The organism is Aeromonas sp. CA23, assembly GCF_002587065.1.
Classification (GTDB): domain Bacteria; phylum Pseudomonadota; class Gammaproteobacteria; order Enterobacterales; family Aeromonadaceae; genus Aeromonas; species Aeromonas bestiarum.
The window spans coordinates 3879089-3936759 of sequence record NZ_CP023818.1 but is presented as its reverse complement, the minus strand read 5'-3'; the positions used below and the strand labels follow the sequence as shown (position 1 = coordinate 3936759).

The following is a 57671-nucleotide window of genomic DNA, read 5'->3' as shown; positions in this document are numbered from 1 at the left end:
AGATCCTGGGGCTGGCCACCATGGGGCCGGCGGACAACTTCTTCGAGCTGGGGGGCCAGTCCTTGCAGACCATACAGATAGTGAACCGGCTCGGCGCCGAGTTCGGGGTGCAGGTCAAGGTCTCCGATGTCTTCGACCACCCTCGTCTCGACGACTTCTGCCGTTTCCTCGACGGCAAGCTGACCGAAGACGAAGAAAGCGTGGAGATGGTCTGGTGATGGGCAAGATGACGAAGGAGCAGCAAAAAATGGCGTTTGATTTCAGTGGCAAGCGGGTCTGGGTGACCGGGGCTGGGCGCGGTATCGGCCGCGAGGTGGCCGAGCAGTTCGTGGCCGCCGGCGCCGCCGTGGTAGGGCTGGATCAGGCCTTCCCCCATGCGGATTATCCCTTCACCACCCGGCTGCTCGACATTCGCGACTCAGGGGCGGTCAATGCCTGCTGCGAGGGGCTGCTGGCGGACGGCGGGCTGGATGTGCTGGTGAACGGGGCTGGGGTCTTGCGCCTCGGCCCCACCGAGACCCTGAGCGATGACGACTGGGATGACTGCATGACGGTCAACGCCAGCGGCGTCTTCTACCTGCTGCGGGCCCTGGTGCCCCATTTCAAGGCGCAGCAGCACGGTGCCATCATCACCATAGGCTCCAACGCGGCCCATGTGCCGCGCATGCAGATGGCTGCCTACTGCGCCTCCAAGGCGGCGGTCACTAGCCTGACCCAGACGGTGGGGCTGGAGCTGGCCCCCTTCGGGGTGCGGGTCAACCTGGTGTCGCCGGGCTCGACGGATACCGAGATGCTGCGCGGCATGCTGCCGGACGAGGGGGCCATGGCCCGCACCATTGCCGGGCTGCCGGCCCAGTTCAAACTCGGCATCCCACTGAACAAGATCGCCACCCCCCGTGAGATCGCCAATACCGTCCTCTTCCTGGCCTCGAGCCTGGCCAGCCATATCACGCTGCAGGATCTGGTTGTCGACGGCGGCGCCACCCTGAGCGCCTGATCCAAGAGGCTGAGATAACTTATGAACAACATGATTGCGTTGCTCCAGCAGCTGGAGCGCCAGGGAGTCAAGCTGGCCCTGAACGACAAGGGCCAGCTCATCTCCCAGTCGAGCAAGGAGGCGGTGACCCCCGCCATCGGCGCCCAAATCAAGGCGCACAAGGATGAGCTGGTGCGCTGCCTGGCCGCCCGCGCCGCCTTCGAGGCACCCATCCTTGCCCAGGGTGCCCTGCAGGGGCCGCTCTCCTCCTCCCAGAGCGGGCTCTGGTTTATCGAGCAGTACGAGGAGGCCTCCCACCTCTACAACATGCCGGTCTATTTTCGGGTGAGCGGCGAGCTGGACACCACCGCCCTGGAGTTTGCCTTCGACCACCTGTTTGCGCGCCACCCCAGCATGCGCACCCGTTTCGTCAAGGACGAGGCGGGCAGGGGGGCCCAGGAGATCCTGCCCCACGCGCCCTTCAAGCTGCAGATAGAGGATGTGAGCGCAGAGCCCGAAGCCGAGCGTGAAGCCTATGTGGCCAGGCGGGTGCGCGAAGAGATAGGGCGTCCCTTCTCCCTGACCCAGGGGGATCTGAGCCGGGTGCACCTTATCCGGTTGGGCAGCCATGAGCACGTGCTGCTGATCACCCAGCACCACATCATCTCGGACGGCTGGTCGGTCAAGAACATGTTTGCCGACTTGAAGCGCGCTTTTCTCGCCCATCAGAACCGTGCGCCCTTGAGCGTGGCCGAGTTGCCGCTCACCTATCTCGACTATGCCCACTGGTTCAACTCGCCGCGCTTTCTTGACTATCACGCCGAGTTCAAGCCGTTCTGGGTCGACCGGCTCGGTGGCAGCCCCGAGGTGCACGGCCTGCCGCTCGACAAGCCGCGTCCGGCCCATCAGGCCAGCGGCGGCGAGCTGGTCTTCTCCACCATAGACAACGCCCTGTGGGACAACTTCAAGCGCCTCTGCCAGCGCCACAGCACCTCCAACTTCATCGGCCTGCACGCCCTGTTCGCCCTGCTGATGGTGCGCCAGAGCGGGGAGAAAGAAGTCGTCATCGGCACCCCGCTCGCCTACCGCGAACGCCACGAGATAGAGTCCCTGGTGGGTTTCTTCGTCAATACGCTGGTGCTGCGTACCCAGCTCGAGGGGCGCCCCAGCTTTGTCGACTATCTGCAACAGTGCCGGGAGGAAGATCTCGCTGCCTTTGACCATCAACTCTATCGGTTCGAGGCGTTGGCCGAGGCCATAGGAGCGGATCGCACTACCGCCATCAACCCCATCTTCCAGATCATGCTGGTCTATCAGGCCAAGGTGGATTTCAACGATCTCATCCCCGGCTGCCAGCTGGTGGAGGAGACTTCCCCCGTGCTGCCCGCCAAGACCGACATCTCGGTCAAGGTGACCGAGCTGATGGACTCAGTGCGGGTGGACTGGCTGTTCGCCACCGCCCTGTTCGAGCGGGAAACGATTGAAAGTTATGCGGACAGGCTGCTGCACCTGATGCGCGCCGTGGTGGCGGCCCCCGAGACCGACATCTGGCAACTGCCCTTGGAGGCGGGCACAGACCAGACGGCGCTGGCCGCCGAGCTTGCCAGCCTGCCTCTGGATTACCCCAGCCGCGACACCCTGCTCTGCCATATCGAGCGGCGGGCCGTTCAGTTCCCGGGCGCGCTGGCGGTGAGTGACGATCAGCAACGGCTGAGTTATGGCGAGCTGGAGGCCCGAGCCAACCGGCTGGCCCACTGGCTGCAATCCTGCGGCGTGACCCCGGGCGCCGCCATCGGCATCCAGGCCAGACGGGATGTCGCCTTCGTGGTCGCCCTGCTCGCCTGCTGGAAGGCGGGGTCGGCCTATGTGCCGCTCGACCCGGCCTATCCCGCCGAGCGGCTGGCCCATATCCTGAGTGACGCCAGCATTGCGCTGGTGCTGGGGGGAGAGCCGGATGCCCGGCTCGCCGAGGCCATCAAGGGCACAGATGCCGGTTACCACAACCTGCATCGGCTGGCGCTGGATGGGCTGCCAACCAGCGCTCCCGCCATCCCCCGGGACGCCGCCATGCTGGCCCAGATCATCTACACCTCCGGCAGTACCGGCCTGCCCAAGGGGGTCATGGTGGAGCAGGGCAGCCTGGTCAACCTGATGGCGGATCATGCAGAGCGCATCGCCCTTGATCAGGACGGCACCATGTTCAACTGCATGTCTCTGTCGTTTGATGCAGGCAACATGACCACCTTGCTGCCGCTCTACTGCGGCGCGGCCCTGCACTTTGGCGAGCCGGGGGAGGGGGTGATCGCCGCCGCCATCGCCAAGGGCGCCAGCCATATGATTTTGCCGACCGCCCTGCTCGCGAACCTGCTGCCGCCGATGGATCTCGGCTCCCTCAAGGCCATCGGCTTTGGTGGCGAAGCCTGCCCGAGCAGCCTGGTGGATCGCTGGGGGGCGCGGGTGGCGCTCTACAACATGTACGGCCCGACCGAGTGCACAGTCACTGCGCTCTGCGCGCGGCTCGTGCCGGGTCAGCCCATCACCATAGGCCAGCCCATCAGCAACCTGAAGGCGCTGATCCTGGACGAGGGGGGCAACCTCTGCCCCGTGGGAGTGCCGGGCGAGCTCTGCCTGGCCGGCCTCGGCCTGGCCCGCGGCTACCTCAATCTGCCTGATCGTACTCAAGAGGCCTTTATCGAGCTCGCCTTGGCGGGTCGTACTTGTCGCCTCTACCGCACCGGTGATCGGGCCCTGCTGCGCCGCGACGGCAAGGTCCAATATCTGGGCAGGCTTGACGAGCAGATCAAGCTGCGCGGCTATCGCATCGAGCCCGGCGAGATAGAGACGCAAGTCGCCGCGCTGTGCCCGGCCATCCGCCAGATCAAGGTGGTGGTGCAGGAGGGTCGTCTGCTGGCGTACGCCTGCCTGCAAGCCGGGGCGACCGAGCCGGACGCCGAGGCCCTGCTGCAACGGGCCGGCGAATGTCTGCCCGAATATATGGTGCCGGTGAAGCTCTGTTGGCTCACCGAGATGCCGCTCACCCCCAACGGCAAGCTGGACCTGCGCCGCCTGCCTGCCATTGACTGGCAGGAGAGCAAGGCCGAGCCACAGAGTGAGCTGGAGCAAACCGTGCTCGCCATCTGGCAGGGGGTGCTCAAGCAGCCCCTCGGGGTGGAGGATGACTTCTTCCGCTTGGGGGGTGACTCCATCCTCAGCATCCAGCTCACCACCCGGTTGCGGGATGCGGGGCTGCACTGCAGCGTCAAGGACGTGTTCGAAGCCAAGACGGTGCGCCGCCTCTGCCGCCAGCTCGGCCAGCAGCAGGCGGTCAGCCACCAGACCGAACAGGGCAACCTGGTCGGCGACTTCCCGCTCCATCCCATACAGCACTGGTTCTTCGAGCAGGGCTTCGCCAAGCCCGGCCACTGGAATCAGGGGGTGATATTGCGCCTGCCCGCCGGGGTGGATGATGACACCCTGGCCGGCTGGCTGACCACTCTGCGCCAGCATCATGACGCCCTACGCCTCGCGGTCACCCCGGCCGGTCAGCGCTATCTGGCCGAGCTGGCGCTGCCGCCCTTGCCGACCCTGGATGCAGGAACACTCGGCGGTGCTGAACTGCAGGCCCGCCTGACCGAGCTGCAGGGGGATCTCGATCCCGCCAGCGGCCACACCCTGGCCTGGGCCCGCCTGCGCAACCTGGCCATAGAGGGTGAGGCCGATCCTGTGGAGGGGCTCTTCCTCGCCTGCCACCATCTGGTCATCGATGCCGTCTCCTGGCGCATTCTGGCCGAGGATCTCGCCCGGGTGAGCAGGGGCGAACCCCTGCCCGCCAAGGGCAGCAGCTATCGCCAGTGGGGCGAAGGGCTGGCCGCCTATGCCCTGCGCGAAGAGGATCAGCTGGCGTTCTGGCTGGCCCAGGGGGAGGGCAACCAGCGAGGACTGCTGGAAGCGCAGCGCGCCGAGGATGGCCGCGCCGCCGCCAGCCTGCTGCAATTGGACAAGGAGACCACGGCCCGCTTGATCGATCCGGCCAACCAGGCCTTCTTCACCCGGGTGCCCGACCTGCTGCTGGCCGCCCTGACTCGCACCCTGAGCGAGCTGGGTTATGGCGCACGCCACTGCGTGATGCTGGAAGGGCACGGCCGTGAGGCCATCGATGCTGAGCTCGACGTGAGCCGCACCCTGGGCTGGTTCACCAGCGCCTATCCACTGGCGCTGGCCGATGAGCCGGAGTGGGATGTGCTGGTGTGCACCACCAAGGAGCGGTTGCGGGCCGTGCCGGACAAGGGGGTGGGTTTCAACGCCCTGCGTCTGCACCACCCCCGTGGTTGGGAGCTGCCCGAAGCCCTCATCGTCTTCAACTACCTGGGGGTCAGCCATCAGGGCGTTGCAGGTCAGCCCTGGCAACCCCTGCCCATGGCGCCGGGGGCGCCCTCCTCACCGGACAACTTGCCGCGGGAGCTCATCAGCCTGCACGGGGGCGTCTATGACGGCTGCCTCACCCTGCGCCAGGTCGGTGCCCTCAACCAGCAAGGGAGCGACGCCCTGATGGTGAGATTGGCGGCCAACCTGCGTGCCCTGGTGGATCACTGCTGTGGGGTGAGCGCCCCGCGCCACACCCCGAGCGACTTCCCGGGGCTTGGCCTCTCGCAAGCGGCGCTAGACCAGGTGCTGAGCGGGCGCGAGGTGGAGACACTGCTGCCCATGACCTCGCTGCAGCAGAGCATGCTCTATCACAGGGCGCTGGCGCCTCGTGACACGGCTTACCACCTGCAGACCGAGATGGAGTATCGCCAGCCACTGGACCTGGCCGTCTACCGCCAGGCCTGGCAGGCGCAGATCGCCCGCTGGCCAGCCCTGCGCAGCGAGCTGGTGCTGGCGGATGGGGTGGCGCTGCAGCGCATCCTGCGCCATGCCGAGCTGCCGTTCCACCATCAGGACCTGGTGGGGGATGAGCAGGCCGAGGCGCGCATCGCAACCTATCGCCAGCAGGATCTGGCCCGCCCGATCCCGCTTGATCAGGCTCCCTTGTTGCGGGTCGCCTGCTTCAAACTGGCGCCCGATCACCACAAGGTCATCTTCAGCGCCCACCATGGCGTGCTGGATGGCTGGAGCGGCCCAGTGCTGCTGGGCTCCCTGCATCGCTGCTACCAAGCCCTGATGAACGGCCTGCTGCCGCAAGCCGAAGCGGATGGGGCCTGGCTCGAATTTGGCCGCCATATCGCGAGCCAAACCCGCGCCAGCGAGGCCTACTGGCAGGGACGCGCCGAGTTGCTGGCCCGACCCAACGATCTCTCCCGCCTGTTCGGGGTGGCGCTGGAGCCGCAGCTGACGCAGCACAGGCCTGCGGTGTGCGGCCAGACCCTGGCGCCGCAGGTGTCGGCTCAACTGGAGGCTCGCGCCCGCGAGCTGGGGGTGACCACGGGCTTGCTGGCCCAATACGCCTGGCATCGGTTGCTGGCCCGCCGCTGTGGCGACGACATCACCCTGGTGGGTAACGTGACGCCGGGCCGGGATTTCCCCATCGAGGGGATCACCCAGAGTGTCGGCCTCTATATCAACAGCCTGCCGCTCATCCTGGATTGGCGCACCGAGGCGACCCTGGCCGAGCATATAGGCAGGCTTCAGTCGGACTCGATGGCACTCAATGAGCACGGCACCCAGTCGCTCGCGGCGCTGACGCAGGGCAGGGCGCGCCTGTTCCAGAGCCTGTTCGTGTTCGAGAACTACCCTGTGCCGGCGCTGCCGGAGGAGCCGGAGCCCCATCAGCTGGTGCCGCGCTTTGGCGCCGTGGTGGAGAAGGTGGAACTGCCGCTCTCCCTGGTGGTGAACGCCCGCGGCGGCCGGCTCAATCTGCGCCTCGAGTTCGACGGGGATCTGATCCCCATGGCGAAGGCAGAAGCCGTGCTGGCCGCCTGGCTGGCCGAACTTGGCTGGCTGGCGGGGGCGAGCCTTGCGCTGCCGGCCAGACCCGATGAGATGAGCCTGCCTGCCCCCGTGGCAGCGCGCGTCGCGGCGCCAGTCGCTGAGTCCTGCCCGTCCGCGGCCCGTCCGCTGGTGGCCCTGTGGGAGCGCCAGTGTGGCGTGCCTGGCGTCTGGCAGCAGACCCTGTGTGAACTCGGGGTGGATTCGGTGCAGCAGCTCGCCCTGCTGGCGGCCCTTAATGCCGCCTTCGCCGGCGAGCGTGCGCCGCTCACCCTGCGGGATCTCAAGGCCCATTCATCCCCCAGCCGGCTCTATCAGCACTGGCTGGTGCGACTGCCCGAGGAGGTGCTATGACGGTTCTGACCCAGATTGACCAGGCTCCCGTCAAACCGAGAGCCCATCGGGAGCTGAGCCCTCCGCAAGGCGGGCTGGCAACAGAACAGACCCTGGGCTCGCGCCTGGCCGATTGCCTCGCTGCCACCCCGCTGGCCCCTGCCATCGGCATGGGCGGGGTCGGTATGAGTGAGCAAGGCATGAGTGAGCACGGCACGGACGAGGCCGGCCCCGGCGCCTGGCTCAACTATGGCGAGCTCAGCCTGCGGGTCGGTCAGATCGCCGCCCGCCTGCAGGGGCTGGCGGTGGGAGAGCGGGTCGGCCTCTATCTGGCGCGAGGCCCGGATCTGGTGGCCAGCCTGCTCGCCTGCCTGCGACTCGGGCTCACCTTTGTGCCGCTCGAGCCGGATTTCCCGGTGGAGCGGCTGCAGGACATCGCCCGTCAGGCCCGGCTCTCGGCGGTGATCTGCGATGGAGATCGGGAGGTGCCGACCTTCGGCTGTCCGCTGCGCTCCCTCGCGGGTCTCGGTCATGCGGGGAGTGCGGCCGTGCAGTGGCCCAAGGTGGACGATGCGCTGACGGCCTACATGATGTTCACCTCGGGCTCTACCGGGGAGCCCAAGGGGGTGGTCATCAGCCGGCGGGCCCTGCTCTGCTTCCTCGACGGGATCCGCGAGCGGCTCGGGTTATCACCTAACTGCCATTGGCTCTTTATCACCACCCCGGCCTTCGACATCTCCTTGCTGGAGATGCTGGGGCCGCTCTGGGGCGGGGGCCGCTTGACGGTGGCCGGCGGCGAGCACAACAAGGATCCGCTGGGAATGATGGCGCTGCTCGAGGCGGATCCTTCCATCAACTGGCTGCAGGCCACCCCGGCCTGCTGGCGCATGCTGCTCAAGGCAGGATGGCAGGGGCGCGAGCGCCTCACCGCCCTGTGTGGCGGCGAGGCGCTGGACTCGGGATTGGCCGAGCAGCTCTGTGCCCGCACCCAGCGGCTGTGGAACTGCTACGGGCCGACCGAGGCCACCGTCTGGTCCCTGGTGAGCGAGGTATGCTGGCCGCCGGCGGCGGGGCAGATCACCATAAGCCACAGCCTGCCCGGCTATCGCCACTGGGTGCTGGACGAGACGGGGCAGCAGGTCGCAGAGGGGGAGTGCGGCGAGCTCTGCATCGAGAGCCCGGCCCTGTGTGAAGGCTACTGGCGCAAGCCCGGGCTGACGGCGGCGGCCTTCCTGCGGGTTGATGCCCATCGCCTCTATCGCACCGGCGATCGGGTGCGCCGACTGGGGGCGGATCGCTTCCTCTACCTGGGACGGCGGGACGATCAGGTCAAGCTGCGCGGTTTTCGCATCGAGCTCGGGGAGGTGGAGGCGGGCCTTCGCCGTCAACCCGGGGTGCAGGAGGCGGCGGTGCGCCTCTTTGGCGAGGGGGACGAGGCCATGCTGGTGGGCTATGTGGAGGCCAAGTCCGGGGTGATCATCAATCGCCTCGCCCTGCGCAAGGGGCTGCAGGCCACGCTGCCGCACTACATGGTGCCGGCGCGCATCCTCTTGCTCGATGCCCTGCCCAAGACTGGCAGCGGCAAACTGGACAGAAAGGCGCTGCCACTGCCGGAATAGGTTCTGCCCGAGTGCCTTGATAAACAAAGAAGCCCGCAAATGCGGGCTTCTTTTTGGCTGTCATATGAGCGCAGGCTTATTGGGTGATGGGGGCCGCGTCCGGTTTGGCGAGCAGTTGCTCGACGTCGTCGATCACCTTGAGGGCCGCCTGGGGGCCGCCGGTGGAGGTCCACAGCGAGCCGTCCACGGCGCCAAAGCGCTTGCCCTTGATGGCGTTCAGTTGCTGGAAGGCCGGGGTCTGCTCGGCCTGCTTCATGGCATCCACCGCATCGCCGCTGGCGCTCAGGGTGCCTATCACCAGCCAGTCACCGTCCAGCAGGTTGAGGGACTCCAGGCTCAGGGCCGGGGAGTGGGGGGTCTTGTCGCCGATCTGGTGGGTCGGACGGGCCAGCCCCATCTCTTCCACCACGCTGCTGGCGAAGGTGCCGCCGTGCATGTAGCTCGGGCCCTTCGGGTTCCAGCGCACTATGCTCAGGCGCTCGCCCTGATGCTTGGCAAGCTTGCTGCGGGCCTCCTGCAGGCGGGCGTCATACTGGGCGAGGAAGGCCTTGCCCTCGGCATCCCGGTTCAGCACGTGGGCGCTGCGATTGAAGATCTCCTTCCAGGAATCGCCCCAGTTGCCGGTGACCACTGTGGGGGCTATCTCTTGCAGCAGGGTCAGCAGCTCGGGTTTGGTCTGGCCGGTGAGGATGAGATCCGGCTCCAGATCGATCAGCCGCTCCAGATTGGGGTTGTCCAGATCGCCGACCACGGCGATATCCTTGCCCGCCTTGGTCAGCAGGTAACGGGGCAGTGTGCCCTGGCCGCGACCGTTGACCGTGCCGACTGGCTGCAGTCCCAGGGTCAGGGCCGTATCCAGATCGATTTCGCTCAGCACCACCACCCGCTTGGGCTGGGCGGGCACGAGCTGGGTCTTGCCATCGGCATCGGTCACCTGACGGGTCTCGGTGCCGGCCTGGGCCTGAAAACCGACCAGGCTGGCCAGCATGAGCGCGGCGGCCAGGGGGGAGGAGATCTTCATCGTTACATCCTTCTTGGTGAAATCAGCGGAAAACCGGGCCCCAAACGGGCGGCCTTATGCTATCACAAATTCAAATGATAAAAATTGTCATTTGCGTTTGTGGTGTTTGGACTGGGTGATTTGCTACCATGGCCGCTCTCGAACCAAGGGCTTTTTCGATGCCAATCGCTCCCCTGGCTGCCGGATCCCGAGGCAGCTTTATCCTGCAGGCCGACTGCCTGCCACTGCCCGGTTTCGCGGAAATTGCGCTGCAACGAGTCTGCTTCGATCTCGCTGCCTTCACCCCGGCTTGCTATGAGCAGGCCGAGATCCTGCTGCCTGCCAGCTTGCAGCGCGCGGCCCCCAAGCGGCTGGGGGAGTTTCTGGCCGGCCGGCTGGCGGCGCGCCAGGCCCTGCACCGCTTTGGGCTGGATGATCATGTGGTGGCCATAGGGGCGGCCCGCGAGCCGCGCTGGCCTGCGGGGTTTGAGGGCAGCATCAGCCACAGCCTGTTGCAGGGGCGCGGCATGGCCCTGTGTGCGGCACGTCCGGGTCAGGCTGGTATGGGGCTGGATCTGGAAGCCTGGCTGGAGGATGGGCAGGCGAGCGAGCTCTGGACCGGCATCGTGGATGATGAGGAGTGGGCGCGGCTGCAGCGCTGTCCGCTCGGTCCGGCCCTGGGATTGACCCTGGTGTTCTCCGCCAAGGAGAGCCTGTTCAAGGCGCTCTACCCCAGGGTGGGGCGCTATTTTGACTTTCTCGATGCCCGCTGGCTGGCCATGACGGAGCAGACCCTCACCCTCGAACTAAAAAGTGCGCTGACTCCGGAACTGCCCGTCGGCTGGCACTGTACCTTGCACTGGCAACGCTTGCCGGGGGGCGTGTTGACCACGCTTGTGCTCTGAACGTGCCTTTGCCGCTCGGTGTCATGGGATCAAAAAAACCGCCATCAAGGCGGTTTTTTTGATCCTGCGTTCAGGCCTGCTGCTGCATGGCAAAGGCGTGCGGGCGGCGGCGCGGCACTATGATGGGGGCGCCGTCGCCGGGGGCGTGCAGTATGTCCACGTCCGTCTGGTAGAGGCGGTCGATGAGGGGCTTGGTCACCACCTCGCGAGCTGGGCCCATGGCCTGGATCTTGCCCTCGCCGATGGCGATCAGCTCGTCGCAGTAGCGGGCGGCGGTGGCGAGATCGTGGATGACGATGAGCACAGTCTTGCCCTCGGCGGTGATCTGGTGGATGGCCTCCATCACCTCCGTCTGGTGGCCTATGTCCAGCGCGCTGGTGGGCTCATCCAGCAATATGATGTCCGCGTCCTGGGCCAGCACCATGGCCAGCCACACCCGCTGGGCCTGGCCGCCGGAGAGGGAGCTGGCGCTCTGCGCCAAGATGTCGCCAAGCTGCATCCGCTCGCAGGCCCAGCGCACCATGCGGGCATCCTCTTCGCTCCATTGATTGAACCAGCCCTGATGGGGATGGCGGCCGTACTGCACCAGCTGTTCGACCTGAATGCCGGCGGGCACCAGGGGGCGCTGGGGCAGGTAGGCCAGCTCCCGGGCCAGCGCCTTCATGCCGTAACTCTCCAGCGGTTTGCCCTTGAGCAATATCTCACCGGATTGGGGCTGCTCCTGGCCAGCCAGCAGCTTGAGCAGGGTGGATTTGCCACCGCCATTGGGGCCGACTATGCCGACCAGCTTGCCCTTGGGAATGGTGAAGGAGATGTCGTTGAAGACGGGCTTTTGCTGATAGCCGAAGTGGAGGCGATTTAGGGTGAGGGTCATCAGTCGGTTCTCTGTCTGTCTTTGATCAGAATAAACAGCAGCAGTATGCCGCCAAGAATACGGGTCATGATGCCGGTGGCGACCTCATGGGGGCTGGCCAGCACCCGCACCAGGGTGTCGCTCGCCAGCAGCAGCAGGGCGCCACACAGGGCGGCAATCCACAGCGGCACTATGCGATCCCGGCTCATCCAGGAGGCGAGTATGGGGGCCGCCATGGCGATGAACACCACTGGGCCGCCGATGGCGGTGCCAAGGGCCGCCACGACTATGGCCTGGGCCAGCACGCCGAGCTGCACCCGGTTGACGTTCACTCCCAGACTCTGGGCCGTGATGGGGCCCAGACGCAGCACGCCCAGGGCGCGGGAGAGATAAATGATCCAGGGGCAGACCAGCAGGATCAGGATCCCCACAGGCACGACTGTGCCGTAGCCCTGGCCGACGAAGTTGCCCATGTTCCACAGGTAGAGGCTGGTGAGGTGCACCAGCGACTGGGTGGACATGACGAACTGGCCGATGGCGTTCATCAGCTCGGAGACGCCGATGCCGATCACCACGAACAGATAACCCTGCTCCCCCGGCTTGTTGCACAGGGCGTAGAGCACGGCGGCGGCAAACAGGGCGCCCAGCGGCGCGGCCCACCAGGGCCAGCTGCCCAGGGTTAGATAGAGGGAGAAGGCGATGATGGCGAGCGACGCCCCCTCGTTGACCCCTATCATGTCCGGGGTGGCGAGGCGGTTGCGAATGAGGGTCTGCACCAGGCAGCCGGAGAGGCCCATGGCGGCGCCAGCCACCAAGACGGCGACAATGCGCGGCAGCCGGATCTTGAAGACAGTCACCTCATCGAGTCGGCTCCCCTCGCCGAGCAGGGTCTGGATGACCCCCAGCATGGTGAGCTTGCTTGAGCCCAGGGTCAGCGCCAGCAGGGAGAGCAACACCAGGGCCACCAGGAGCCCCAGCGTGATCAGCCAGGCGCGGCGGTGCAGCAGCAGGGTGCGCTCACCCAGTCGCAGGCAGAGGGTGCCGGAGGGGAGAGAAGCGTTCAGCGGTTTATTCATTGGATTGTTCATGAGGCAGGTCGACCTTATTTGACGGCCAGCAGGGAGCGGAAGCCGCCACTGCGCACCACCATGATGAGCACGGGGGCACCGATCAGCGCCAGGATCACCCCGTTGGGCAGCTCGAACGGCTGGATCAGCCAGCGGGCCAGTATGTCGGCCCCCAGCAGGAACAGCACGCCAAACAGGGCGGAGAAACGCACCTGGATGGCGAGGCGCACCGGCTCCACCAGACGGGCGCAGTAGGCGGCCAGGAAGCCGACGAAACCGATGGGGCCGGCGATGGCGATGGCGCAGGCGGTGAACAGGGTGGCGGCCAGCAGCACGCCGATCCGCACCCGGGTCGGCCGTATGCCGAGCGCCTGGGCCTGGTTGTCCCCCATCTGCATCAGGGTGAGCTGGCGACACAGGGCCAGGGTCAGCAGCAGACCGGCCAGGGCGAAGGGCACCACCGTCAGCACGGCGTCGAGATCCGAGGCGGCCAGCGACCCCAGGTTCCAGAAGCGGAACTGCTCCAGCACCACCTTGTTGGAGAGCAGCAGGAAGTTGGAGAGGCCGCCGAAGGTGGCGGAGAGGGCGACCCCCACCAGGATGAGCTTGAGCGGATTGGAGCGACCCACCATGAGGCCGAGACCCAGTACTATGAGGTTGCCAAGCAGGGCACCCATGCCGGACCAGAGCAGGTAACCGTAGGCGGATTCGACGCCAAAGTAAGTCAGCCCTATCACCAGGGCGAACACGGCGCCGGCGTTGACGCCGAGCAGGCCGGGCTCGGCCAGCGGATTGCGGGTGGCGCTTTGCAGCATGGAGGCCGCCAGCGCGAGACAGACGCCCACCACCAGGGCACACAGGGTGCGGGGCAGACGCAGGGTATGAATGATCATGGCGAGCTTTTCGTCGGCCATGAGGGCGGGATCGCCCAGCAGAAATCCGGCGACCTCGCGGCCACCATAGACACCGGCACCCGTGGCCAGTGACAGGCAGATCAGCAGGAACAGGAGAACAACTCCCAGCCAGAACAGCTGTGTTTGGTGTCTGAGCACCCGGCTACTCCTTATTGTCGAGGCGATAAAACGGAAAAAGGGAGCCCTGGACCGGGCTCCCGAACGGGGGATTACAGCTTGTAATCCACGCCGGCGTAGACGGTGCGACCTTCCAGGATGAAGTCGGCGTCGGTGGCGACCTGATCACGCTGGGTGTTGGTCAGGTTGGTGATGCCCAGCTTGAAGTCGAGCGCCGGGGTCACCTTCCACTTGGTGTTGACGTCCAGGGTCTGGTAGTGCTTGGACTTGAGCGCCTGGGAGTTGTGCATCGGTACCTTGATGAACTGGCTGCCCACGTATTGCCAGGCCAGGTTGGTGCTGACGATCTCGGTGGCTTGCCAATCCAGGCTGAGGTTGCCGGTGTGATCCGGGGTCTTGGCCAGATCCTCGCCCGTGCTCTTGTCTTCGGAATCCAGCAGACTCCAGTTGCCGGTCAGCTTGAGGTCGTCTCGCACGTCGACCCAGCCGTTCAGCTCCAGCCCTTTCACCCGCGCCTTCTTGACGTTGAGGTAGGTCATGACGGTCGGACGGTAGCCAGGGCCCCACTGATCGCTCTGGATCAGATCCTCGATGTCGTTGTGGAAGCCGGTCACACCGGCGCCGAAGCGAGCGCTCTCGTAGGCGGTGCCCAGCTCATAGCTGACGGCGGTTTCCGGTTTCAGGTTCGGGTTGCCGACCACCTTGCAGGCGCCACGGCAGGCGGTGGTGGCGAAGCCTTCGCTGGACTGGGCCAGGGTCGGTGCCTTGAACGCCTTGCCGGCGCCACCCTTGATCACCCACTCGTCGCTCAGCTTGTAGAGCGCATAGGCGCGCGGGCTGAACTCGTTGCCATAGGTTTCGTGGTGGTCGAGGCGGCCGGAGAGGGTCAGCGCCAGATCTCCCAGGCTGAACTCGTCCTGCAGATAGAGGGCGCTCTGGCTCGCATCCACGCTGCCGTTGGTGATGCTGCGGCTGTGCTCCAGCTCGGTCTTGCGCATCTCGGCGCCCGAGGTCAGCAGGTGATCCCCCAGATAGCCGCTCAGCTGGCCATCGACCGTGTGGTTGGTCTGGGTGACATCGGCGGCGCCGCCATTGAGCTGGGAATCATCCATCAGATCCGTCTGCTCGAAGTAGTAACGGGCGCGGCTGTCGAAGTGCTCCCAACGGCCGTTGTGGGTGACTCCCAGGCTCAGGCGATCGAGCTTTTGCACGTTGTGCGGAGTGGCCGGTGCGGTCGGGGCACGGGGCACGTTGTTGAAGTAGCTGTCCATGTCGTTCTGGTTGTAGCCCAGATCGAAATCGATATCCTGGTTGTCGCTGACCAGCCACTTCAGGCTGGAGAGCATGTTGACCACTTCCCGTTTCTCCAGCGCATCGGCATCCGGGTTGTTGGACTGATCGCTGTGCCAGCGGTCGCGCTGATAGCCTTCCACCACCACGCTGCCCAGCAGCTTGTTGTCGATCAGGGCACCGGAGACGAAGGCGCTGCCCTGGTTGGCATCGCCACCGTCGCCCTTGGTGGGCATGGTGTGGGTGTAGCCGAAGGCCGCTTCCGTCTTCTCCTTGGCCTGGCGCAGGATCACGTTGACCACGCCGCCGAGGGCATCGGCACCGTACAGGGAGGAGACGGGGCCACGGATCACTTCGATGCGCTCTATGGCCGCCATGGGGATGGAGCTCAAGTCGAAGTCATTGCCAAAGGAGCTGCCCAGGGTCTCGCGGGCGTTGACCCGTTTGCCGTTGATCAGCAGCAGTGTGTAGTCGCCGCCCATGCCGCGGATCTTGATCTCGCTGCGGCCAGTGGGGTTGGTGCCTATGATGTTGACGCCAGGCACATGCTTGAGGGCATCGCCTATGTTGTTGGCGTTCATCTTGTCCAGATCGGCGCGGGTCACCACAGAGACGCTGGCCGGGGCGGACAGCTCGGTGTGCTGGGTCTGGGTGGCGGTGACCACCATGGTCTCGTTGGCCTTGACCGATTCGGCCTGGGCCAGGCCCGGCAGGGCAAACAGGCCGAGGGAGAGCAAAATCGGGTTCAAGCGAAATACGCCAGGCTGCAACTGCATAGTCAAAACTCCATGAATAAAACAGAGGTTATGGGGTCCGGCTCTGGGGCCGGTAGCTCACTGACTTCCTTGTCTGGCGGCGCCAGACTCGGGGTTATTGTTATTCCTTGTCTGCGCCAGCCCCTTGAGCAGGAGCCAGACACCGCCGCAGGCCAGCAGGCCACAGCCGATATTGATCCAGGCGAGCCCCGCAAAGCCATGCAGGGCGCCAGTGTCATCCGAGAAGAGATACCTGGCCGAGAGCAGGCTGCCGAGACCCGCCGCCACATTGGTCACTGTGCCCTGGAAGGACATGAAGGCGGCGCGCTGATGGGGGGCCGGAATGGCCGCCGTGATGGCTAGCGTGGTGCTGGATCGGGCCGAGCTCAGCGCCATGAAGAGGGTAAACAGCAGGTAGACGGGCACGCCGACGGGGGCGGCGAAGCCGAGCAGGGTGATCATCGCCAGCAACAGGCTGGTGATCAGGATGGCGGCCAGCGCCCGGCCCTGATCGATCCAGCTGCCGCACAGCCGCATGGTCGCCATGCTGGCGAGACCGCCACACAGATAGAGGGCGGCGATCTGCTCGCGCGGGAAGGCGAGGTTGAACTGGAAGTAGTTGGCAAAGTGCGGGATCAGCAGGAAGTGACCGAACATCTGCAAACAGAGAATGAGCAGGGCGCCCTGGCAGAGCGGCGAGCCCAGCAGCTGGCGCAAGCCGCTGCCGTGAGGGGCGCGGCTGACCGGCAGGGAGGGCAGCAGCCGGGCGCAGAGCAGGGCCAGCAGCAGGCCGCCAGCGCCAAACAGCAGGAAGGGGCTCTGCCAGCCGAGCCACTGGGCCAGCACGAGGGCGATGGGCACCACCAAAATGGCAGCCAGCGAGAAGGCCATGCCCACGTAGGCGAGGCGGCGGCCCCGTTCGGTCGGGGGAACCAGGTCCAGCACGGCGGCCATCAGGATGGCGGAGAGGGGCCCGGCCACGCAGCCCGACAGAATGAACAGCATCAGCAGTTGCTGGCTGTTCTGTACCAGGGCGCAGGCCATCAGCAGCAGAAAGCGCAGGGTCAGCAGCACCAGCAGAGCGGGTTTGCGGTTGACGCGATCGAGCCAGGGAGCTGCGATAAGCCCCATCAGGGCCGCGCCCAGGGTGGCACCGCCGCTGAAATAACCCGTCTGTTCCGGTTGCATGCCGAGGCTGATGACCAGATCCGGCCCGAGCGGCATCACCATCATCATGCTGCCCATGGAGAGCATGTTGATCAGCATCGCCAGATGGATGATGGCAGGAGTGGTGGTGGCGGTAACAGGCTTCATCAGCGGCTGGCTCGAAAAAATGAGTCCGAATTGTATCCGAGCGATTTTTTCGTGACAACAAATGGTAATCATTTTTATTTGTATTATTTGATCTATCTCCGTCCTTTCGGCTCGCAGGCCGTCAAGGGGGGCGCTCCGGCCCATGCCGCCATCGCCCCTGGGGTGCAAAGTCATTGAAATGCGAGGCAGATGGATCATGATGGTGATAGCCAGACTGGCAGAGACGGTGAGCCGGGCTCCCGGACAGGAGAGAGAGATGAAAAGGTGGCGTTGGAGCGGGATCTTGTTGTTGTGCGGGCTCTGGTGCCTGCCGCTGCGGGCCGAGGTCAAGGTGATCCCGGTATTCGAGGCCCAGGCGGCGGTGCAGACCCTCAAGGAGATCTACCCGGATCTCGGGGTGAGTGCCATGGGCAATCAGCTGGTGCTGAGCGGCAGTGCGGCCCAGTTGCAGGAGGCCGAAGCGACCTTGGCCAAACTCAACCAGCCGCCCCAGAGTCTGCTCGTCGAATGGCGGGTGGATGGCGCCTCAAGCGGTCAGCAGATAGAGGCGGGTATCGGTGGTGATGCGGCCAAACGGCAATGGCTGCTGGAGGGCAATGCCCGGCAATACCAGCGCAGCCAGAACGACAGCTGGCAGGTACGCGGCCTGTCGGGGCGGCCCGTGTTGCTGCAGATGGGCTCCTACCAGCCGGTCACCTTCTATCAGTGGCGCGGTGGTCAGGTGGTGGGCTTGATGCCGCTCATCAACGGTCTCTACGCCACCGCCACCCTGATAGGGGACAGGGTGCAGATAGCGCTCAGCAGCGAACAGGCCAGGCTGGAGCAGGGCACCATCAGCACGGGGCAGAACGCCACCGAGGTGAGCGGTGCCCTGGGGCAGTGGCTGACGGTGGGGGAGCTCTCCACCAGTTCGGCCCAGCAAGGCAGCAGCCTGGGCACCCAGTTGCAGGGGGGGCGCGGCAGCCAGAGCGATCGCCAGACCCTGCAGATCCGGGTCACGCGTCAATGAGTGACCCCTATTTTCTCAGTGAGGTTGATCGGCCGCGTATTCGCGGATCTGGCGGCTGCGCAGCAGATACCAGAGCGCCCAGAGGCTGCCGATCAGCACCAGGGCGGTCGGCCAGCTGAACGACCATTTCTGCAGGTTGAGGCTGTGCAGCTGCATCAGCAGGCCGCTGACGGTGGAGCAGAGCAAGAGGCCGCGGCTGTGGCGCCTGAGCCAGGCGCGCACGCTGTTGGTCTGCTGATAGGTGCCGCCAAAGGCGAGCAGCGCCAGCATGGCGGGCACGTCGGTCAGCAGGCTGATGTAGAGGCTGATCTTGTCCGGATAGAAGAGGGTCAGGATCTCGCTGCCGCTCTCGCGGGTGACCCCGGCCATCAGAAACAGCCAGACCGAGCGGGTCAGCAAGAGGGCGATGGGCCAAAACCAGAGGGGAGGGCGCAACTGGCCGTGATCGTCATATCTGTGTTCGGGGTAGAGGGTCATGGTCGCCCGTTATCCGCTTGGGTTGTGCAAATGATGAAGAGGATATGGGGCAGGCTGGCGCCCTTTGCAAGGCGTGCCGGGTGACACGAATTAATCGGGGGGCCAGTGCCCCCCAATCCATCGTCTCTTTCTATCGCACTTTCTGGCGGCGTTTACAGCCAGCCTTTGCGCTTGAAGAAGAGGCCTGTGCCGAGCGATGACATCACCATCAACACCAGCGAGAGCGGATAGCCATACTCCCAGGCGAGCTCGGGCATGCGCCCGAAGTTCATGCCGTAGATGCTGGCGATAAGCGTCGGCGGCAGGAAGATCACCGCGGCCACCGAGAAGATCTTGATCACCTTGTTCTGCTCCAGATTGGTCACCCCCATGGAGGCCTCCAGCTGGAAGTTGATCTTGTCGAACAGGAACTGGGTGTGGGGCAAGAGGGACTCCACGTCGTGCAGCATCTCGTCGATCCACTTGTTCTGCTCGTTGCTCATGCGCTGGCGCAGGCTGCGCTTGAGGAACCGCAGGGCGCGACGGGTATCGTGCAGGGAGAGACGGATCTGGCCGTTGGCCTCTTCCTGTGCCATCAACTCCTTGAGCATGGGATTGATCTGATCCGGCTCGAAGATCTGATCGGCGGTGTTCTCCAACGTCTTGTAACCGTCTTCGATAAGGTCGGAGAGGTACTCCACCTTGAGGTTCTGCACTTCCAGCAGGATATCGAGGGCATCCTCCACCTCCAGCCTGTCCTGGCGCATGTAGTGGCGCAGCAGGCGCACCAGGCCGATGTCATCCTCGCGGATGCTGATCAGCAGGTTGTTGCGCAGGGTAAAGGAGACGTGGACACCCTTGGTGTCACGGCCGATCCGCTGGGGGAACAGGGAGTGAATGTGCAGACCATCGGTATCCCAGTAGAAACGGGCGGATGCTTCGATGTCGTCCAGCTCTTCCTTGTCGGGAACCTCTTCCAGAAACAGGCCCGTCAACCATTCTCGCTCCGCCGTGTCCGGCTTGTAGGCATCCAGCCAGACGGTGTTGTCAGGCACTATGTCGTCAGGCCCGAGCGTGACTATGTCCAGTACCTTGTTATTGAGAATGTAGGCGGTGATCATCTGTCCCCCCTTAAGAAGTCATGGGTAATCAGGGATGGTTGCACAGGTCATGCGGCCTAGATCGCATAGAAAGCGATCCCGTGGACAAGCAAAACGGGCCGATGGAAAACCTGAATGCGGCGAACTATACAGGGGCGGGGCGCGCTTGTCAGGGCCTATTCATCCGAGGTTCAGCCTGTTCGCTCAAAAAAACAGCGAGGTCGGATCAGCGGATCCGGCCTCGAAAGTAGCAATGCTTGTTCGACCTCCTTGTTCACCTCTGTGCGAAAGATGACTCAGGTTTACCTGCCGGGATTGCGGGATCCTGAGTCCCGCGGTAGCGTCCAGATGATGTGCTGGGGCTGCGCATCCTTGTTGTCGCCGTAGCGCAGCGGGCCTCCCATCACATATTGGGATAGTTGGGGCCCGAACTTCCCGGCGGTGGTGTCCAGACGATGTTCTGAGGCTGCGCATCCTTGGTGTCGCCGCTGATCTGCATGGGCAGTCCCATCACATATTGGGATAGTTGGGGCCCGAACCTCCCTGCGGCGGTGTCCAGACGATGTTCTGGGGTTGCGCATCCTTGGTGTCGCCGCTGATCTGCATGGGCAGTCCCATCACATATTGGGATAGTTGGGGCCCGAACCTCCCTGCGGCGGTGTCCAGACGATGTTCTGGGGTTGCGCATCCTTGGTGTCGCCGCTGATCTGCATGGGCAGTCCCATCACATATTGGGGTAGTTGGGGCCCGAACCTCCCTGCGGTGGTGTCCAGACGATGTTCTGGGGCTGCGCATCCTTGGTGTCGCCGTAGCGCTGCAGACCTTCCATCACATATTGGGATAGTTGGGGCCCGAACCTCCCTGCGGCGGCGTCCAGATGATGTTCTGGCTGGGATCCTTGATGTCGCAGGTCTTGCAGTGAATGCAGTTGGCCGCGTTGATCTGCAAGCGTGGCTGGTTCTCGCTTTCCACTATCTCGAACACCCCGGCCGGGCAGTAGCGCTGGGCGGGCTCGGCCCAGGTGGGCAGGTTGACCGCCACCGGGATACTCGCGTCCTGCAACTTGAGGTGGCAGGGCTGATCCTCATCGTGACTGGTGTTGGCGAGATAAACAGAAGAGAGCTTGTCAAAGCTGAGCCTGCCGTCCGGCTTGGGATAATCGATGGGATCGCAGCGGCCGGCCATGCGCAGCTGGCGGTAGTCCGGCTCCCGGTCCAGCAGGGTAAAAGAGCCCATCAGGGGTAAGGAGGAACCCCGCTGCTCCAGCCAGTTGAAGGCGCCACCAAGCCAGGGACCCCAGCGATGCAGGGCGGCGCCGAAATTGCGGGCTGTCTTCAGCTCCTGCCCCAGCCAGCTCTGTTGCAACGCATCGCTGTACTCGGCCAGATCCCGGCCACCCTCATCGCCACCGCGCAGCGTCATGGCGACGGTTTTCGCCGCCAGCATGCCCGACTTCATGGCGGTGTGAATGCCTTTGATGCGGGAGAAGTCGAGTGTGCCGGCATCGCAGCCGATCAGCAGACCACCGGGAAAGTGCATGCGGGGCAGGGAGTGCCAGCCGCCCTTGGTGATGGCGCGGGCACCGTAGCTGATGCGCTCGCCTCCCTGCAGGGTCTGTGCGATGAGGGGATGGTGCTTGAGGCGCTGGAACTCGGCGAACGGGCTGAGCCAGGGGTTGCTGTAGTTGAGATCGACGATGAGCCCGACCGCCACCTGATTGCCCTCCATATGATAGAGGTAGAAGCCACCCTGGCTCTTGCTGGCTCGGCGTTCGACCAGCGGCCAGCCGCTGCCATGGAGCACCCGGCCCGGCTTGGCCTGATCCGCGGGCACCTGCCACAGCTCCTTGAAGCCGATGGCATAATGTTGCGGCTGGGCGCTGTTTTCCAGATTGAACTCGGCGATCAGCTGCTTGCCCAGATGGCCGCGAGCCCCTTCGGCAAACAGGGTGTAGCGGCCATAGAGCGCCATGCCGGGCACGTGATCCGCCTTGGGATTGCCGGCTTTGTCCAGCCCGAGATCGCCGGTGATCACACCCCGCACCCGCCCCGCTTCCATGATGAGCTCGCTTGCGGTAAAACCCGGGTATATTTCGACTCCCAGCTGCTCGGCCTGCTGACCGAGCCAGCGGCAGAGGTTGCCCAGGCTGAGAATATGACTGCCATCGTTGTGCATGCGCGGCGGCACGGCCCAGTGGGGCAGTTGCAGGGCGCGGCTGTCGTTTTGCAACAGATGAACCCGATCATCGTTGACGGGAATGCCAAGGGGCGCCTGCTGCCAGCGGTCCGGCAACAGCTCCTTGAGGGCTATGGGATCGAACAGGGCGCCGGAGAGCAGATGGGCGCCGATTTCCGCTCCCTTCTCCAGCAGACAGACCGAGAGATCGGCATTGTGCTGCTTCAGGGCGATGGCGGCGCTGAGCCCTGCCGGGCCGCCACCGACGATGACGACATCAAATTCCATTGCTTCGCGTTCCATCTTGCCTCTGCGCTTGACTTGGCCTAGGGTAGTGCTGGTAGTTTACGTAAACGTAAAGCAATTGTAAGCAAAAAAATGCGAGGGCTCGTCAATGGATTCACTCAACCGAAGCGAGGGATGCGCGTCATGAAGCTGCTGGTCGCGATCAAGCGGGTACTGGATTACAACGTCAAGATCCGGGTCAAGAGCGATGGCTCCGACGTGGAGCTCGCCAATGTGAAGATGGGGATCAACCCGTTTTGTGAAATTGCGGTGGAGGAGGGGGTGAGGCTGCGTGAAGCTGGCATCGCGACCGAGCTGGTGGTGGTGACCTTCGGGCCTGAGGCGGCGGTCGAGCAGTTGCGCCATGCCCTGGCGCTGGGGGCGGATCGTGCCCGCCATTATGTGACCGATGAGACGCTCACTCCGCTTACCGTGGCGCGCGCCCTGCAACAGGTGTGCGAGCTGGAGCAGCCCGATCTGGTGCTGCTCGGCAAGCAGTCCATCGATTCTGACAACAACCAGGCGGGCCAGATGCTCGCAGCCCTCACCGACTGGCCGCTGGCCACTTTCGCCTCCGCCATCAAGCTGGTGGACGGCGAGCTGCAAGTAACCCGCGAGATTGACGGCGGCCTGGAGACCCTCGGCATGCCACTGCCTGCCGTGGTGACCGTGGATCTGCGCCTGAACGAACCTCGCTTTGCCTCGCTTCCCAACATCATGAAAGCCAAGCGCAAGCCGCTTGAGAGTGCCCCCTTCGCGATCCTAGGGGGGGGGGCCTAGGCGTCGAACCCGCCGGCCATACCCGGCTGCTTGGGGTGATGGCGCCAGCCGTGCGCCGTGCCGGCGTCAGGGTCGGCTCGGTGGACGAGCTGCTGGACAAACTCAGGCACGAAGCCAAGGTACTGCCATGAGCGCACCTATGATGGTGAAACATATTGGGTGCCTGTCCCTGGCTGGGATGAGGGCTGGCACGATGAAACGCGTTGCTAACGATAGGGTGTTGTCATGAGCGTACTGGTTATTGCTGAACATCATCAGCGCAGGCTTGCCGACAACGTGGCCCAGCTGGTCACGGCGGCGGGTCAGCTTGGCGGCGAGGTGCATCTCCTGCTGCTGGGCCAGGGGCTGACCGAGGCGGGCGAACAGGCCGCCAGCCTGCAAGGGGTGGACAGGGTGCTGCTGGCCGAGCATCCCATGCTGGCGGAAGGGCTGAACGACGGCGTCGATCCGCTGCTCGCCCACATAGCACGCGACTATCAGCACTGCCTGATGGCGGCCAGCACCCAGGGCAAGGATCTGTTGCCGCGGGTCGCGGCCAGGCTCGGGGTCGAGATGCTCTCCGAGGTGACCGGCATAGAGAGCGGTGATACCTTCCTGCGGCCCATCTATGCGGGCAATGCCGTTGCCCGGATGGCGAGCAGCGCTCCCATCAAGGTGCTCACCATCAGGCCGACCGCCTTTGCCAAGGCCGAATTCGGGGCTGGGCAGGCTGTTGTCGAGCGGCTGCCGGTGGCCGATGTGGCCTGCCGCACCCGGCTGGTCGAGCGGCGCGCCGTGCGATCCGTCAGACCCGAGCTTGCGGCGGCGCGGGTGGTGGTCTCCGGCGGCCGGGCGCTCGGCTCCAAGGCGCAGTTTGCCCTGATCGAGGCGCTGGCCGACAAGCTGGGCGGCGCGGTCGGGGCGTCGCGGGCGGCGGTGGATGCGGGTTATGTGGCCAACGATCTGCAGGTGGGCCAGACCGGCAAGGTGGTCGCCCCCGAGCTCTACATAGCTGTCGGTATCTCGGGTGCCATCCAGCATCTGGCGGGCATGAAGGAGTCGAAGGTGATCGTCGCCATCAACAAGGATGGCGAGGCTCCCATCTTTCAGGTAGCGGACTACGGTCTGGTGGGGGATCTCTTCACCCTGCTGCCCGAGCTCACCGCCAAGCTGTGAATTTGTTGAAAAGGGGCCTTGCCTGTCATTGATGCGGCCTGTCCCCCATTTCCATGCATGTTCCCTGCAAGCCCTGACCCGTTCAGGGCTTTTTTCATCATGGCCTGAGCCGGGCCGGGCGACAAAAGGTTGAGCCAGCTCCCAAAAAGCCTTTGATCCTGGGGCGGCTCTTGTGTAAAACCAGACAAGTCATCGATTACTCTCATCCACTCACGGAAAGCGTCATGAGCAAACAGATTTACAACTTCTGCGCCGGCCCCGCCATGTTGCCGGTTGAAGTCATGGAGCGCGCCCAGCGCGAATTTTGTAACTTCCAGGGGCTGGGAGCCTCGGTCATGGAGCTTTCCCACCGCGGCAAGCCCTATATGGCGGTCGCCGCCAAGGCGGAAGCCGATCTGCGCGAACTGCTGGCGGTGCCGGACAACTACAAGGTGCTCTTCATGCACGGTGGTGGTCGTGGCCAGTTCTCCGCCGTGCCCATGAACCTGCTCGGCGGTGCCAACAAGAAGGCCGATTATCTGCTGACCGGTGTCTGGGCCCAGAGCGCCGTGGATGAAGCCCACAAGTACGGTGACATCCAGACCTTCCCCGGGGTTGCCAAGAACGCCCAGGGCATCTCCCACCTGCTGCCGACCCCGGCGTTTCGCGCCGATGCGGCCTTTGTGCATTACTGCCCGAACGAAACCATAGACGGCATAGAGATGTTCGACATCCCGGCCACCGGCGATGTGCCCCTGGTGGCGGATTTGTCCTCCACCATCCTCTCCCGCCCCATCGACGTGAGCCGCTTCGGCATCATCTACGCCGGTGCCCAGAAGAACATAGGCCCGTCGGGCCTGGCCATCGCCATAGTGCGCGATGACCTGTTGAACCAGGCCCGCGCCGACGTGCCCTCGATTTTTGACTACCAGCTCACCGCCAAGAACGACTCCATGTTCAACACCCCGCCCACCTACGCCTGGTATCTGGCCGGTCTGGTGTTCGAGTGGCTGAAAGAACAGGGCGGGCTCGCCGCCATGGAGGCGCGCAACAAGGAGAAGGCCGATTTCCTCTACGGCTACCTCGACCAGTCGAGCTTCTATGGCAACAAGGTGGATGCCAGCTGCCGCTCCCGCATGAACATACCGTTCCAGCTGAAAAATGCCGAGCTGGACGCGCTCTTCCTGGCCGAGTCGGAAGCCGCCGGTCTACTGGCGCTCAAGGGGCACCGCATCGTCGGTGGCATGCGTGCCAGCCTCTACAACGCCATGCCGCTGGAAGGGGTCAAGGCCCTGGTGAGCTTTATGGATGGCTTTGCCAAGCGTCACGGCTGAGGCGTTTTTCCCCAATTGCAGACGCCGGGGACTCCCCGGCGTCTGTTTTTTCAGTGGATCCTGATCGACCGTGAGTCTGGCCCGCTTTTGTGCCACGCGCGGTCTTGCCGAGCAAGGCGCGGGCTGCTAACGTCCGGTCAGGTGAATTATTTGAGACAGTACAGGAAGTTTATGAATTCGTTGCGTTTGGAACCTATTTCTCGTGTGGCCGGTGAGGTCAATCTGCCCGGCTCCAAGAGCGTGTCCAACCGGGCCCTGCTGCTGGCGGCGCTGGCCCGTGGCACCACCCGGCTCACCAACCTGCTCGACAGCGATGACATTCGTCACATGCTGGCGGCACTGACCCAGCTCGGGGTCAAGTACAAGCTCTCCGCCGACAAGACAGAGTGCACAGTGCACGGTCTGGGCCGCAGCTTCGCGGTGAAGGAGCCGGTCAATCTGTTCCTCGGCAACGCCGGTACCGCCATGCGTCCGCTGTGCGCCGCGCTGTGTCTGGGCTCGGGCGAATATACCCTGGGCGGCGAGCCACGCATGGAAGAGCGTCCCATCGGCCATCTGGTGGATGCCCTGCGCGAAGCGGGTGCCCATATCCAGTACCTGAAAAAAGACGGCTACCCGCCGCTGGTGGTGGATGCCAAGGGCTTGTGGGGCGGTGATGTGCATGTCGACGGCTCCGTCTCCAGCCAGTTTTTGACGGCGTTTTTGATGGCGGCGCCCATGGCGGCGGGCGACACCCGCATCCACATCAAGGGGGAGCTGGTCTCCAAGCCCTACATCGACATCACGCTGCACATCATGAAGCAGTTCGGGGTGGTCATCGAGCACGACAACTACAAGCTGTTCTACATCAAGGGCAACCAGAGCTATGTCAGCCCGGGCGACTTCCTGGTGGAAGGGGATGCCTCCAGCGCCTCCTATTTCCTCGCGGCCGGGGCCATCAAGGGCAAGGTGCGCGTGACCGGCATCGGCAAGCACAGCATCCAGGGCGACATCCACTTCGCCGACGTGCTGGAGAAGATGGGTGCGCGCATCACCTGGGGTGACGACTTCATCGAGGCCGAGCAGGCCCCGCTGCACGGCATCGACATGGACATGAACCATATTCCCGATGCGGCCATGACCATAGCGGTTGTGGCGCTGTTTGCCGAGGGGCCTACTTCCATCCGCAACATCTACAACTGGCGGGTGAAGGAGACGGATCGTCTGCACGCCATGGCCACCGAGCTGCGCAAGCTGGGTGTGGAGGTGGAGGAGGGGCACGACTTCATTACCGTGACGCCGCCGGCCCAGCTCAAGCATGCGGCCATCGACACCTACAACGATCACCGCATCGCCATGTGCTTCTCGCTGGTGGCGCTGTCGGATACCGCCGTCACCATCAATGATCCGGGTTGTACCTCCAAGACCTTCCCGGACTACTTCGACAAATTGGCAAGCGTCAGTCAGGCCGTTTGAGCCAGTTTCGATTGCTCCAAGGCCCGCCTCAGTGCGGGCCTTGTTTTTCAGTCCGCCAACAATTCGCTAGCAGTATTATTGCAACTTGCAAGACTGCGTTGCTAAATTCATTTCATGAAGATGTAATTTTCTATTTACACCGCTGCCCGTGCGGGCTAGATTGAAGTTTCTTTATCGCAGTCATCTAGCAGGAAGCCTTGTCATGCAGCATCAAACCGACGACGTTCGTATCAGTGAAATCAAAGAGTTATTACCCCCGGTTGCGGTGCTTGAGAAGTTTCCAGCCACCGAGACCGCATCAAATACCGTCTTCGAATCCCGCCAGGCCATTCATCAGATCCTGGCCGGTGAAGATCAGCGCCTGCTGGTGGTGATCGGTCCCTGCTCCATCCACGACCCCGCCGCCGCACTGGAGTACGGCAAGCGCCTCAAGACCTTGCGTGACGAGCTCAAGGGGCAGCTGGAGATCGTGATGCGGGTCTACTTCGAGAAGCCGCGCACCACTGTCGGCTGGAAGGGGCTGATCAACGACCCCTACCTCGACAATACCTGCCAGATCAACGACGGCCTGCGCATCGGTCGCAAGCTGCTGCTGGATCTCAACGACATGGGGCTGCCGACCGCCTCCGAGTTCCTCGACATGATCACCCCGCAATACGTGGCGGATCTGATGAGCTGGGGCGCCATCGGTGCCCGTACCACCGAATCCCAGGTGCACCGTGAGCTGGCCTCCGGTCTCTCCTGCCCGGTTGGCTTCAAGAACGGCACGGATGGCACCATCAAGGTGGCCATCGATGCCATCGGTGCCGCCAGCGCGCCGCACCACTTCCTGTCGGTCACCAAGTATGGCCACTCCGCCATCGTCGCCACCCGGGGCAACCCGGACTGTCACATCATTCTGCGTGGCGGTCGCGAGCCGAACTACAGCGCCGCGCACGTTGACGAGGTGGTGAAGGGGCTGGACAAGGCCGGTCTGCCGCAGAAGGTGATGATAGATTTCAGCCATGCCAACAGCAGCAAGCAGTTCAAGAACCAGATGCTGGTGGCCGAGGACGTGGCCGGTCAGCTGCGTGCCGGCAGCCGGGCTGTGTTCGGTGTCATGGTGGAGAGCCACCTGGTGGAAGGGCGTCAGGATCTGGTGGAAGGGTGCGAGCTCACCGTCGGTCAGAGCATCACGGATGCCTGCATCGGCTGGGCCGATACCGAAGTGCTGCTGCGCACACTGGCCGATGCGGTAGCCACTCGCAACGCGGGCTGATCCTGATCTGTCCCGGCTGACTGCCTGCGGCAGCAGCAAGACAATAAAAAGCGCGACCTCGGGTCGCGCTTTTTTGTTGGGGCGTTGCGCCTTACCAGCGGTAGGTCTTGAGCAACTGCTCCAGCTTCTGGCACTGTTCCACCAGCTGGATGCTGGCGAGGTTGGCGGCGTGTGCCTGGCCCAGGGTGTCGTTGGAGGTGTTGCGAATGTCACTCACCGAGCTGTCCACCTCGCTGCAGACCCTGTCCTGCTCCTCGGCGGATTGTGCCATCTGGGCGTTGAGATCGTTGATGCTGGCGATGCGACCTATGATGTTCTGCATGGCGGCCAGGGTCGCCTCCGTTTTGTGGATGCTCTCGTCCGCCTTGGATTTTGCATCCCCGATCACCGCCACGGCGCTCTGGGCCTCTTTTTGCAGGGCGGCGATCATCTGGGAGATCTCCTCGCTGGCGGCGCGGCTGCGGTTGGAGAGGGCGCGTACCTCGTCGGCCACCACCGCAAACCCGCGACCCTGCTCGCCGGCGCGGGCCGCCTCTATGGCGGCGTTGAGGGCCAGCAGGTTGGTCTGATCCGCAATCCCCTTGATCACCTCCAGCACGCCATCGACGGCCAGACAGCGGTTGTCGAGCTGCTGGATCACCCGATCGACCCGTTCAATCTCGGCCGACATCTCGCCCATGTCGGCGATGGAGTGCTGGGCGAGGCGACTGGTGTCGGCCGCATCCTGGTTGGTGAGGGCGGAGAGTTCGGCACTGTGGCGGGCGTGCTCGCGCACCTCGTGGGAGCTGGCGGCCAATTCGCTGACGGCGGCGGCGACCTGGGTGGTCATGTTCTCCTGCTGGCGGGCCGAGCCTTCGGTCTGGGTCGCGACCTGCCGGATCTGGTTCGACTCCTGATAGAGCTGCCGAGTCGCGTGCTCCACCTCCTGCAGGCTGTGGCGAAAACCCTGCACCATGTCGCTGACGGCGCGGGTCATCTGGCCCAGCTCATCCTGGCTCGGGTTGAGCAGGGGGAGGGAGAGATCCCGCTCCTTGGCCATGCGGGTCATGGTCAGTTGCAGGTGGCGCACCGGTCGCTTGATGTAGCGCTGCAGCACCCAGCCAAGCAGGCCAAACCCGAGCCCGAACACCGCCACCAGGCTGCCGCTCAGGATCAGGTTGTTGTGGCGAATTTCGCCGAAGGTATGGCTGAGGTCGTAACTGATCCGCACAGCCCCCATGACGGTGCCTTCCGGCACCTGATGGCAGGTGGTGCACTGGGTGCCGCGGTACTCCTTGTATGCCTTGAAGGGCTTGACCAGGGTGAGCCGATTGCCCTGCTGCTCGAGTATGGTCTCCCCTTGCGCGATGGCGCGCTGATCCCAGCTGTCTTCTGCCTGCTGATCCGGGTGACCCGGCCCGAACAAGTCGGTCACGGCGGGGGCGCGGATCAGGCGAGCCTCGACGATCCCCGCCTCGCTCTTGAGCTTGGTCTGCACGATTTGCCGGTTGGCGATGGCTCCCGTCATCATCATGACGTTGAGCTGATCCATGTAGGTGTTGGCAGCGCTCTCGACCTTTTCACCGGCCAGCCGGATGGCGAGATCCCGTTGCAGCCAGGCGGAGAGTTCGAAACTGAGGGCGAAGGTACAGCCTATCACCAGGGTGAGGGGGAGGAAGATTTTCCAGTTCAGTGACAGATTTTGCATCGTTTGCAGGGTCCATGCGCAAGTGGGCGAGCGTCAATGCCGGGCGACTCTCCTCACGCTCGCTCGTCAGGGCGGGGGAGATGGTTCTCTATCGGCACACCCTACCCCATCTTGAGTAAATTATCTGTTAACTGGATCCATGATGGAGGTTAAGGATGGGTAGCAAAGCTGGGTTGTCTGAGCCTGGTTTGATCCAGCACAAACTCGGCATTAATTGATAGTGGTTATCATTTGCATTATTTCCATGCGGTAACCCAGCCAGTGATGACATTACAACTGACCCCGACCATGACCGGACTCGACACACCGGATCCCCTCAAGTTTGCCTTCGGCGCCAAAACCTCGGCCCATGCCAGCCGGGGTGGCATTCGCCCCTTCACCCTCGACCATGGGCGCTGGCAAGCCTGGTGGCAGCAAGAGAGCGAGGCCGGGGAGCGGGCGCTCTACATCCATATCCCGTTTTGCCGCAAGCGCTGCAGCTTCTGCAATTTCTTCGAAAATGGCGCCAATCCGGCGCGCATGAGCCGCTACATGGTGGCCCTGTGCGCCAGCCTGCAGCAGGCGGCGGATACCCCCTTTGGGCAGAGCAAGCCCTGCTCGGCCGTCTATGTGGGGGGTGGCACACCGACCGACATGGCGGTCGAGGATCTGGCGCGATTGGCCAGGGCCATCCAGGGTTTTCCGCTGACCGCAGATGCCGAGGTGACCCTGGAGGGGCGCCTCAACGGCTTTGATGATGCCAAGTGGCAGACAGCGCTGGCGGGGGGCTTCAACCGCTTCTCGTTCGGGGTGCAGAGCTTTGATACACAAGTGCGCCAGCAGGCGGCCCGCTTCGATGACAGGGAGACCCTGCTGGCCCGGCTGGCCGAGCTGACCCGGGATGATGCCGCCGTGATAGTGGCGGATCTCATCTTCGGCCTGCCGGGGCAGGATGATGCCGTGTGGCGCCAGGATATCGCGGATGTGATGGCCAGCGGAGTACACGGCGTGGATCTCTATCAGCTGATCGCCATGGCGGGCACCAATCTGGATCGGGCACAGGATAAGGGTACGCTGGGCTGGGCGGCCGATGGTCAGCAGCGAGCCGGCATGTATGCCTATGGCGCCCAGACCCTGGAGCAGGGCGGCTGGCAGCGACTTTCCTGCAGCCACTGGCGGCGCGGTGATGCCGAGCAGAGCCGCTACAACCAGATGGCCAAGCGCGGCGCCGAGATCCTCCCCTTCGGGGCCGGGGCTGGAGGCAGCGTGCACGGCCATGGCCTCATGTATGGCCGGGATCTGGCGCTCTGGCACGAGGCGCTGGCAGGCGGTGTGCGGGCGCCCGGCATGGTGATGGGGAAGAACCCCAATGCCCTCATGGACGGCCTGCTGCGTGGCGCCCTCGACAGCGGCTGGTTGACGCTGGCTCGTCTGCCCGCGCCGCTACGGGCCCACCTGCTGCCGCTGTTTGAGGCCTGGCAGCGGCACGGGTTGGCGACGCTCACGCAAGTGCGGCTTGAACTGACCCTGGCGGGGCGTTTCTGGAACGTCAATCTGCAGGCAGGAATGTTTGAGTACTTGCAACTCAATCCGCTGGCGGGATCTGATGCGGCGCCGGCGCCGGCCGACATGGTGCGCCATTCGCTGGTGTGACGGACAGGCGTCAACGACAGGGAGGGGGATCAAACGGGGGCGCTGCAAAGCGCCCCCGTGTTCAGTTATCGGTTGTGCACCTCTTCCACCCGCACCTGCAGGTGCCCCTCGGCGAGCGTGGTGACCAGGGTTTGCCCGGCGTTCACCTGGGCGGCGCGGCTGATCACCTCACCGCTCTGGGTGCGGGTGATGGAGTAACCGCGACCCAGGGTGGCGAGCGGGCTCACACCGTCGAGGCGGGCGGTGAGCATGGCGAGGCGGTGGCTGGCCAGATCCTGGCGTTTGGCGATCAGCGCATAGAGTCTTTCTTCGGCCAGCTGATGGCGGCGCTTGCCAGCGGCCAGCAACCGCTCCGGGCTCTTGCCTTGCAGGCGCAGCTCCAGGTTGGCGAGGCGCCGCTCCCCCTGATGCAGCCGTTGATTCATCAGCTGTTGCAGGCGGGCGGAGAGCTCGTCGAGGCGCTGGGACTGCTGCTCCAGCCGTCGCTTGGGATCCTGATGGTCGAGCCGTTTTTGCAGCAGCGCGAAGCCGTGGCGGGCGGCAGTCTGGTGGCGGCCTATGCCCTGTGCCAGCCGTTGCCACAGATGGGCGAGGCGCTGGATGCGGGCCTGGTTGTCCGGCGCCACCAGTTCGGCGGCGGCCGACGGGGTCGGGGCACGCAAGTCGGCGGCAAAGTCGCTGATGGTCACGTCCACCTCGTGGCCCACCGCGCTGATGACGGGGATGCTGGAGTTGGCAATGGCGCGCGCCACCGCCTCCTCGTTGAAGCACCAGAGATCTTCCAGCGAGCCGCCGCCGCGACCGACGATCAGCACGTCCACCTCGGCGCGGCGGTTGGCCAGGGCAATGGCCGCCACTATCTGGCCGATGGCGGCGCTGCCCTGCACCTGGGTCGGGTAGATGAAGACGGGGAGATCCGGGGCGCGGCGTTTGAGCACGGTCAGCATGTCGTGCAGGGCGGCGCCGGTGGCTGAGGTGACCAGCCCCACGGCGCGCGGTTCACGGGGCAGGGAGCGCTTGCGGCCCTCGTCAAACAGCCCTTCTGCACCGAGGCGGCGTTTGAGCTCTTCGAAGCGCAGGGCCAGCACGCCATCACCGGCGGGCTGCATGGATTCGATGATGAGCTGATAGTCGCCACGCGGCTCATAGAGGGAGACCCGTGCCTGCACCAGCACCTGCATGCCATCCTGCGGGCGAAACGCCACCCGCCGGTTGTTGCCCTTGAACATGGCGCAGCGCACCTGGGCACCGAGATCCTTGAGCGAAAAGTACCAGTGGCCCGAGCTTGGCATCGCCAGGTTGGAGAGTTCCCCGGTCAGCCACACCAGGCCGAGATCCTGCTCCAGGATCATGCGCACTGCGCTATTGAGGCGGGTGACGGTAAAGACCTGTTGTTGCTGGCTGGATGGGTTGAGGCGATTCAAGGGGGATCCTGCTGCTGTGCCCCGGGCAAGGGGAGAAAACAATGGCGCCATCTTAGCGCAGTTCGGCGCAAGAGCCGAGCCCGGGCGTGGCCCGGCTTGATCTGGTGGCGGCCGCAGGGGGGTGAGCACCCATTGGGTAAGCAACTATCATCAATCGTATCTTGAACAGTCGACCGACTGCCAGAGCGAGCAGGTGATGTCAGCATGGACAAGGGGTGTGGCAAGGCGGTCGCGAAAAAGCGCCAAGCAAGCAGAGACAGGCCGTATCGACAGTGCTGCTGCAACCCAAATCAACGGTTTTCTCATCGCTGATATTGAATATTTTGGGATGGTTCAGGTGAGCGTAAATAAAACACGCTTGCCTGCACCTGCCCCCTCATTCAGGAGGCATTACCATGAGTATCTTTCACCGGGAAGCGCTATTGCTTGTTCTTGTCTCTTCTTTGTCATGGGGGGCAACCGACATTGATGTTGCAGTCTACCCATTCAGTCCATTTGTTGAAAAAACCAGTGACAATGAGTGGCATGGGGTGACCTTCGATATTATTGATGCACTCAATGCTATCCAGTCCGATTATCACTATCGCCCCGTTGTTACCAGCCCTTATCGTGTATATGCAGAAATGTATATGGGACGATTTGACATGCTCCTGTTTCAGGATGTCAGCTGGGGATGGGATGTCAATAAAGTGATTATATCAACCCCTCTGCTGGATTACTCGGAATGCTATGTCGCACGTTATAAAGCGGGTCGGGATCAAAATTTTTTCAATGAGTTAAATAAACTGACAATGATAGGGGTAAGAGGTTTTCATTATTTTGAGAAAAAGACCAGTTTGCTGTTGAGAGATGATAGCCAGATAGTCAATGCCCTGTTGAGAGATCGGGGGGATTTTATCAGGCTGGGTTTTTATCGTCTGCAAGACATGCTGAAGCAGGATCCTGAATTACGGAGCAAACTGATCATATCCATTCATCCGGCACAAAATTATCATTTACGAGCCATATTCGCCGCTACATCCGATATTTCCATCATGGTTTTTCAAGAGCACCTGGCAAGCTTGGCTCGGCTGGGGTTGCTTGACGATATATGGAAGAAATATGGTATTCAGAGTCGGGTCGATGAAGACTCCACACTGGATTGCAATTTCAAATAAAACGGCCAAGAAATGACGCCGGCATCTTGTGTCGATGTCTGTCCCATGGCGCAGAATGACGTTTGTTTCCCCGGTGCAGTGTCACAACGGAAGATTGCTGGCATCTGCCATGGAGTCGCGCTGTGGGCAGGCATGTTGCGGCCCACCCGGGCGGCTCAAGAGTCCTTCATCCGTGCCAGGCTGGCTGCGGATCTGGTCGGGCTGACCACCAGCCAGACTGCGAGACAGACGATGGCGCCACCGACCACAAAGCCCTCAGTGATGGTCTCCCCGAGCACCAGGTAACCCCACAAGATGCCAAAGGGAGGAATGAGAAAGGTGACCGTCAATGAGCGCAGCGGCCCGATATCCGCGATCAACCTGAAGTAGATGAGGTAGGCGAGGGCGGTACAGATGAGACCGACCGCCAGCACGCTGGCCCACACCTCTGGGATGGTCCAGTCCACCGCAGGCCCCGCCGTCACCGAGTAGCCGAAGAAGGGCAGCAGGAACACGCATGCCCCCAGCTGGCTGCCGAAGGCCACCAGTTTGGCATCGAGGCCGCCGCGTTCCGAGATCCAGCGCCGGGTCAGAAACCCGGCGCAGCCGTAGCAGGCGGTGGCGATCAGGCAGGCCAGCACTCCCGTGATCAGGTTGCCGCTCACATTCACCTCGCTGGTGGTGGTGATGAGGGTGATGCCGACTATGCCCAGCATGACCCCCAGCCATTTGCGCCCGCTCAGCTGCTCGTTGAAGCAGGAGAAGCCGATCAGGGCCCCCATCAGCGGCGTCGTCGCGTTCAGGATGGCCGAGTAACCCGCCGGCAACCAGAGTGCGGCGATGGCGTACATCAGAAACGGGATGCCTGAGTTGATGATCCCGAGCAGCATGGCGGACTTGAGCTTGCCCTGGAAGAGCATGGGGGAGCGCAGCAGTAGCAGTATGACGCCAAGCCCCACCAGGCCGAAGAAGACCCGCAGGAAGGCGGTGTTGACCGAACCAAAGGCCGGCGCGGCAATGCGCATGAACAGAAAACTGGCGCCCCAGATCGCGGCCAGGAGCAGCAGTCTCACATAATCCGATGTTCTCATCTTGCTTCCTTGAAATGATGGCCGTGGGCCAACCTGATGCGGGTCAGACTCGGCATCATGCCGGGTACGGGCGTGGGATGGCAACTGCGTGTATGGGGGGCGTCCTTGTGCAAAAGGCATCACCCGGGGTGATGCCTTTTGCACATTGCCAGGTGGCGGGTGCCACAAGGCCGGGGTTAGCCTGCGTCCGGCTGACTGACAAAGGCAATCTTGTGCAATCCATGCTGGGACGCCTGCGCCATCACCCTGGCTATGATGCCGTACTCGACCCGCTTGTCGATGCGCAGCTGGATCTCGGGCAACTCCCCATCGGCCTTGCCGGCAGTCTCCATCCGGGCGAGCAGGGCGGCTTCATCGACCTCCTTGTCGTTCCAGTAGATCTTGCCTGTGCCATCGATGGCGAGTGTGATGTCCTCCTTCTCCGGCTGATTGAGCTGGCTGCTGGCCTCCGGCAGCTCGAGCTTGACCGCATTGGTGAGCAGGGGGGCCGTGATCATGAAGACGATGAGCAGCACCAGCATGACGTCAATCATGGGGATCATGTTGATCTCGGAGAGGGGCTGATCGTCTCCGTCGTCCGACAATTTGCCAAATGCCATTACCCGTGCCCCTTCTTGGCTTCCCGCTCGGTCAGCTGGGTTACGTTGGAGGGGGTCTGCTCAAATCCCGTCACCAGCAGGGCAAACAGATCGTAGGCAAAGGCCTCGAGCGCGGCCAGCTTGAGGCGATTGCGCCGTACGAAGAAGTTGTAGACAAGCACGGCTGGCAGGGCGACGGCGAGGCCAAAGCCGGTCATGATCAGCGCCTCGCCCACTGGGCCTGCCACCTTGTCCAGACTGCTCTGGCCGGCGGCACCTATGGCCAGCAGCGCATGATAGATGCCCCAGACGGTGCCAAACAGCCCGATGAAGGGGGCCGCCGAGCCCACGGAGGCGAGGAAGGCCAGGCCGTGCTCCAGCCTTACCCGCTCGTGGGTAATGGCCTGGCGCAGCGCCCGCAACAGATACTCGTCCGGTGAACCCAGCTTGAGCGACACGGTCCGCTCCCCGGCCCGGTTCAGTTGCGCCACCGTCGCCAGCGCAGTGCTGGTCACGCGACCATAGGCCTCCTGCGGCGGCAGATGGGCCAGCTGGCGTTCCATATCCTGCACGCTTTCGTGCTGCCAGAAGCGGGTCACGAATTGTGCGTTGAGGCGGCGCTCGCGCTGACCCAGCACGATTTTCAGCAGGGTGTAATAGCAGGTGCCGAGGGACATCAATACCAGCAAAATGAATGGCAGCAGCCCCACACCGGTATTTTGACTGAGCAGATGGGCGACGCCCATCCCGTTGTTTGCGATTTCCGGATCCATATTCAAGCCCTTAATTTAAAAATGATGGTGACCTTTGCCCAGGCCTCGACGGCCGCATTGTTCTGTTTGGCGGGAATAAAGCGCCAGCGACTGACCGTCTTGCGCGCCGTCATGTCCAGCCGCCGATAACCGCTGCCCTTGTCTACCTCCACCGAGGAGGCGGTGCCATCGGCCGCCACCAGCACATTCAGGATGACGCGCCCCTCCTCACCCCGTCTTCTTGATTCATAGGGGTAGGGTGGCTCAGGGTTGTTCAACCGCGCATCGCGGGCGATGGGGGCGCTGCTGCCAGCCCCGCTGCCGCTCTGCCGGGATTTGACCGGCGCTGTGCCACTGCCGCCCTGCTGGGCATTGGCCGCCACCGGCGTGGCGGGGGCCGAGGGCGCCGCGACCGGTTCTGCCCTGGCCACCTGGGTGGCCTTGGGCGTTGGCGGCGCCGGTACCCTGGGCGCGGGTTTGGGAATGGGTTTTTTGACCGGTTTTTTAACGACCTTCTTTTGAACCGGCACCGGCTTTTTGACCACGGGCGGCGCAGGGGTGGCCGCCGGCGCCTTGGCCGGTGCGTCATTGGCGCTGGCCTCACCGACCCAGCGGGCCGACAGGGTCAGCGGCAGGGGCGGGGTGATGGGCGCAGGCTGGTGTTCATAGAGCCACCAGAAGGCGGCAAGATGCAGGACGACCGCGATGGCAAGGCAAGCGAGGCGGGCGGATCCTGGGTGTGCGGTGGGCAGTGGTGGCCTCGGGCTGCAGGCTTCCATCACTGCCCTCCATTCCAAATCTTCATGTTCATACTCAAACGGCTAGTGTGGTAGAGCCAGTACAGGGCACTAGCATGCCTGATGATGCCAATCACAAACAACAACCATTATCAATCGCATTTTAATCGAGTGAGACAACCGCCAGATGCTGGCCGGGTGAACTGGGTCGAGTGCTATCTGGAGGTGTGCATCGGGCGCCGGGCTATCAGTCACAGCTCCAGCAGAACCCCCAGCTCCACCACCCGGTTGGCCGGGATATGGAAGAAGTCGGTCGCCTTGAGGGAGTTGCGATTCATCCAGACGAACAAGCCTTCCCGCCAGCGCGCCATGCCGGGCAGGTCGGTACTGACCAGATTTTCGTGAGAGAGGAAGAAGGAGGCATCGCGCATGGAGACCTTCAGATCTTGCTGGGCACAGGCTTGGAAGATCTCTTCTATGGAAGGGACTTCCTTGTAACCAAAGTGCGCCACGACCTGCCAGAACCCCTCCCCGAGGTGGGTGAGAAGGATGCGCTCCTTGAAGGACAACCAGGGCTCATCCTTTATCTGTATGGTCAGAAAAATGACCCGCTCGTGCAGGATCTTGTTGTGTTTGAGGTTGTGCAACATGGCGTGGGGCACCACCTGCACCGACTTGGAGAGGAACACGGCCGTCCCCGGTACCTGCAGTGGTGGATGAGCCAGCATGTTGTCGACAAACCCTTTCAGCGCCAGTGACTTGTGCTCAAGCTTGTCGAGAACCAGCTCGCGACCCCGCTTCCAGGTGGTCATCACCACTATGGTCAACAGCGCAAACAGGATGGGCAACCAGCCGCCGGCCAGGAACTTGGTGGTATTGGCGGCAAAGAAGGTGACATCGACCAGCAGGAGAGGGGCGCCCGCGATCACGATCAGCCAGGTTGGCCATTTCCAGCGATGGGCGGCGACCACCATCAGCAACAGGGTGGTGATCGCCATGGTGCCTGTCACCGCTATGCCATAGGCGGCGGCCAGATTGCTGGAGCTTCTGAACCAGAATATCACCAGCACTATGCCGGCCAGCAGCAGCCAGTTCACCACTGGCAGGTAGATCTGGCCAATCTCATGCTCGGAGGTATGGCGGATCTCCTGGCGTGGCAGATACCCGAGCAGGATCGCCTGGCGTACGACAGAGTAAGTACCGGATATGACGGCCTGGGACGCGATGACAGTCGCCATGGTCGCCAGGATCAATAAGGGTATGGCCATCCAGGTGGGGGCGAGCAGATAGAATGGGTTTTCAATGGCGTCAGGACGGCGCAGCAGCAGCGCCCCCTGGCCAAAATAGTTGAGCAGCAGGGACGGCATCACCAGAGAGCCCCATGCCAGCCGGATCGCGCCTCGGCCAAAATGGCCCATGTCGGCGTAAAGCGCCTCAGTACCGGTGACGCAGAGCACGACAGCGCCCAGGGTGATGAAGGCCACACCTGGCCGGCTGAACATGAAATCAAGGGCATAGAGGGGATTGATGGCCTGCAGGATGGCCGGATTTTGCACAATTTCCTTTGCCCCGAGTCCTGCCAGCACGCCAAACCAGAGCAACATGATGGGGCCGAAGAGTCGGCCTATTCCTGCCGTGCCGTAATGCTGAATGCCAAACAGTATCACCAGCACTATGAGGGTTATGGGCAAGACGAAAGAGGCCAGTTCGGGGGCAACCACCTGCAGGCCCTCGACGGCAGACAGCACCGAAATCGCGGGTGTGATCACCGCATCCCCGATGAACAAGCCCACCCCGATCAGCCCCAGCAACATGGCCAGGGATCGAGCCTTGGGCGACAGGCGGCGTGAGGCCAGGGAAGCCAGGGTCAAGATGCCCCCTTCACCCTTGTCATCAGCCCTCAATACCAGCAAGACATATTTAAATGAGACCACGATCATGATGGTCCAAAAAAAGAGGGAGATGATCGACAGGATGTCGTCAGGGGTCGGCTGCAGGCCAATATGCCCGGCAAAGCTCTCCTTCAAGGCGTAGAGCGGGCTGGTGCCAAGGTCGCCGTAGACGACCCCCAATGCCGCCAGAGTAATGGCCATGCGTCCTTGATGATGTCCGTTGCTCATCATGAAATTCCATTTCAATTCAGACTGTTAATCATGATACGCGAGGTTTGGCCAAAGTGAACACAGTGTCGGACATCTCGATATTCCCCATGGCATCGGATCCGGCTGATCTGCCTGCCACCATGCGTTGCCTCGGCCATGTCAGAACTGCCTGAGTCGCGTCAATATGAGTGCCTGGGCGAGTGTCTTGGCAAGCGAGGATGTGACCTCGGGATCCGGGTTGGTGACTGAGCAGGGGGCCTCTTTGCATAAAACCGCAGTCTGGCAACTCTTCTACCCCCAAAGTGCCTGTTTAGGACTGATAATCTTGTTTTTTTGGCCTTTTGGCACGTCAAACACGGGCTACGCCATAAAAAATTCAAAAAACTTCTTTACCAGTGACCAATCGGTGAGTAAACTTCGTCGGCAATATTTTACACCCCCACTTCCTCAACGGTGAGATATTGCCATGCTCAGGATTGCCAAAGAAGCGTTAACCTTCGACGATGTACTGTTGGTTCCCGCCCACTCCGATGTTCTTCCCAATACTGCCGATCTGCGTACCAAGCTGACCTCCTCTATCAGCCTGAATATCCCAATGATTTCCGCTGCCATGGACACAGTGACCGAAGCCCGTCTGGCTATCGCACTGGCCCAGGAAGGCGGTATCGGCTTTATCCACAAGAACATGTCCATCGAGCAGCAGGCTGCAGAAGTGCGCAAGGTCAAGAAGTACGAGAGCGGCGTGGTCACCGACCCCGTCACAGTACGTCCTGACATGACCATTGCCCAGGTCAAGGAGCTGAGCCACAAGAATGGCTTCGCCGGCTACCCGGTTGTGACCGAGGGCAACCTGCTGGTCGGTATCATCACCGGCCGCGACGTGCGCTTCGTGATCGATCTCTCCCAGACAGTCGAACAGATCATGACCCAGAAAGATCGTCTGGTGACCGTGCGTGAAGGGGCCCCTCGTGAAGAGGTGGTTGCCCTGATGCAGAAGCACCGTATCGAGAAGGTGCTGGTGGTCAACGCCGATTTCAAACTCAAGGGCATGATCACCGTCAAAGACTTCCAGAAAGCCGAGCGCAAGCCGAACGCCTGTAAAGACGAGCGTGGCCGCCTGCGTGTCGGTGCTGCCGTCGGTGCCGGTGCCGGCAACGAAGAGCGCGTCGCCGCCCTGGTGGAAGCCGGTGTGGACGTGCTGCTGATTGACTCCTCCCACGGCCACTCCCAGGGCGTGCTGGATCGCATCAAGGCGACCCGCGATGCCTATCCTGACCTGCAAATCATAGGTGGCAACGTGGCCACCGCCTCTGGCGCCCTGGCGCTGGTCGCCGCTGGTGTCAATGCGGTCAAGGTTGGTATCGGCCCTGGCTCCATCTGTACGACCCGCATCGTGACCGGTGTCGGCGTGCCCCAAATCACTGCCATCTCCGACGCTGTTGACGCGCTGGAAGGCACTGGCGTGCCCGTGATTGCCGATGGCGGCATCCGCTTCTCCGGCGACGTGGCCAAGGCCATCGCCGCTGGCGCCAGCTGCGTCATGGTGGGCTCCATGTTTGCCGGTACCGAAGAGGCACCGGGTGACATCGAGCTCTATCAGGGCCGCTCCTTCAAGTCCTACCGTGGCATGGGTTCTCTGGGCGCCATGTCCAAGGGCTCAAGCGACCGTTACTTCCAGACCGACAACGCCGCCGACAAGCTGGTGCCGGAAGGGATCGAAGGGCGCGTACCCTACAAGGGCCGCCTCAAAGAGATCATTCACCAGCAGATGGGCGGCCTGCGCTCCTCCATGGGATTGACCGGCTGCGCCACCATAGACGACATGCGCACCAAGGCTGAGTTCGTGCGCATCTCGGGTGCCGGGATGAAAGAGTCCCACGTCCACGATGTGACCATTACCAAAGAAGCCCCCAACTATCGGATGGGCTGATAAAACGGGGCTGCGGCCCCGTTTCTCCACCAGTTTTTATCCCCACACCAGCCTGATGCAGGAATAAAATGACTAAAGACATTCACCAGCACCGTATCCTGATCCTGGACTTCGGTTCCCAGTACACCCAGCTTATTGCCCGCCGTGTCCGGGAAATCGGCGTCTACTGCGAACTGTGGGCCTGGGACGTGACCGAAGAGCAGATCCGCGAATTCAATCCCAACGGCATCATACTCTCCGGCGGCCCGGAATCCGTGACCGAGGCCGGCAGTCCCCGTGCCCCCGCCTATGTGTTCAACGCCGGTGTGCCGGTGTTCGGTATTTGCTACGGCATGCAGACCATGGCCGAGCAGCTGGGTGGCAAGGTGCAATCCTCCACCGAACGTGAATTCGGTTATGCCCAGGTGGAAGTGCTGGGCCAGACCAATGCCCTGCTGCGCAACATCGAAGATGCCATCGCCCCCAACGGCAATGCGCTGCTGGACGTCTGGATGAGCCACGGCGACAAGGTCACCACCATCCCGGCCGACTTCACCACCATAGCCCAGACCGCCACCTGCCCCCATGCCGCCATGGCGTGCGAGGCCAAGGGCTTCTACGGCGTGCAGTTCCACCCGGAAGTGACCCACACCCGTCAGGGTGCCCGCATGCTGGAGCACTTCGTCAAGGACATCTGCGGCTGCGAATGCCTGTGGACCCCGGCCACCATCATCGACGACGCCGTTGCCCGCATCCGTGAGCAGGTGGGTGACGATGAGGTGATCCTGGGCCTCTCAGGCGGTGTCGACTCCTCCGTGGTCGCCATGCTGGTACACCGTGCCATCGGCGAGCGCCTGACCTGCGTCTTCGTCGACAACGGTCTGCTGCGCCTGAACGAAGGCGAGCAGGTGATGGAGATGTTTGGCGATCACTTTGGTCTCAACATCATCAAGGTTGAAGCCGAGGAGCGCTTCCTCTCCGCCCTGGCGGGCGAAGATGAGCCGGAAGCCAAGCGCAAGATCATCGGCCGCGTCTTCGTCGAGGTGTTCGACGACGAAGCCAAGAAGCTGAAAAACGCCCGCTGGCTGGCGCAAGGCACCATCTATCCGGACGTGATCGAATCGGCCGCCAGCAAGACCGGCAAGGCCCATGTCATCAAGTCCCACCACAACGTCGGCGGCCTGCCGGCCGAGATGAAGATGGGTCTGGTCGAGCCGCTGCGCGAGCTGTTCAAGGACGAAGTGCGCCGCGTCGGTCTGGAGCTGGGTCTGCCCTATGACATGCTCTACCGTCACCCCTTCCCGGGTCCGGGTCTGGGTGTGCGCGTGCTTGGCGAAGTGAAGAAAGAGTACTGCGATCTGCTGCGCAAAGCCGATGCGGTCTTTATCGAAGAGCTGCGTAAGGCCGACCTCTACAACCAGGTCAGCCAGGCGTTCGCCGTCTTCCTGCCGGTGCGCTCCGTCGGCGTCATGGGAGATGGTCGCAAGTACGACTGGGTTATTGCCCTGCGCGCCGTCGAGACCATCGACTTCATGACAGCTCACTGGGCCCATCTGCCCTATGACTTCCTGGGTCATGTGTCGAACCGCATCATCAACGAGATCAACGGCATCTCCCGCGTGGTGTACGACGTCTCCGGCAAGCCGCCCGCAACCATCGAATGGGAATAAGCGGCTAACGCCCTTCTGCCTTTCGAGTATAAAAATGCAAAAAAGACGCCCTTGCGGCGTCTTTTCTTTTTCCAATCGTTTGCGCCTCAATTTTCCGCTCGCTAGCCGCTTTCTCGCCCCCTTGCCCCTGTCAGATATGACAGGAGGTGTTTTATGGATCTCGCACTAGGCTCTGCCATGCCAATTGAGACCGGTGCTGTAAGGCGGCGGCCGTGGCAAGAGGGGAAGCAGGGTGCCAGCAGGCCTTCATTCACGCTGCCGGCATCGGACATACTGATACATGGTCGGTATGGCCCCCGGTGGAGTCCGGACACCACTTGAATAAACGGGGCGGAACCCGAACAGCCAAACGAGTAGGGACAAGAGATCACGGAGGGTTTGTTATGTCAGAACAAGCAGTGTTGTTGGGTGGATGGACCGCATACCACAAGCTGAGCGCAAAAGATCAGGCGGTATTTGACCTGGCACTGAAAGGATTTGTCGGGGTGCAGTACCAGCCGTTTGAAGTCTCCACCCAGGTGGTGGCTGGCACCAACTACCGTTTCAAATGCAAAACCACGGTGCCGCTGCCCAACCCGATCCACGGGGAAGCCGTGGTGCAGATCTTCCAGTCTCTGGATGGCTCTGCTCATATCACCTCCATCACCCCGATCTGATCAGGTAGCGGGGCAAGGCGGGGAGGGCGTAGAGCGTCCAACCGGTTGGCCCCAACACCCACCAGTAAGAAAGACGCCTTAGGGCGTCTTTTCTTTATCTACAATCCAGCGCCTCTGATGCGCTGTCAGCATGGAAATTTATCGATTAATTTGTTGATCTTGCTCAGGAAACTGTCATTCAATTCTTTTTCTTGCTTATATCGCTCGCTAGGATTGCCATTTGACAATGGATGCCGCTGATCAGGAATAGACTGTAGATGTATAGTCTCGCTTGAGTGTCTTACAACCTTGAGGAATTTTACAGCACACGAGAGCCAAGCGTCTAAACGAGCGGCACTTGATGCAATAGGTGCTGAACGACTTTCATCAAGTGGATCATGGCTAAAACGACAAGGACGTTTCCTTGATATAGCTAATCAACTGAAAGCTCTTTCAACGGAAATTAATGGTCTTGCACCATTTTAAAAATAACATTCAGCTCGACAAGTTAATTAAAGGAATATAAATGCCAATAAATTTACATGATGGATGCAAGCAACGTTTAAAAAGCCAGCTTTCTATAGTGTTGGCTGATGTAAGACTCAGGAATTTGTCATTCGTTGAACGTTCAAGTCTATACAAGATTTTTGATTTAGAATCAATCTTGCCAAATACTGGTAATATAAAATCTGAACTAGAAAACTATATATCGGAAAGTCCATTATTTGATTTTGTTTATGGGGAACTATCCAAAATAGCTGATGAAATCGGAGAATATGATTCCACTCATCCTGATGAACCGTTAACCATTCTTGAAGGCTTCAATGATTTATCCTTAGTTGCAAGTAATTTGGTCGATAAATTTGATAGTCTACCCTGGAGGTATGCTTTTACATTCAATCTTGGGACTTCAATCACAGATTTTTTGACTGAGGAAGTGATAGCAATAGCTCCCGATATAAAATTATTAAAAGCTCGTGGAGAACTGGTCGATAAATTTCCTCTTAACTCTGGTATCCCTAATCGAGATAGATATTTACATGGTGGTGGATTGCTAGGATTGGCTGGACATGCAGAATGGAAAGAAAACTCTTTGTATGTACAGATAACGGCGAGTGGTTTCGTTGGTAAATATGTTACTACTACACCTGAGAATAGAGCTGTTGATACATTTAAGTCATTTCTCGGCTTAATGCTCGCAATGCGAGCTTTAAAAGTTAGCTATTCATATTCATCAAGTACAATCAAGAGCCGATTTTATATACATAAAGAAACCGATGTTTGGACTGTTGAAGATAGTAATGAATTAGATAGAGATGTCAGTAAAACAATATCAGATCTTCGGTTAGATGATTTAGACGGTTCGTTGAATACCGATGAGAAAAAAAATGGTTTCATATTAAATCGTTTAAGCTTGATATCTAAGGCTCTTTCTAGAGAAGAGGCTGAGAAATTAAGGCTTGCAGGGAAATGGTTATTTGATAGTTATTGTGGCAACAATGAGCTGCTGTCGTTTATTCAAACAACAGTATCCCTCGAGATTCTTCTTGGTGAGAAGTCTGTTTCAGACTTGATGGGTTTAGGTGAGCTGTTGAGAAATCGGTGTGCATACTTAATTGGTAATACACACTCACAAAGAGAGGAGATACTCGATGACTTTAAAAAGATCTACGATATAAGGTCTAGAATTGTCCATAGAGGCAAATCACAATTAAGCCGGTATGAGCGTGGACTTTTCCATAAGCTTCAATGGATGACCAATAGAGTTATTCAAGAAGAAATAGAATTGATTGGAAAAAATGCCTGACAAGTGCCGTAGGGTGCCATGAGATTGCACCGCTAATTTCGTGCATCTTAACATTGCACAAAAGCCGCACTGCAAACAGTGCAATGCGCTGGGCTTCTTGTACCCTAAGTGTTTCGTCAATCAGTTGGGGCCGAGCCTCGCCAAAGCAACAAAAGGGGCGATCTGCGCCCCGACTCTTCTAATGTTCCCGTTTTATATCGCCGCACGCTTGTCTGGCGCTACCTGATTGTCTGCTGACTCACAACCAACACTCCTGTTTTGCCTCCCATCAGGGTGAGCAGAGAAAGGCCACGTTCACTCATACCTCGCCGCTTCCCAAGCGTGTATCGCCTGTTTGCGGGTCTCGCCCCAGTGATAGCCGCCGAGTTTGCCGTTTTGTTGGATGACCCGGTGGCAGGGGATGACAAAGGCGACGGGGTTGGCGCCCACCACGAGGCCGATGGCTCTGGCGGCCATCTGTAACAAAACAGGCGATCTCGATCCCAATTTTCTATAATGCCCCCCTTTATCACCGCCGGGCCCATGTCCGGCGATGCCATATGGTCTGCTTAGTGTCGCTAAGCAGGACCACGACAAGATTGAGAAACGGTTATGCATACCCTGGAACAGCTGCGCGCGGGTGAACTGTGCGGCGCCCGCCATCTGAAGCTTTGTGAAAATCTGACGGAGTTCCCACCCGAGATCCTGAGCCTTAAAGAGACGCTGGAGGTGCTGGATCTCACCGGCAACCAGTTAAGTGAGCTTCCTGACGAGCTGGCCGGTTTCAGCAAACTGCGCATCATTTTCTTCTCCGAGAACCGTTTCACCGAGTTGCCCGAGGTGCTGGGGCGCTGCCCGGCACTCACCATGGTGGGCTTCAAGGCCAACCGGATCGCCACGGTTTCCGCAGCGTCGCTGCCAGTGGGCTTGCGCTGGCTGATCCTGACTGACAACGCCATCGAACAGTTGCCCGATGAGTTGGGTCAGTGCGCCGCCCTGCAAAAGCTGATGCTGGCGGGCAATCGCCTGCGTGAGCTGCCTGCCAGCCTTGCCAACTGCCGTAATCTGGAACTGCTGCGCATCGCCGCCAACCGGCTCGAGACATTCCCCGGCTGGCTGCTCACGCTGCCGCGCCTTTCCTGGCTCGCCTATTCCGGCAACCCCTTTAGTGAGGGGGAGGAGGCGCGGGCCATCGATGTGGATCATGTGGCTCATATCGCCACTGTGCCGTGGCGGGCGCTTGAGTTGGGTGAGCTGCTGGGGCAGGGGGCCTCTGGCGTGATCCATAGTGCTACCCGCATCACTTGCGACGGATTGCAGGGTGATGAACCGCAGGCGGTGGCGGTCAAGCTGTTCAAGGGGGCCGTGACCAGTGATGGCTTGCCTCACTGCGAGATGGCGGCGTCACTGGCGGCCGGCAACCATCCCAACCTCATCAGGGTGTTGGGGAAGGTGGTGGATCACCCCTCCGGCATGCCGGCGTTGGTGATGGCGCTGATAGACCCAACGTTTGCCAATCTGGCGGGGCCGCCGAGCCTGGACTCCTGCACTCGCGACGTCTATCCGGCAGGGTTGTCGTTCACTCCGACCACCCTGATTGCCATGGCGCAGGGCATAGCGGCTGCCGCGGGGCACCTGCATGAGCGAGGTATCATGCATGGCGATCTCTATGGCCATAACATACTGCACTCCTTGCAAGGGAAGGGCCGGGTGCTGCTCGGCGATTTTGGCGCGGCCTCTTGCTACGACCGCACGAAATGCGTGCTGGCCGAGGGGCTGGAGCGGATAGAGGTGAGGGCCTTTGGTTGCCTGCTGGACGAGTTGCTGGCGCGCTGCCAGCCGCAGAGCGAGGCGCTGCAGGATCTCATTCTGCTGGCTCGGGCATGTCTCTGCGAGCAGGTGTTGCAGCGACCCTCGTTCGCGCAGATCTCGGCCAGGATAACGGCAGTGGCGGCCATGATGGCGGCCGAGCCCGTCTGTGCCTGAGCCTGTGCGATTAGCGGGCATCTGACGGGCGGCGAACAGGGGTTGCACAGCACGCAGCACATCCTCATGACACAAAGATGTCAAAAAGGCGCCTTGGAGCGTCTTTTCATGTTGCAATCGTTTTTCTGGCAAAAATCACCCATAGGCCCGGTGCAAGGCTTGCGTGCGCCGGGTTAAGTTGTGATATTGAGGCATCTTCAGATAACAGGGGTATTAGGATGGAAGCTGCGTTTTGGCATCAGCGTTGGGAAGAGAACCGGATTGGCTTTCATCAGGCAGACTTCAATCGCTGGCTGCAATCCTGGTGGTCTGCCCAGCAACAGGATGAACCCGTGCTGGTGCCCCTGTGCGGCAAATCCCGCGACATGCTCTGGCTCAATGGCCTGGGCCACCCCATCGATGGCTTCGAGCTCTCGGCGCTCGCCATCGAGCAGTTTTTCAGTGAAAACCAGCTCACCGATACTCTCAGCGAGCTGGGCTCCTATCAGTGTCATCAGCACGGCTCCCTGCGCATTCATCAGGGGGATTTCTTTGCCGCCCCCGAGCTGGGGCGTCGCTATCGGCTGGCCTATGACAGGGCCGCCCTGATCGCCTTGCCGACGCAGATGCGCCACCAGTATGCGGAGCTGATGAGCCGCCTGATGGTAACCGGTGGCCAGATCTTGCTGGTGACCCTGGAATATCAGCCGGAGCAGCAGAAACAGCCGCCCTTCTCGGTGGGGGAGATGGAAGTGCGCACCCTGTTTGAGCGCGATTTTCGGGTGGAGGTGCTGGGCAGGGCCGCAGAGGTGGATCACCCCAGGGTGCTCTCCGGCCAGCTCTCCTACTTCGATGAAGTGGCCTATCGCCTGATCCGCCGGGGCTGAGGGGCGGCTGAAAGTGTGATCCCGCACGACAAAGCCGCAGGTCACGGACTCTTTGCTACCTCCTTTGACATAGATCAACGTGGCAAGGGAGGCTAATCCCTAAGATGAGCCTGTTTCTCAATCACTGTTGGCATCGGCAGATGAGCTCTGGTTTGAACCATATGGCCGATCATCAACTCAGTGTCTGATTTTCACGCTCATGTTCACTTTTGGCGGCTTAGGTCGCAATTGATTATGGTTTTTCCAGCCGACCCCCAGGGGTCGGCTTTTTATTGGGCGGGATTGGCTGATGGGCAAGCATGCCTGCTCAGGCCTCGAAGGTGCTGGCGTTGAGCCGAAACGCCCTGGGGTCATCGATAAACTGGCCCGTGATGCGCTCGTCGTGTTCGTGGCCCTGGCCATAGCTGCAGAGGATCAGCCGATCCGAGGTGCGTGAGCGCAACTGTATGATGAAGCGCACCAGATCGGCGCGGCTCAGCATGCCCACCTCCTCGCACACCCTTTCGCGCTGATCGAAGCCCAGATCCTTGTTGCCTATGCTGACCCAGAGCCGCTGGCCGCGACTGCGCAGGTTGGCATCCCGCTCGCTCAGCTGGGCCTGCAGGCCCACCTTGCTGTCTTGCCATTGCTGCTCGGTGAGCTCCAGCATGGCCAGCGGGAAGAGGTCGATGAACTCTTCCACCGCATCGAGCAGGTGTTGGGGGCCTGCCACCGGCGACTGGATATAGAAGATGAGGCCGGGGTGGCGGTTGAGGGGCAGGTTGCCGGCTCCCACCACGTAGCCGAGTTGCTGACGAGTGCGCAGCTCGTGAAAGAAGGTGGATGACATTATGTGGTTGGCCAGGGTGAAGCAGGCGAGATCTCGCGCCCGAGTAGTGCGGGACTGGTAGTAGACCAGCAGCGCCGAGTCTTCGTGTTCACACCCCTGCTCGCGAATGAGTGTCCCCCTGTCCTGGATGGCGATGAGCGGGCGGCGGGTCTCGGCACTGGGCTGGCTGTTGGCACCGAGATGGCGCTCCAGCAGGGCGGCCAGTTCGAGCGCCTCGGCGGCGTCCCAGTCACCGTGTACCAGGGCCTCTATGTGCACCTCGCCAAACAGCTGGGCGACAAACGCCGGCATCTCGTCAAGCTCCACGGTGCGCAGATGGCGCAGCAACTGCTCGAACGGCGGATTGTTCGGCTGCAACAGGCTGGTGAGCTGGTTGAACAGCTGGGAGATGGGGCGCGCCTTGGACTGGTTGTCCCAGTTGCGGATGAGCTGCTCCTTTATCTCGGCGAAGCGGCCCGGATCCGGATAGCCCAGGGTGCGGTTGCCGAGGATCATGTCCAGCAGCAGCGGCTGCTTGTCGGCAAAACCGCTCAGGTTGATGGTAAAACCGCCCTGGTGGGCATAGATCTGGTAGCCCAACCCCGCCAGCTCAGCCGGGTAGGTGAGGGCGTTGAGGTGATCGGTAAGCAGCTCCACCGCGAGCCGTGCCATGGCGATGTGGCGCGGACTTTTGACCGCGTGCTCGCTGTCGATGGAGATGTAGAGGTTGCCCTTGGGCACGCTGAACTGATGCTCGTGCAGATGCCAGAGCCGAAACCCTGGCCTGTCGATGAGGCAGGCGGGCATGTCGGCCTGCAGCGCCGGCTGGCGCGGATCGAGCCGGCTGCTGATAAAGGGGTTCGGCAAGGGCAGGGCGAGGGCCGGTTCAGGCTCGCTCTGCTGCCAGTGGATCTTCTCCGCCTCCGTGATGACGTCGACGCCATAGGGCGTCTGATACCAGCGGGCCAGGCGATCCGTGGCCAGCTCAGGCGCCGTGATGGTCATGCGCAGGTTGTGTGGCGTGAGCTTGGCGAGCAGACGGCGGATCAGCGCTTCGTCGTACTCGCGCATCATGTAGTCGCCGTAGAGCAGATCCTCGGGCGTGTAGCTGAACAGGTTCAACACCAGCCCGGAGACGGTGTCGAGGGCCCGGCCCCGCTCCTGGAAGCGGAACGCCGACTCGAGCACGGTGTGCTTCTCGTCGTAGCGCCAGTTTTCCACCCCGCCGCGCTCGATGAGCTTCAGGTAGCCGAACAGGGCGGCCACTATCTCGTTGACGTGTTCGAGCCCGAGCGGCGTGAGGCCAAAACTCACCCCGAAATCCTTGAAGTTGGCACCGCTGATGCCGCCCCCAGCGGAGAGCTGGTTGACCCAGCCTTTCGCTTTCAGCAGGGAGAGCAGGCTGCCATCCCCTTCATAGCCGATGAGGTGGCTCAGGAAGGTGAGGGGTTTTTTGTCATAAAACTCGTCGACGTTGGGCAGCGGGAAGGTGAGCGCCAGCTTGCGGGTCTCCTTGACCGGATTGATGCGGATGCGGATGCCGAGATCGTCGAGGCGATAGAGGGGGGTCGTCAGGGTAGGTATTCCCAAATTGCGATTCAAAATGGGAGCGAAAAAGCGATCGCACCAAGCCATCTGGGTCTTTATGGATTCAGGCGAAATCATCACCAGCGCCATGCGATCCGCGCTGTAGTGAGCTTCGTAGAACCGGATGAGATCGGCGCGCAGATCCCGACCGGGCAGATCCGCCAGGGTATCCAGGTTGCCGACCGAGAATTTGGAGAAGGGGTGGGCCGGGTTGACCGTCTCTTTATGTACCTGGTAGCTGCGGCGCACATCGTCCTGCAGCTTGAGGCGGTACTCGGAGTCGACCGCGTTGCGTTCCTTGTCCACCCACTCGGGGGTGAAGGTGGGGCAGATGAAGAACTGGGAAAAACGGTCGAGCCCGGCCTCGAAGAAGCCGTTGTCTATCTCGAAAAAGAAGTTGGTGAACTCGGTGCCTGTCCAGGCATTGTTGCTGCCGCCATGACGGCTCATAAATTGCTGGTACTCACCAGGCTTGGGATAAGTACGAGTGCCAAGGAACAGCATATGCTCAAGGAAATGAGCCATCCCCTGCCGATCGGCCGGATCGTCGAAATGACCTGTGTTGACGGCCAGGGAAGCGGCAGACTTGTCGGTATCGGGATCGCAGATCAACAAGACCCTGAGCCGGTTTGCCAGCTCCAGATAGTGGTACTGCCGATGGTCATTAGGACTGGCATATGGGCTCATTGGGGCGTGACTCATGTTGGATTTATTTGAATTTAAACATGATTATCGACCCCGCTATCCAGTGAGGCAAACCCTTTTCTGAGAGGTAGCGCAATTGTTTCCCCCGGCATGGCGGGGTAAGATCCCCCCGCTATCAAAACAGGCCCCTTGGGCGAGGTTGTAATGAAAATCTACATAATGCGTCATGGCCAGGCTGGCATGAATGCGAAAACAGATGAACAGCGTCCACTGACCGAGCAGGGCATCGAAGAGTCCATTCACATGGCCAGTTGGCTGGCCCCTCAGCTGGATGGCGAACTGGATTTGGTGGTTCACAGCAATTACCTGCGTGCCAGACAAACCTGGCAGAGCATATGCAGTGAATTACCCAAGGCCGCCAGGGTCGAGGAGAGCAGCGAGATCACCCCCTATGGCGACCCGGCGTTTGTCGCGAGTTATCTCACTGCGTTGGCGGCAACACATGACAATATTTTGATGGTCAGCCACCTGCCGCTGGTGGGTTACCTGGTGCAGAGCCTCTGTCCGGCAGCGGGTGCGCCCATGTTTGCCACCTCGGGTCTGGCCTGCATCGAGTGGCAAGATGACAAGGGGGTCTTGCTCTGGCTGGAAGGACCACATACAATACGCTAAAAGTTAATAAAAAGTTATAAATTGGTTTTTTGGGGAAGAGAGTCGCGATTTTTCCGGATTTTTATATAGAATTTACGGAATTATTTCGCAGAAGCTGCTGTCATACGGATACAACTGCAAGAGGTTGCAAACGATGAGAGTGTTCAAGAAGTACCTGCCGCTGATGGTGGCAAAACATGTCAAAACCTTCTTCAAGGGACGGATCTATATCCACGGCAGGGGGCGTTTTGATTTCCAGTCAGGCTTGCTGATGATGCCAACGCCAGCTGACATTCCCCACCGCCAGACCGTGGTCGAGGTCAACGCCATGATCTCCAGACTGCACATGGATGCGGTGTGATACTTTCACTATCCCATCCAGACGCTTCATGCCCGCCACCGTGCGGGCATGATTGTTTTTGGCCCTGATCTGCCCGAATTGGCTCTGTTCGATTCCGTTTCAAACCCGCCTGTATCGGCAAGGCCGGCAAGCACTTGCTAATCCTGTTTGCCTCTCTATACTTCCCGCCGGAAATACCCGCTGCTTTCTTCTGGATATAGTGATGCCCCTTGCCTTCTTGTTTCCCTTCTCCTGCATGGCCATCTGGGCCGGCAACGCCATCGTCAGCAAGTTGGCGGTGGGCGTGCTCTCACCCGCGGCGCTGGCCTGGTCGCGCTGGATGGTGGCCGCCATCATATTGACGCCTTTCCTCGCGCACCGCGCCTGGCGCGATCGCGCCAAGCTGCGGGCCGGCTTCTACCAGTTGGCGGCGCTGGCCCTGCTCGGCATGGTGTTGAACCAGACCTTCGGTTACTACGCGGCGCAAACCCTGGGGGCGACCGAAATCGGCCTGATGATGGGGCTGACCCCGCTGATGACAGTGGTGCTCAGCATCTGGCTGCTGCGCGAGCGCCCAACCTGGGGCGCCCTGCTCGGCGGCGTCATCTCCATTCTGGGGCTGGCCATCTTGCTGGGGCAGGGGGATCCCTCCCGCCTGATCACCCAGGGCATTCACATCGGCTCCGTCTATATGCTGCTGTCGGCGGGCACTTATGCGCTTTACAGCGTGCTGCTCAAGAAGTGGGATCTGGGGCTGGACAACTGGTCCATGCTCTATGGCCAGGTGCTGTGCAGCCTGCTGTTTCTCACCCCGTTCTACCTGCTGGTGGACGGGCAGTGGCCAGATGGCCGCGCGCTCTGGCTCATCCTCTACGCCGGTATTCCTACCTCGGCCTTGTCACCCTGGCTCTGGATGCAGGGCATAGCTCTGTTGGGGGCGAGCCGTACCGCCATCTTCATGAACCTGTTGCCTGTGATGACGGCGGCGCTGGCCATCAGCTGGCTCGGGGAAAAGCTGACCAGCTATCACCTGATAGGGGGCGGCATGACACTGCTAGGGGTCTTGCTGGCGCAACTGCTGGTGCAGCCTGTGGTGCTGCGCCGGCGCCGGGTGGCGCTGGCCGCCTGCCGGGAAGATTGAAAAAAAGACCGCCTTCGAGGCGGTCTTTTTATTCAGGGGCTCAGGGCGTCACTGCGCGATGAGATAGAGGTCTTTGGAGTAGACCACGTCTTGCGGGTTCTGATAGGGATAGCCCTTGATGTTGGGCTTGAGCAGCCGCGACTTGACGTAGAAGTAGACGGGGGCGATGGGGGCCTCGTCATCGATCAGCGCCTCGGCCTGCTGATAGAGCTGGTTGCGCTCGGCTGGATCCTTGGAGTCATGGGCCTTGGCCAGCAGGGCATCATACTGCTTGTTGAACCACTTGCCGCTGTTGGCGCTGCTGCTGGAGGTCATGATGTCGAGGAAGGTCGACGCATCGTTGTAATCCCCGTTCCAGGAGTAGCGGCTGACGCCGAAATCCCCCTCGTTGAGCACTGACACCATGGTTTTCCACTCCATGTTGTTGAGCTTGGCGCTGACCCCCAGGTTGTGCTTCCACATGGAGGAGATGGCCAGGGCTATCTTCTTGTGCCCCTCGCTGGTGTTGTAGAGGATGTCCACATCCAGTGGCTTGCCCGGGCCGTAGCCCGCCTCGCTCAGCAACGCTTTCGCCTGCTTGATCCTCTCTTCCTTGCTCAGCAACTGGCTGGCAGGGCGCTTGAGTTCGAAGCCGTCGACGCTCGGCGGGGTCAGGCTGAAGGCGGAGATCTGACCCTGTCCCAGGATCTTCTCGGTGATGGTGTCTCTGTCGATGGCAAGCGACAGCGCCTTGCGCACCTTGGGATTGTCGAACGGTTTGCGCTGGGTGTTGAACACATAGTAATAGGTGGCGAGCAGCGGGGCATTGATCAGCTCCTCCGGGCTCTGGCTCTTGAGCTGCTTGTACTGCTCCAGCGGATAGGTGGTGTAGTGCAGCTCACCGGCGCGATAGCGGTTGTAGGCGGCGGTGTCCGAGACTATCTCCAGATAGAGCACCTTGTTCAGCACTGTATGCTGGTTGTCCCAGTAATGGGGGTTGCGCTCGGAGATGAGGCGCTCGTTGGGGGTCCACTCCTTGAGCACGAAGGCGCCGTTGGAGACTATGTTGCCCGGCTTGACCCACTCATGACCGAACTTCTCTATGGTCGCCTTCGGCGCCGGGAAGGTGGTGTAGTGAGAGAGGGTTTTGAGGAAGAAGGGCACAGGGTTCTTTAAGGTGATCTGCAGGGTATGGGCATCGAGTGCCTTGATGCCGAGGGTATCCGGACTCTTCTTGCCCTGCACCACATCGCTGGCGTTGGTGACGCCGGTCAGCTCGATGAACCAGGCGTAGTTGGAGGCGTTTCTGGGATCCGCCGCCCGCTGCCAGCCATAGACATAATCTGCCGCCGTGACCGGCTCGCCGTTGGACCATTTGGCCTCGGGTCTGAGCTTGAAGGTGTAGACGGTGCCCGTGCTGTCGAGCTCGTAGCCAAGGGCGCCGGCGGCTTGCAGCTTGCCGTCGCCATCCAGGGTGTAGAGCCCCTCGAACAGATCGTTGACTATATCGCTGCCCGCGCTCTCTTCCACCATCTGGGGATCGATGGAGGCGGGTTCAGTGCCTATATTGCGCACGAAGGTTTGTTGATCGGCGGCTAGCAGCTTGGTGCCGGGCGGTACCTGGGCGGCCAGGGCGGGTAATGCGAACAGGGCGGCAACCGTGCCGGCAATGAGTGTCCTTTTCATTGAATATCCTTATGTTTTTTTGCTTCCAAAGCCTGGCCAGTGTGCTGGATTGATCTGGAGATCTCAAGAGGGGGACGCTGACCTTGCCGTCCGCTACCCAGATAGGGGGCCAAGTGGGCTGTTGCACCCACCATGGCGGCCTGTTCGTGACTTTTCACCACGAATTAACATGGTGAAAGTCACCGATTGGCACCGATTAAAGGGGGTTTTGACAGGGGCTCGACGGCCAGGGTGCGCATTTATCCAGCGGCTTAATTCGCTGCAAAAACAAAAAACAGGCGTTACATTAGGTTACAAAACAAGGCTGCCGAGGATCGGCACTTTTTTTGTTGACGCGTGCAAACGTTTTCAAAGCCAACGGAAACGATCTTAAAGGAACAATAATGCGAAACATGATCACCATGGGCGAGTTCATCGTCAAAAAGCAGGCGGATTATCCCACCGCGACCGGGGAGCTGACCTCATTGCTCAGTTCCATCCGCCTGGCCGCCAAGGTGGTGAACCGGGAGATCAACAAGGCGGGGCTGGCAGACATCATCGGCTCCATGGGCGCTGAAAACGTGCAGGGCGAGGTGCAGCAGAAGCTGGATGTGTACGCCAACGAGCGCTTCAAGGCGGCGCTGGAGGCCCGCGGCGAAGTGTGCGGCATGGCCTCCGAAGAGGAGGAGGATTTTGTCTCCTTCGATTCCGAGCTCTCCCGTCACTCCAAATACGTGGTGCTGATCGACCCGCTCGACGGCTCCTCCAACATAGATGTCAACGTCTCGGTCGGTACCATCTTCTCCATCTACCGCCGCGTCAGCACGCCCGGTGCCGGTGTTACCCTGGAAGACTTCCTGCAGCCGGGCAACCGCCAGGTCGCCGCCGGTTACGTGGTCTACGGCTCCTCCACCATGCTGGTCTACACCACCGGCTTTGGTGTCAACGGCTTCACCTACGACCCCTCCATCGGCTGCTTCTGCCTTTCCCACGAGAACATCCGCATCCCGGAGGAGGGCAAGATCTACTCCATCAACGAGGGCAACTACATCAAGTTCCCGGACGGGGTGAAGAAATACCTCAAATATTGCCAGGAGCGGGACGAGGCGACCCACAGACCCTACACCTCCCGCTACATCGGCTCACTGGTCTCCGATTTCCATCGCAACCTGCTCAAGGGCGGCATCTACATCTATCCGTCCGGCACCAATTCTCCGAACGGCAAGCTGCGCCTGCTCTACGAGTGCAACCCCATGGCGTTTCTGGTGGAGCAGGCCGGTGGCAAGGCGTCCGACGGTTTCGGCCGGATCATGGATGTGCAGCCCACAGCACTGCACCAGCGCACCCCTTACTTCGTCGGTTCCACCAAGATGGTGGAGCGGGCCGAGGCCTTCATGCGGGAGTTCTCCGCCCATGAGGATCCTGCCAGTCAGGGGTGATGCCAGGATGTCGTGCCTGCGATGAGCAGATAAAAAACGGGAGCCAATTTGGCTCCCGTTTTGTTTGGGTGAGGTCGCTTGCCTCAGTGACTGGTATGGCTGGCAAGATCCGCCAGCAAGCCATCCACCAGTTTCAGGCGCATGGCGCGGTCTTGGGTCGGCACCTGGAAGCGCAAGCGGGTCGGCCCATCCATCTTGTAGATGCGCGGCTGCTCGGAGAGCAGCTTGACCAGATAGCCAGGGTTGACCCGGGTCTCCTGGGTGAAGTCCAGGTAACCGCCGCGCTCGCTCATCTCCACCCGGCGAATGCCAAGGGCGGTGGCACGCTGGCGGAAGGCGGCCAGCTCCATCAGGGTTTTGGTTGCCTCCGGCAGCAGGCCGAAGCGATCGATGAGCTCCACCTTCAACTCGCGCAGCTCCTGCTCGTCCGCCGCGCTGGCGATGCGCTTGTACATGGAGAGGCGCATGTTGACGTCCGGTATGTAGTCGTCCGGCAAGAGCGCGGGCAGGCGCAGCTCCACTTCGGTGTGCTGGCTCATCAGCTGCTCCAGCGACGGCTCCTTGCCATTTTTCAGCGCCTCGACCGCCTGCTCCAGCATCTCCATGTAGAGGGTGAAGCCGACCGATTCGATCTGGCCGCTCTGATCGTCGCCCAGCAGTTCGCCGGCGCCGCGGATCTCCAGATCGTGGGTCGCCAGCGCAAAGCCGGCACCGAGATCTTCGAGCGAGGCGATGGCCTCGAGCCGTTTGACCGCATCCTTGCTCATCAGCTTGGGATGGGGGGTGAGCAGGTAGGCATAGGCCTGGTGGTGGGAGCGGCCAACCCGGCCCCGCAACTGATGCAGCTGGGCCAGCCCCAGATGATCGGCGCGGTCCATAATGATGGTGTTGGCACTCGGCACGTCTATGCCGGTCTCTATGATGGTGGTGCAGACCAGCAGGCTGAAGCGCTGGTGGTAGAAGTCCGACATGACTCGCTCGAGATCGCGCTCGCGCATCTGGCCGTGGGCGATGCCGATGCGCGCCTCGGGCACCAGTTCGGCGAGATCGCTGGCGCATTTTTCGATGCTCTCCACGTCGTTGTGCAGGTAGTAGACCTGGCCGCCGCGCTTGAGTTCACGCAGCACGGCCTCGCGGGTGACCGCGGGCTCCTGCTGGCGTACGAAGGTCTTGATGGCGAGCCGCTTGGCGGGCGGGGTAGCTATGATGGAGAGATCCCGCATGCCGGCCATCGCCATGTTGAGGGTACGCGGGATCGGCGTCGCCGTGAGGGTGAGAATATCCACGTCGGCCCGCAGCGCCTTGATCTTCTCCTTCTGGCGCACCCCGAATCTGTGCTCCTCATCGACGACCAGCAGCCCCAGATCCTTG

The 57671-nt window shown here is 61.7% G+C and carries 41 protein-coding genes and 2 pseudogenes (2 of these 43 running past the window's edge); 23 read left to right on the top strand and 20 right to left on the bottom strand.

Features of this window, described 5'->3' with window-relative positions:
• The 4 genes in view from amoF to CK910_RS18155 are tightly spaced (at most 29 nt apart) and all read left to right on the top strand, a layout consistent with a single transcriptional unit that may run on beyond the window.
• On the top strand, nucleotides 1-218 hold the final stretch of the coding sequence (amoF, locus tag CK910_RS18170; protein ID WP_098984238.1) for an amonabactin biosynthesis non-ribosomal peptide synthetase AmoF. The gene continues 2872 nt to the left of window position 1, outside the view; 218 of the gene's 3090 nt are visible here — the last part of the coding sequence; the start codon falls outside the window, past its left edge; the stop codon is at nucleotides 216-218.
• Between the two features lie 29 nt (nucleotides 219-247).
• Nucleotides 248-997, top strand: a complete 750-nt coding sequence (gene dhbA, locus CK910_RS18165) for a 2,3-dihydro-2,3-dihydroxybenzoate dehydrogenase (RefSeq protein ID WP_098984237.1) — start codon at nucleotides 248-250, stop codon at nucleotides 995-997.
• A 21-nt stretch (nucleotides 998-1018) separates the two neighbouring features.
• On the top strand, nucleotides 1019-7255 hold the full coding sequence (amoG, locus tag CK910_RS18160; RefSeq protein ID WP_098984236.1) for an amonabactin biosynthesis non-ribosomal peptide synthetase AmoG: 6237 nt from the start codon (nucleotides 1019-1021) through the stop codon (nucleotides 7253-7255).
• Nucleotides 7252-8853 (top strand): amino acid adenylation domain-containing protein, encoded by a 1602-nt coding sequence (locus CK910_RS18155; RefSeq protein WP_098984235.1) that lies wholly within the window; start codon nucleotides 7252-7254, stop codon nucleotides 8851-8853. The genes amoG and CK910_RS18155 overlap by 4 nt, the downstream gene beginning before the upstream one ends.
• A 76-nt stretch (nucleotides 8854-8929) precedes the next feature.
• On the opposite strand, the gene CK910_RS18150 is transcribed toward CK910_RS18155, so the two are convergent.
• Nucleotides 8930-9874 (bottom strand): amonabactin ABC transporter substrate-binding protein, encoded by a 945-nt coding sequence (locus tag CK910_RS18150; RefSeq protein ID WP_098984234.1) that lies wholly within the window; start codon nucleotides 9872-9874, stop codon nucleotides 8930-8932.
• A gap of 158 nt (nucleotides 9875-10032) precedes the next feature.
• On the opposite strand from CK910_RS18150, the gene amoD reads away from it, so the two are divergent.
• Nucleotides 10033-10758, top strand: coding sequence for an amonabactin biosynthesis phosphopantetheinyl transferase AmoD (gene amoD / locus CK910_RS18145; RefSeq protein WP_098984233.1), 726 nt, complete (start codon nucleotides 10033-10035; stop codon nucleotides 10756-10758).
• A 70-nt stretch (nucleotides 10759-10828) separates the two neighbouring features.
• On the opposite strand, the gene CK910_RS18140 is transcribed toward amoD, so the two are convergent.
• From CK910_RS18140 to CK910_RS18120, 5 genes are all read right to left on the bottom strand, one after another.
• Nucleotides 10829-11632 carry an amonabactin ABC transporter ATP-binding protein gene (locus tag CK910_RS18140; protein ID WP_043137045.1) on the bottom strand — a complete coding sequence of 268 codons (804 nt, stop codon included), beginning with the start codon at nucleotides 11630-11632 and terminating at the stop codon, nucleotides 10829-10831.
• Nucleotides 11632-12699 (bottom strand): amonabactin ABC transporter permease subunit 1, encoded by a 1068-nt coding sequence (locus CK910_RS18135; RefSeq protein ID WP_098984232.1) that lies wholly within the window; start codon nucleotides 12697-12699, stop codon nucleotides 11632-11634. The genes CK910_RS18140 and CK910_RS18135 overlap by 1 nt, the downstream gene beginning before the upstream one ends.
• A gap of 14 nt (nucleotides 12700-12713) precedes the next feature.
• Nucleotides 12714-13730 carry an amonabactin ABC transporter permease subunit 2 gene (locus CK910_RS18130; protein WP_043137052.1) on the bottom strand — a complete coding sequence of 339 codons (1017 nt, stop codon included), beginning with the start codon at nucleotides 13728-13730 and terminating at the stop codon, nucleotides 12714-12716.
• Nucleotides 13731-13801: 71 nt separating this feature from the next.
• Nucleotides 13802-15775: a siderophore amonabactin TonB-dependent receptor gene (locus CK910_RS18125; protein ID WP_098984231.1), complete on the bottom strand. Its 1974-nt coding sequence runs from the start codon at nucleotides 15773-15775 to the stop codon at nucleotides 13802-13804.
• Between the two features lie 57 nt (nucleotides 15776-15832).
• Entirely contained in the window at nucleotides 15833-17068 is a 1236-nt protein-coding gene (locus CK910_RS18120) for a siderophore amonabactin export MFS transporter (protein WP_157774645.1), read from the bottom strand.
• Between the two features lie 256 nt (nucleotides 17069-17324).
• On the opposite strand from CK910_RS18120, the gene CK910_RS18115 reads away from it, so the two are divergent.
• Nucleotides 17325-18077 (top strand): hypothetical protein, encoded by a 753-nt coding sequence (locus CK910_RS18115; RefSeq protein ID WP_098984229.1) that lies wholly within the window; start codon nucleotides 17325-17327, stop codon nucleotides 18075-18077.
• A gap of 15 nt (nucleotides 18078-18092) precedes the next feature.
• Here CK910_RS18115 and CK910_RS18110 read toward each other — a convergent pair whose 3' ends face one another.
• The 3 genes from CK910_RS18110 to CK910_RS18100 all read right to left on the bottom strand — a co-directional run bounded on the left by CK910_RS18110 (nucleotide 18093) and on the right by CK910_RS18100 (nucleotide 22111).
• Nucleotides 18093-18554 carry a DUF2919 domain-containing protein gene (locus CK910_RS18110; RefSeq protein ID WP_042871506.1) on the bottom strand — a complete coding sequence of 154 codons (462 nt, stop codon included), beginning with the start codon at nucleotides 18552-18554 and terminating at the stop codon, nucleotides 18093-18095.
• Nucleotides 18555-18706: 152 nt separating this feature from the next.
• Nucleotides 18707-19654 (bottom strand): magnesium/cobalt transporter CorA, encoded by a 948-nt coding sequence (gene corA, locus CK910_RS18105; RefSeq protein WP_011705843.1) that lies wholly within the window; start codon nucleotides 19652-19654, stop codon nucleotides 18707-18709.
• 807 nt (nucleotides 19655-20461) lie between these two features.
• Nucleotides 20462-22111, bottom strand: coding sequence for an electron transfer flavoprotein-ubiquinone oxidoreductase (locus CK910_RS18100; protein ID WP_098984228.1), 1650 nt, complete (start codon nucleotides 22109-22111; stop codon nucleotides 20462-20464).
• 126 nt (nucleotides 22112-22237) lie between these two features.
• Between CK910_RS18100 and CK910_RS18095 the strand changes: the two are divergent.
• The 5 genes and pseudogenes from CK910_RS18095 to aroG all read left to right on the top strand — a co-directional run bounded on the left by CK910_RS18095 (nucleotide 22238) and on the right by aroG (nucleotide 28054).
• Nucleotides 22238-23004: pseudogene (locus tag CK910_RS18095) on the top strand (electron transfer flavoprotein subunit beta/FixA family protein).
• Nucleotides 23005-23098: 94 nt separating this feature from the next.
• Entirely contained in the window at nucleotides 23099-24028 is a 930-nt protein-coding gene (locus CK910_RS18090; protein ID WP_098984227.1) for an electron transfer flavoprotein subunit alpha/FixB family protein, read from the top strand.
• 224 nt (nucleotides 24029-24252) lie between these two features.
• Complete coding sequence (gene serC / locus CK910_RS18085) at nucleotides 24253-25341, top strand: 3-phosphoserine/phosphohydroxythreonine transaminase (protein ID WP_043555460.1); 1089 nt, start codon at nucleotides 24253-24255, stop codon at nucleotides 25339-25341.
• 171 nt (nucleotides 25342-25512) lie between these two features.
• Complete coding sequence (gene aroA, locus CK910_RS18080) at nucleotides 25513-26796, top strand: 3-phosphoshikimate 1-carboxyvinyltransferase (RefSeq protein WP_172955359.1); 1284 nt, start codon at nucleotides 25513-25515, stop codon at nucleotides 26794-26796.
• Between the two features lie 202 nt (nucleotides 26797-26998).
• On the top strand, nucleotides 26999-28054 hold the full coding sequence (aroG, locus tag CK910_RS18075; RefSeq protein ID WP_098984225.1) for a 3-deoxy-7-phosphoheptulonate synthase AroG: 1056 nt from the start codon (nucleotides 26999-27001) through the stop codon (nucleotides 28052-28054).
• Nucleotides 28055-28145: 91 nt separating this feature from the next.
• On the opposite strand, the gene CK910_RS18070 is transcribed toward aroG, so the two are convergent.
• Nucleotides 28146-29741, bottom strand: a complete 1596-nt coding sequence (locus CK910_RS18070) for a methyl-accepting chemotaxis protein (RefSeq protein ID WP_098984224.1) — start codon at nucleotides 29739-29741, stop codon at nucleotides 28146-28148.
• 264 nt (nucleotides 29742-30005) lie between these two features.
• Between CK910_RS18070 and hutW the strand changes: the two genes are divergently transcribed.
• Nucleotides 30006-31373, top strand: coding sequence for a heme anaerobic degradation radical SAM methyltransferase ChuW/HutW (hutW, locus tag CK910_RS18065; protein ID WP_098984223.1), 1368 nt, complete (start codon nucleotides 30006-30008; stop codon nucleotides 31371-31373).
• Nucleotides 31374-31438: 65 nt separating this feature from the next.
• Here hutW and xseA read toward each other — a convergent pair whose 3' ends face one another.
• On the bottom strand, nucleotides 31439-32797 hold the full coding sequence (gene xseA / locus CK910_RS18060) for an exodeoxyribonuclease VII large subunit (protein ID WP_098984222.1): 1359 nt from the start codon (nucleotides 32795-32797) through the stop codon (nucleotides 31439-31441).
• A 395-nt stretch (nucleotides 32798-33192) separates the two neighbouring features.
• Between xseA and CK910_RS18055 the strand changes: the two genes are divergently transcribed.
• Nucleotides 33193-33954, top strand: coding sequence for an ABC transporter substrate-binding protein (locus CK910_RS18055; RefSeq protein ID WP_098984221.1), 762 nt, complete (start codon nucleotides 33193-33195; stop codon nucleotides 33952-33954).
• Between the two features lie 155 nt (nucleotides 33955-34109).
• On the opposite strand, the gene CK910_RS18050 is transcribed toward CK910_RS18055, so the two are convergent.
• The 5 genes from CK910_RS18050 to CK910_RS18030 all read right to left on the bottom strand — a co-directional run bounded on the left by CK910_RS18050 (nucleotide 34110) and on the right by CK910_RS18030 (nucleotide 39211).
• The gene (locus CK910_RS18050; RefSeq protein ID WP_098984220.1) at nucleotides 34110-35024 is read right to left on the bottom strand and encodes a DMT family transporter; all 915 of its coding nucleotides are present in this window, start codon (nucleotides 35022-35024) and stop codon (nucleotides 34110-34112) included.
• Between the two features lie 176 nt (nucleotides 35025-35200).
• Nucleotides 35201-35623, bottom strand: a complete 423-nt coding sequence (locus tag CK910_RS18045; RefSeq protein WP_098984219.1) for an ExbD/TolR family protein — start codon at nucleotides 35621-35623, stop codon at nucleotides 35201-35203.
• Nucleotides 35623-36375: a MotA/TolQ/ExbB proton channel family protein gene (locus CK910_RS18040; RefSeq protein WP_098984218.1), complete on the bottom strand. Its 753-nt coding sequence runs from the start codon at nucleotides 36373-36375 to the stop codon at nucleotides 35623-35625. The genes CK910_RS18045 and CK910_RS18040 overlap by 1 nt, the downstream gene beginning before the upstream one ends.
• Before the next feature lie 2 nt (nucleotides 36376-36377).
• Nucleotides 36378-37133, bottom strand: a complete 756-nt coding sequence (locus CK910_RS18035) for an energy transducer TonB (protein WP_098984217.1) — start codon at nucleotides 37131-37133, stop codon at nucleotides 36378-36380.
• 209 nt (nucleotides 37134-37342) lie between these two features.
• Complete coding sequence (locus CK910_RS18030) at nucleotides 37343-39211, bottom strand: potassium transporter Kup (RefSeq protein WP_241278068.1); 1869 nt, start codon at nucleotides 39209-39211, stop codon at nucleotides 37343-37345.
• A 448-nt stretch (nucleotides 39212-39659) separates the two neighbouring features.
• Here CK910_RS18030 and guaB point away from each other — a divergent pair, with 448 nt between their 5' ends.
• The 4 genes from guaB (at nucleotide 39660) to CK910_RS23850 (ending at nucleotide 45214) form a co-directional block, all read left to right on the top strand.
• Nucleotides 39660-41123 (top strand): IMP dehydrogenase, encoded by a 1464-nt coding sequence (gene guaB / locus CK910_RS18025; RefSeq protein ID WP_098984215.1) that lies wholly within the window; start codon nucleotides 39660-39662, stop codon nucleotides 41121-41123.
• Between the two features lie 68 nt (nucleotides 41124-41191).
• Nucleotides 41192-42772, top strand: coding sequence for a glutamine-hydrolyzing GMP synthase (gene guaA, locus CK910_RS18020; RefSeq protein WP_098984214.1), 1581 nt, complete (start codon nucleotides 41192-41194; stop codon nucleotides 42770-42772).
• Between the two features lie 383 nt (nucleotides 42773-43155).
• Nucleotides 43156-43428: a hypothetical protein gene (locus tag CK910_RS18015; RefSeq protein WP_043140676.1), complete on the top strand. Its 273-nt coding sequence runs from the start codon at nucleotides 43156-43158 to the stop codon at nucleotides 43426-43428.
• Between the two features lie 505 nt (nucleotides 43429-43933).
• Nucleotides 43934-45214, top strand: coding sequence for a HEPN domain-containing protein (locus tag CK910_RS23850; RefSeq protein WP_157774642.1), 1281 nt, complete (start codon nucleotides 43934-43936; stop codon nucleotides 45212-45214).
• A gap of 294 nt (nucleotides 45215-45508) precedes the next feature.
• Here the strand turns inward: CK910_RS23850 and CK910_RS18010 are convergent.
• Nucleotides 45509-45667 (bottom strand): annotated as a pseudogene (locus CK910_RS18010) (methylated-DNA--[protein]-cysteine S-methyltransferase); the annotation flags it as partial.
• 138 nt (nucleotides 45668-45805) lie between these two features.
• Here CK910_RS18010 and CK910_RS18005 point away from each other — a divergent pair.
• Nucleotides 45806-47179 (top strand): leucine-rich repeat-containing protein kinase family protein, encoded by a 1374-nt coding sequence (locus tag CK910_RS18005; RefSeq protein WP_098984213.1) that lies wholly within the window; start codon nucleotides 45806-45808, stop codon nucleotides 47177-47179.
• A 218-nt stretch (nucleotides 47180-47397) separates the two neighbouring features.
• Entirely contained in the window at nucleotides 47398-48045 is a 648-nt protein-coding gene (locus tag CK910_RS18000) for a thiopurine S-methyltransferase (protein ID WP_098984212.1), read from the top strand.
• 307 nt (nucleotides 48046-48352) lie between these two features.
• Here the strand turns inward: CK910_RS18000 and CK910_RS17995 are convergent, their stop codons facing one another.
• Nucleotides 48353-51127 (bottom strand): insulinase family protein, encoded by a 2775-nt coding sequence (locus CK910_RS17995; protein WP_098984211.1) that lies wholly within the window; start codon nucleotides 51125-51127, stop codon nucleotides 48353-48355.
• A gap of 162 nt (nucleotides 51128-51289) precedes the next feature.
• On the opposite strand from CK910_RS17995, the gene sixA reads away from it, so the two are divergent.
• The 3 genes from sixA to CK910_RS17980 all read left to right on the top strand — a co-directional run bounded on the left by sixA (nucleotide 51290) and on the right by CK910_RS17980 (nucleotide 53217).
• Nucleotides 51290-51757: a phosphohistidine phosphatase SixA gene (sixA, locus tag CK910_RS17990; protein ID WP_043136349.1), complete on the top strand. Its 468-nt coding sequence runs from the start codon at nucleotides 51290-51292 to the stop codon at nucleotides 51755-51757.
• A gap of 133 nt (nucleotides 51758-51890) precedes the next feature.
• Complete coding sequence (locus tag CK910_RS17985) at nucleotides 51891-52097, top strand: DUF1107 domain-containing protein (RefSeq protein ID WP_157774641.1); 207 nt, start codon at nucleotides 51891-51893, stop codon at nucleotides 52095-52097.
• A 202-nt stretch (nucleotides 52098-52299) separates the two neighbouring features.
• Nucleotides 52300-53217 (top strand): DMT family transporter, encoded by a 918-nt coding sequence (locus CK910_RS17980; RefSeq protein WP_098984209.1) that lies wholly within the window; start codon nucleotides 52300-52302, stop codon nucleotides 53215-53217.
• A 48-nt stretch (nucleotides 53218-53265) separates the two neighbouring features.
• Here CK910_RS17980 and CK910_RS17975 read toward each other — a convergent pair whose 3' ends face one another.
• Nucleotides 53266-54882 carry a peptide ABC transporter substrate-binding protein gene (locus CK910_RS17975; RefSeq protein WP_098984208.1) on the bottom strand — a complete coding sequence of 539 codons (1617 nt, stop codon included), beginning with the start codon at nucleotides 54880-54882 and terminating at the stop codon, nucleotides 53266-53268.
• A 383-nt stretch (nucleotides 54883-55265) separates the two neighbouring features.
• Between CK910_RS17975 and fbp the strand changes: the two genes are divergently transcribed.
• Nucleotides 55266-56300: a class 1 fructose-bisphosphatase gene (gene fbp / locus CK910_RS17970; protein WP_043555489.1), complete on the top strand. Its 1035-nt coding sequence runs from the start codon at nucleotides 55266-55268 to the stop codon at nucleotides 56298-56300.
• Nucleotides 56301-56383: 83 nt separating this feature from the next.
• Here fbp and mfd read toward each other — a convergent pair whose 3' ends face one another.
• Nucleotides 56384-57671, bottom strand: partial view of a transcription-repair coupling factor gene (gene mfd / locus CK910_RS17965; RefSeq protein ID WP_098984207.1) — the 3' portion only. It continues 2177 nt past the right edge of the window; the window shows 1288 of its 3465 coding nt (coding positions 2178-3465); the start codon falls outside the window, past its right edge; its stop codon occupies nucleotides 56384-56386.

Coding starts and splice junctions, on each gene's coding strand:
- dhbA (WP_098984237.1), top strand. CDS start 248: ATGGCGTTTGATTTCAGTGGCAAGCGGGTCTGGGTGACCGGGGCTGGG.
- amoG (WP_098984236.1), top strand. CDS start 1,019: ATGAACAACATGATTGCGTTGCTCCAGCAGCTGGAGCGCCAGGGAGTC.
- CK910_RS18155 (WP_098984235.1), top strand. CDS start 7,252: ATGACGGTTCTGACCCAGATTGACCAGGCTCCCGTCAAACCGAGAGCC.
- CK910_RS18150 (WP_098984234.1), bottom strand. CDS start 9,874: ATGAAGATCTCCTCCCCCCTGGCCGCCGCGCTCATGCTGGCCAGCCTG.
- amoD (WP_098984233.1), top strand. CDS start 10,033: ATGCCAATCGCTCCCCTGGCTGCCGGATCCCGAGGCAGCTTTATCCTG.
- CK910_RS18140 (WP_043137045.1), bottom strand. CDS start 11,632: ATGACCCTCACCCTAAATCGCCTCCACTTCGGCTATCAGCAAAAGCCC.
- CK910_RS18135 (WP_098984232.1), bottom strand. CDS start 12,699: ATGAACAATCCAATGAATAAACCGCTGAACGCTTCTCTCCCCTCCGGC.
- CK910_RS18125 (WP_098984231.1), bottom strand. CDS start 15,775: ATGCAGTTGCAGCCTGGCGTATTTCGCTTGAACCCGATTTTGCTCTCC.
- CK910_RS18120 (WP_157774645.1), bottom strand. CDS start 17,068: ATGAAGCCTGTTACCGCCACCACCACTCCTGCCATCATCCATCTGGCG.
- CK910_RS18115 (WP_098984229.1), top strand. CDS start 17,325: ATGAAAAGGTGGCGTTGGAGCGGGATCTTGTTGTTGTGCGGGCTCTGG.
- CK910_RS18110 (WP_042871506.1), bottom strand. CDS start 18,554: ATGACCCTCTACCCCGAACACAGATATGACGATCACGGCCAGTTGCGC.
- corA (WP_011705843.1), bottom strand. CDS start 19,654: ATGATCACCGCCTACATTCTCAATAACAAGGTACTGGACATAGTCACG.
- CK910_RS18100 (WP_098984228.1), bottom strand. CDS start 22,111: ATGGAACGCGAAGCAATGGAATTTGATGTCGTCATCGTCGGTGGCGGC.
- CK910_RS18090 (WP_098984227.1), top strand. CDS start 23,099: ATGAGCGTACTGGTTATTGCTGAACATCATCAGCGCAGGCTTGCCGAC.
- serC (WP_043555460.1), top strand. CDS start 24,253: ATGAGCAAACAGATTTACAACTTCTGCGCCGGCCCCGCCATGTTGCCG.
- aroA (WP_172955359.1), top strand. CDS start 25,513: ATGAATTCGTTGCGTTTGGAACCTATTTCTCGTGTGGCCGGTGAGGTC.
- aroG (WP_098984225.1), top strand. CDS start 26,999: ATGCAGCATCAAACCGACGACGTTCGTATCAGTGAAATCAAAGAGTTA.
- CK910_RS18070 (WP_098984224.1), bottom strand. CDS start 29,741: ATGCAAAATCTGTCACTGAACTGGAAAATCTTCCTCCCCCTCACCCTG.
- hutW (WP_098984223.1), top strand. CDS start 30,006: ATGACATTACAACTGACCCCGACCATGACCGGACTCGACACACCGGAT.
- CK910_RS18055 (WP_098984221.1), top strand. CDS start 33,193: ATGAGTATCTTTCACCGGGAAGCGCTATTGCTTGTTCTTGTCTCTTCT.
- CK910_RS18050 (WP_098984220.1), bottom strand. CDS start 35,024: ATGAGAACATCGGATTATGTGAGACTGCTGCTCCTGGCCGCGATCTGG.
- CK910_RS18045 (WP_098984219.1), bottom strand. CDS start 35,623: ATGGCATTTGGCAAATTGTCGGACGACGGAGACGATCAGCCCCTCTCC.
- CK910_RS18040 (WP_098984218.1), bottom strand. CDS start 36,375: ATGGATCCGGAAATCGCAAACAACGGGATGGGCGTCGCCCATCTGCTC.
- CK910_RS18035 (WP_098984217.1), bottom strand. CDS start 37,133: ATGGAAGCCTGCAGCCCGAGGCCACCACTGCCCACCGCACACCCAGGA.
- CK910_RS18030 (WP_241278068.1), bottom strand. CDS start 39,211: ATGAGCAACGGACATCATCAAGGACGCATGGCCATTACTCTGGCGGCA.
- guaB (WP_098984215.1), top strand. CDS start 39,660: ATGCTCAGGATTGCCAAAGAAGCGTTAACCTTCGACGATGTACTGTTG.
- guaA (WP_098984214.1), top strand. CDS start 41,192: ATGACTAAAGACATTCACCAGCACCGTATCCTGATCCTGGACTTCGGT.
- CK910_RS18015 (WP_043140676.1), top strand. CDS start 43,156: ATGTCAGAACAAGCAGTGTTGTTGGGTGGATGGACCGCATACCACAAG.
- CK910_RS23850 (WP_157774642.1), top strand. CDS start 43,934: ATGCCAATAAATTTACATGATGGATGCAAGCAACGTTTAAAAAGCCAG.
- CK910_RS18005 (WP_098984213.1), top strand. CDS start 45,806: ATGCATACCCTGGAACAGCTGCGCGCGGGTGAACTGTGCGGCGCCCGC.
- CK910_RS18000 (WP_098984212.1), top strand. CDS start 47,398: ATGGAAGCTGCGTTTTGGCATCAGCGTTGGGAAGAGAACCGGATTGGC.
- CK910_RS17995 (WP_098984211.1), bottom strand. CDS start 51,127: ATGAGCCCATATGCCAGTCCTAATGACCATCGGCAGTACCACTATCTG.
- sixA (WP_043136349.1), top strand. CDS start 51,290: ATGAAAATCTACATAATGCGTCATGGCCAGGCTGGCATGAATGCGAAA.
- CK910_RS17985 (WP_157774641.1), top strand. CDS start 51,891: ATGAGAGTGTTCAAGAAGTACCTGCCGCTGATGGTGGCAAAACATGTC.
- CK910_RS17980 (WP_098984209.1), top strand. CDS start 52,300: ATGCCCCTTGCCTTCTTGTTTCCCTTCTCCTGCATGGCCATCTGGGCC.
- CK910_RS17975 (WP_098984208.1), bottom strand. CDS start 54,882: ATGAAAAGGACACTCATTGCCGGCACGGTTGCCGCCCTGTTCGCATTA.
- fbp (WP_043555489.1), top strand. CDS start 55,266: ATGCGAAACATGATCACCATGGGCGAGTTCATCGTCAAAAAGCAGGCG.